Source organism: Vibrio sp. MMH1-50 (genome assembly GCF_022347645.1).
In the GTDB taxonomy this organism is placed as follows: Bacteria; Pseudomonadota; Gammaproteobacteria; order Enterobacterales; family Vibrionaceae; genus Vibrio; species Vibrio harveyi.
Window position 1 is genome coordinate 172,003 of record NZ_JAKRGG010000001.1, and the last position, 57,103, is coordinate 229,105.

At 45.7% G+C, this 57,103-nt stretch carries 60 protein-coding genes (2 of these 60 running past the window's edge); 33 read left to right on the top strand and 27 right to left on the bottom strand.

Annotation, left to right across the window (positions count from 1 at the left end; genetic code table 11):
- The 8 genes from rplO to rplQ form a co-directional block, all read left to right on the top strand.
- Positions 1-424: the 3' portion of a 50S ribosomal protein L15 gene (rplO, locus tag MHO32_RS00840; RefSeq protein WP_005450562.1), read on the top strand. Its footprint begins 11 nt before the window's first position; 424 of the gene's 435 nt are visible here — the last part of the coding sequence; the start codon falls outside the window, past its left edge; its stop codon occupies positions 422-424.
- A gap of 20 nt (positions 425-444) precedes the next feature.
- Positions 445-1,779, top strand: a complete 1,335-nt coding sequence (gene secY, locus MHO32_RS00845; protein ID WP_005435093.1) for a preprotein translocase subunit SecY — start codon at positions 445-447, stop codon at positions 1,777-1,779.
- Between the two features lie 38 nt (positions 1,780-1,817).
- Positions 1,818-1,931 (top strand): 50S ribosomal protein L36, encoded by a 114-nt coding sequence (rpmJ, locus tag MHO32_RS00850; protein ID WP_000868186.1) that lies wholly within the window; start codon positions 1,818-1,820, stop codon positions 1,929-1,931.
- 149 nt (positions 1,932-2,080) lie between these two features.
- Complete coding sequence (gene rpsM / locus MHO32_RS00855; RefSeq protein WP_005450559.1) at positions 2,081-2,437, top strand: 30S ribosomal protein S13; 357 nt, start codon at positions 2,081-2,083, stop codon at positions 2,435-2,437.
- Positions 2,438-2,455: 18 nt separating this feature from the next.
- Positions 2,456-2,845, top strand: a complete 390-nt coding sequence (rpsK, locus tag MHO32_RS00860; RefSeq protein WP_001118870.1) for a 30S ribosomal protein S11 — start codon at positions 2,456-2,458, stop codon at positions 2,843-2,845.
- 27 nt (positions 2,846-2,872) lie between these two features.
- Complete coding sequence (gene rpsD / locus MHO32_RS00865) at positions 2,873-3,493, top strand: 30S ribosomal protein S4 (RefSeq protein ID WP_005383146.1); 621 nt, start codon at positions 2,873-2,875, stop codon at positions 3,491-3,493.
- A 24-nt stretch (positions 3,494-3,517) separates the two neighbouring features.
- Entirely contained in the window at positions 3,518-4,510 is a 993-nt protein-coding gene (locus MHO32_RS00870) for a DNA-directed RNA polymerase subunit alpha (protein ID WP_005383143.1), read from the top strand.
- A 26-nt stretch (positions 4,511-4,536) separates the two neighbouring features.
- Entirely contained in the window at positions 4,537-4,917 is a 381-nt protein-coding gene (gene rplQ, locus MHO32_RS00875) for a 50S ribosomal protein L17 (protein ID WP_005383141.1), read from the top strand.
- A 156-nt stretch (positions 4,918-5,073) separates the two neighbouring features.
- Here the strand turns inward: rplQ and MHO32_RS00880 are convergent, their stop codons facing one another.
- Positions 5,074-5,553: a DUF2780 domain-containing protein gene (locus tag MHO32_RS00880; protein WP_005450555.1), complete on the bottom strand. Its 480-nt coding sequence runs from the start codon at positions 5,551-5,553 to the stop codon at positions 5,074-5,076.
- A gap of 151 nt (positions 5,554-5,704) precedes the next feature.
- Positions 5,705-6,325: an FKBP-type peptidyl-prolyl cis-trans isomerase gene (locus MHO32_RS00885; RefSeq protein WP_005450553.1), complete on the bottom strand. Its 621-nt coding sequence runs from the start codon at positions 6,323-6,325 to the stop codon at positions 5,705-5,707.
- Positions 6,326-6,556: 231 nt separating this feature from the next.
- Here MHO32_RS00885 and MHO32_RS00890 point away from each other — a divergent pair, with 231 nt between their 5' ends.
- Positions 6,557-7,153, top strand: coding sequence for a LysM-like peptidoglycan-binding domain-containing protein (locus tag MHO32_RS00890; protein ID WP_005450551.1), 597 nt, complete (start codon positions 6,557-6,559; stop codon positions 7,151-7,153).
- A gap of 76 nt (positions 7,154-7,229) precedes the next feature.
- Here MHO32_RS00890 and MHO32_RS00895 read toward each other — a convergent pair whose 3' ends face one another.
- Together MHO32_RS00895 and MHO32_RS00900 are read right to left on the bottom strand one after the other, a co-directional pair.
- Positions 7,230-8,090, bottom strand: a complete 861-nt coding sequence (locus MHO32_RS00895; RefSeq protein WP_009698874.1) for a DMT family transporter — start codon at positions 8,088-8,090, stop codon at positions 7,230-7,232.
- Positions 8,091-8,543: a GNAT family N-acetyltransferase gene (locus MHO32_RS00900; protein ID WP_239210521.1), complete on the bottom strand. Its 453-nt coding sequence runs from the start codon at positions 8,541-8,543 to the stop codon at positions 8,091-8,093.
- Positions 8,544-8,689: 146 nt separating this feature from the next.
- Here MHO32_RS00900 and dbpA point away from each other — a divergent pair, with 146 nt between their 5' ends.
- On the top strand, positions 8,690-10,069 hold the full coding sequence (dbpA, locus tag MHO32_RS00905; RefSeq protein ID WP_005430562.1) for an ATP-dependent RNA helicase DbpA: 1,380 nt from the start codon (positions 8,690-8,692) through the stop codon (positions 10,067-10,069).
- Positions 10,070-10,136: 67 nt separating this feature from the next.
- Here dbpA and MHO32_RS00910 read toward each other — a convergent pair whose 3' ends face one another.
- Positions 10,137-10,709 carry a Crp/Fnr family transcriptional regulator gene (locus MHO32_RS00910; protein ID WP_009698873.1) on the bottom strand — a complete coding sequence of 191 codons (573 nt, stop codon included), beginning with the start codon at positions 10,707-10,709 and terminating at the stop codon, positions 10,137-10,139.
- 147 nt (positions 10,710-10,856) lie between these two features.
- A complete protein-coding gene (gene cpdB / locus MHO32_RS00915) occupies positions 10,857-12,818 on the bottom strand; it encodes a 2',3'-cyclic-nucleotide 2'-phosphodiesterase (RefSeq protein ID WP_239210522.1) in 1,962 nt (653 codons plus the stop codon).
- Between the two features lie 275 nt (positions 12,819-13,093).
- On the opposite strand from cpdB, the gene cobA reads away from it, so the two are divergent.
- The 5 genes from cobA (at position 13,094) to cysC (ending at position 18,963) form a co-directional block, all read left to right on the top strand.
- Entirely contained in the window at positions 13,094-13,969 is an 876-nt protein-coding gene (cobA, locus tag MHO32_RS00920) for a uroporphyrinogen-III C-methyltransferase (RefSeq protein ID WP_239210523.1), read from the top strand.
- A 59-nt stretch (positions 13,970-14,028) separates the two neighbouring features.
- The gene (gene cysD / locus MHO32_RS00925) at positions 14,029-14,937 is read left to right on the top strand and encodes a sulfate adenylyltransferase subunit CysD (RefSeq protein WP_005430587.1); all 909 of its coding nucleotides are present in this window, start codon (positions 14,029-14,031) and stop codon (positions 14,935-14,937) included.
- An 18-nt stretch (positions 14,938-14,955) separates the two neighbouring features.
- Entirely contained in the window at positions 14,956-16,386 is a 1,431-nt protein-coding gene (gene cysN, locus MHO32_RS00930; RefSeq protein ID WP_005450536.1) for a sulfate adenylyltransferase subunit CysN, read from the top strand.
- Between the two features lie 210 nt (positions 16,387-16,596).
- Positions 16,597-18,321, top strand: a complete 1,725-nt coding sequence (locus tag MHO32_RS00935) for an SLC13 family permease (protein WP_009698870.1) — start codon at positions 16,597-16,599, stop codon at positions 18,319-18,321.
- 24 nt (positions 18,322-18,345) lie between these two features.
- On the top strand, positions 18,346-18,963 hold the full coding sequence (gene cysC / locus MHO32_RS00940) for an adenylyl-sulfate kinase (RefSeq protein WP_005450533.1): 618 nt from the start codon (positions 18,346-18,348) through the stop codon (positions 18,961-18,963).
- 90 nt (positions 18,964-19,053) lie between these two features.
- Here the strand turns inward: cysC and MHO32_RS00945 are convergent, their stop codons facing one another.
- The 7 genes from MHO32_RS00945 to MHO32_RS00975 all read right to left on the bottom strand — a co-directional run bounded on the left by MHO32_RS00945 (position 19,054) and on the right by MHO32_RS00975 (position 24,651).
- A complete protein-coding gene (locus MHO32_RS00945) occupies positions 19,054-19,959 on the bottom strand; it encodes a TIGR03899 family protein (RefSeq protein ID WP_009698869.1) in 906 nt (301 codons plus the stop codon).
- Positions 19,960-20,279: 320 nt separating this feature from the next.
- Positions 20,280-20,774, bottom strand: a complete 495-nt coding sequence (locus tag MHO32_RS00950) for a DUF3299 domain-containing protein (RefSeq protein WP_005450528.1) — start codon at positions 20,772-20,774, stop codon at positions 20,280-20,282.
- A gap of 5 nt (positions 20,775-20,779) precedes the next feature.
- Positions 20,780-22,039 (bottom strand): ABC transporter permease, encoded by a 1,260-nt coding sequence (locus MHO32_RS00955; RefSeq protein WP_005450526.1) that lies wholly within the window; start codon positions 22,037-22,039, stop codon positions 20,780-20,782.
- Positions 22,036-22,764: an ABC transporter ATP-binding protein gene (locus MHO32_RS00960; protein ID WP_009698868.1), complete on the bottom strand. Its 729-nt coding sequence runs from the start codon at positions 22,762-22,764 to the stop codon at positions 22,036-22,038. Before MHO32_RS00960 ends, MHO32_RS00955 begins: the two co-directional genes overlap by 4 nt.
- Positions 22,765-22,816: 52 nt before the next feature.
- Entirely contained in the window at positions 22,817-23,500 is a 684-nt protein-coding gene (gene zrgA, locus MHO32_RS00965) for a zinc uptake protein ZrgA (RefSeq protein ID WP_239210524.1), read from the bottom strand.
- Positions 23,501-23,594: 94 nt separating this feature from the next.
- Positions 23,595-23,894, bottom strand: coding sequence for a DUF2607 family protein (locus tag MHO32_RS00970; RefSeq protein WP_005450520.1), 300 nt, complete (start codon positions 23,892-23,894; stop codon positions 23,595-23,597).
- A gap of 205 nt (positions 23,895-24,099) precedes the next feature.
- Complete coding sequence (locus MHO32_RS00975) at positions 24,100-24,651, bottom strand: YtfJ family protein (RefSeq protein WP_005450518.1); 552 nt, start codon at positions 24,649-24,651, stop codon at positions 24,100-24,102.
- A gap of 215 nt (positions 24,652-24,866) precedes the next feature.
- On the opposite strand from MHO32_RS00975, the gene MHO32_RS00980 reads away from it, so the two are divergent.
- Positions 24,867-25,067, top strand: a complete 201-nt coding sequence (locus tag MHO32_RS00980; protein ID WP_005450516.1) for a DUF1107 domain-containing protein — start codon at positions 24,867-24,869, stop codon at positions 25,065-25,067.
- Positions 25,068-25,115: 48 nt separating this feature from the next.
- Here MHO32_RS00980 and msrA read toward each other — a convergent pair whose 3' ends face one another.
- Positions 25,116-25,754 (bottom strand): peptide-methionine (S)-S-oxide reductase MsrA, encoded by a 639-nt coding sequence (msrA, locus tag MHO32_RS00985; protein WP_017817246.1) that lies wholly within the window; start codon positions 25,752-25,754, stop codon positions 25,116-25,118.
- A gap of 166 nt (positions 25,755-25,920) precedes the next feature.
- On the opposite strand from msrA, the gene tamA reads away from it, so the two are divergent.
- The 4 genes from tamA to MHO32_RS01005 all read left to right on the top strand — a co-directional run bounded on the left by tamA (position 25,921) and on the right by MHO32_RS01005 (position 32,403).
- Positions 25,921-27,633 carry an autotransporter assembly complex protein TamA gene (tamA, locus tag MHO32_RS00990; protein WP_009698863.1) on the top strand — a complete coding sequence of 571 codons (1,713 nt, stop codon included), beginning with the start codon at positions 25,921-25,923 and terminating at the stop codon, positions 27,631-27,633.
- Positions 27,630-31,544, top strand: coding sequence for an autotransporter assembly complex protein TamB (gene tamB, locus MHO32_RS00995; protein ID WP_239210525.1), 3,915 nt, complete (start codon positions 27,630-27,632; stop codon positions 31,542-31,544). The genes tamA and tamB overlap by 4 nt, the downstream gene beginning before the upstream one ends.
- A 28-nt stretch (positions 31,545-31,572) precedes the next feature.
- On the top strand, positions 31,573-31,920 hold the full coding sequence (locus MHO32_RS01000; RefSeq protein ID WP_005450512.1) for a gamma-glutamylcyclotransferase family protein: 348 nt from the start codon (positions 31,573-31,575) through the stop codon (positions 31,918-31,920).
- A gap of 123 nt (positions 31,921-32,043) precedes the next feature.
- Positions 32,044-32,403 (top strand): DUF2799 domain-containing protein, encoded by a 360-nt coding sequence (locus MHO32_RS01005; RefSeq protein ID WP_005450511.1) that lies wholly within the window; start codon positions 32,044-32,046, stop codon positions 32,401-32,403.
- Positions 32,404-32,466: 63 nt separating this feature from the next.
- Here the strand turns inward: MHO32_RS01005 and ppa are convergent, their stop codons facing one another.
- Both ppa and fbp read right to left on the bottom strand, forming a co-directional pair.
- On the bottom strand, positions 32,467-32,997 hold the full coding sequence (ppa, locus tag MHO32_RS01010) for an inorganic diphosphatase (RefSeq protein WP_009698861.1): 531 nt from the start codon (positions 32,995-32,997) through the stop codon (positions 32,467-32,469).
- A 125-nt stretch (positions 32,998-33,122) separates the two neighbouring features.
- Positions 33,123-34,139 carry a class 1 fructose-bisphosphatase gene (fbp, locus tag MHO32_RS01015; RefSeq protein ID WP_005450509.1) on the bottom strand — a complete coding sequence of 339 codons (1,017 nt, stop codon included), beginning with the start codon at positions 34,137-34,139 and terminating at the stop codon, positions 33,123-33,125.
- 314 nt (positions 34,140-34,453) lie between these two features.
- Between fbp and mpl the strand changes: the two genes are divergently transcribed.
- From mpl to thiQ, 5 genes are all read left to right on the top strand, one after another.
- A complete protein-coding gene (mpl, locus tag MHO32_RS01020; protein ID WP_239210526.1) occupies positions 34,454-35,812 on the top strand; it encodes a UDP-N-acetylmuramate:L-alanyl-gamma-D-glutamyl-meso-diaminopimelate ligase in 1,359 nt (452 codons plus the stop codon).
- Positions 35,812-36,450 (top strand): flavin prenyltransferase UbiX, encoded by a 639-nt coding sequence (locus tag MHO32_RS01025; protein ID WP_005450501.1) that lies wholly within the window; start codon positions 35,812-35,814, stop codon positions 36,448-36,450. The genes mpl and MHO32_RS01025 overlap by 1 nt, the downstream gene beginning before the upstream one ends.
- A 251-nt stretch (positions 36,451-36,701) precedes the next feature.
- A complete protein-coding gene (gene thiB, locus MHO32_RS01030) occupies positions 36,702-37,694 on the top strand; it encodes a thiamine ABC transporter substrate binding subunit (protein WP_050937100.1) in 993 nt (330 codons plus the stop codon).
- Positions 37,695-37,708: 14 nt separating this feature from the next.
- Positions 37,709-39,295, top strand: a complete 1,587-nt coding sequence (gene thiP / locus MHO32_RS01035; protein ID WP_080971526.1) for a thiamine/thiamine pyrophosphate ABC transporter permease ThiP — start codon at positions 37,709-37,711, stop codon at positions 39,293-39,295.
- Entirely contained in the window at positions 39,295-39,999 is a 705-nt protein-coding gene (gene thiQ / locus MHO32_RS01040; RefSeq protein WP_009698856.1) for a thiamine ABC transporter ATP-binding protein, read from the top strand. The genes thiP and thiQ overlap by 1 nt, the downstream gene beginning before the upstream one ends.
- Before the next feature lie 71 nt (positions 40,000-40,070).
- Here the strand turns inward: thiQ and MHO32_RS01045 are convergent, their stop codons facing one another.
- The 4 genes from MHO32_RS01045 to argR all read right to left on the bottom strand — a co-directional run bounded on the left by MHO32_RS01045 (position 40,071) and on the right by argR (position 45,262).
- Positions 40,071-40,508 carry a universal stress protein gene (locus MHO32_RS01045; protein ID WP_005450497.1) on the bottom strand — a complete coding sequence of 146 codons (438 nt, stop codon included), beginning with the start codon at positions 40,506-40,508 and terminating at the stop codon, positions 40,071-40,073.
- Positions 40,509-40,552: 44 nt separating this feature from the next.
- Positions 40,553-43,132 carry a TRAP transporter permease gene (locus MHO32_RS01050; RefSeq protein WP_005450496.1) on the bottom strand — a complete coding sequence of 860 codons (2,580 nt, stop codon included), beginning with the start codon at positions 43,130-43,132 and terminating at the stop codon, positions 40,553-40,555.
- Between the two features lie 306 nt (positions 43,133-43,438).
- A complete protein-coding gene (locus MHO32_RS01055; RefSeq protein WP_009698854.1) occupies positions 43,439-44,407 on the bottom strand; it encodes a TAXI family TRAP transporter solute-binding subunit in 969 nt (322 codons plus the stop codon).
- Between the two features lie 384 nt (positions 44,408-44,791).
- A complete protein-coding gene (argR, locus tag MHO32_RS01060; RefSeq protein WP_005430583.1) occupies positions 44,792-45,262 on the bottom strand; it encodes a transcriptional regulator ArgR in 471 nt (156 codons plus the stop codon).
- A 358-nt stretch (positions 45,263-45,620) separates the two neighbouring features.
- On the opposite strand from argR, the gene mdh reads away from it, so the two are divergent.
- Positions 45,621-46,556 (top strand): malate dehydrogenase, encoded by a 936-nt coding sequence (mdh, locus tag MHO32_RS01065; RefSeq protein WP_005450494.1) that lies wholly within the window; start codon positions 45,621-45,623, stop codon positions 46,554-46,556.
- A 133-nt stretch (positions 46,557-46,689) separates the two neighbouring features.
- Positions 46,690-46,881, top strand: coding sequence for a hypothetical protein (locus MHO32_RS01070; protein ID WP_005430528.1), 192 nt, complete (start codon positions 46,690-46,692; stop codon positions 46,879-46,881).
- 75 nt (positions 46,882-46,956) lie between these two features.
- Here the strand turns inward: MHO32_RS01070 and ispB are convergent, their stop codons facing one another.
- On the bottom strand, positions 46,957-47,928 hold the full coding sequence (gene ispB / locus MHO32_RS01075) for an octaprenyl diphosphate synthase (protein ID WP_005450493.1): 972 nt from the start codon (positions 47,926-47,928) through the stop codon (positions 46,957-46,959).
- A gap of 257 nt (positions 47,929-48,185) precedes the next feature.
- On the opposite strand from ispB, the gene rplU reads away from it, so the two are divergent.
- From rplU to folA, 6 genes are all read left to right on the top strand, one after another.
- The gene (rplU, locus tag MHO32_RS01080) at positions 48,186-48,497 is read left to right on the top strand and encodes a 50S ribosomal protein L21 (protein WP_000271393.1); all 312 of its coding nucleotides are present in this window, start codon (positions 48,186-48,188) and stop codon (positions 48,495-48,497) included.
- Between the two features lie 20 nt (positions 48,498-48,517).
- The gene (gene rpmA / locus MHO32_RS01085) at positions 48,518-48,775 is read left to right on the top strand and encodes a 50S ribosomal protein L27 (RefSeq protein WP_005383095.1); all 258 of its coding nucleotides are present in this window, start codon (positions 48,518-48,520) and stop codon (positions 48,773-48,775) included.
- Positions 48,776-48,986: 211 nt separating this feature from the next.
- Positions 48,987-50,159: an Obg family GTPase CgtA gene (cgtA, locus tag MHO32_RS01090; RefSeq protein WP_005450476.1), complete on the top strand. Its 1,173-nt coding sequence runs from the start codon at positions 48,987-48,989 to the stop codon at positions 50,157-50,159.
- Positions 50,160-50,462: 303 nt separating this feature from the next.
- Positions 50,463-51,263, top strand: coding sequence for a threonine/serine exporter family protein (locus tag MHO32_RS01095; protein ID WP_017817252.1), 801 nt, complete (start codon positions 50,463-50,465; stop codon positions 51,261-51,263).
- A complete protein-coding gene (locus MHO32_RS01100) occupies positions 51,263-51,736 on the top strand; it encodes a threonine/serine exporter family protein (protein WP_009698851.1) in 474 nt (157 codons plus the stop codon). The genes MHO32_RS01095 and MHO32_RS01100 overlap by 1 nt, the downstream gene beginning before the upstream one ends.
- Before the next feature lie 9 nt (positions 51,737-51,745).
- Positions 51,746-52,225 (top strand): type 3 dihydrofolate reductase, encoded by a 480-nt coding sequence (gene folA, locus MHO32_RS01105; RefSeq protein WP_005450473.1) that lies wholly within the window; start codon positions 51,746-51,748, stop codon positions 52,223-52,225.
- A 67-nt stretch (positions 52,226-52,292) separates the two neighbouring features.
- Here the strand turns inward: folA and apaH are convergent, their stop codons facing one another.
- The 6 genes from apaH to lptD form a co-directional block, all read right to left on the bottom strand.
- On the bottom strand, positions 52,293-53,099 hold the full coding sequence (apaH, locus tag MHO32_RS01110; protein WP_005450472.1) for a bis(5'-nucleosyl)-tetraphosphatase (symmetrical) ApaH: 807 nt from the start codon (positions 53,097-53,099) through the stop codon (positions 52,293-52,295).
- A gap of 12 nt (positions 53,100-53,111) precedes the next feature.
- A complete protein-coding gene (apaG, locus tag MHO32_RS01115; RefSeq protein ID WP_005450471.1) occupies positions 53,112-53,492 on the bottom strand; it encodes a Co2+/Mg2+ efflux protein ApaG in 381 nt (126 codons plus the stop codon).
- 75 nt (positions 53,493-53,567) lie between these two features.
- Positions 53,568-54,377, bottom strand: a complete 810-nt coding sequence (rsmA, locus tag MHO32_RS01120; protein ID WP_239210527.1) for a 16S rRNA (adenine(1518)-N(6)/adenine(1519)-N(6))-dimethyltransferase RsmA — start codon at positions 54,375-54,377, stop codon at positions 53,568-53,570.
- The gene (pdxA, locus tag MHO32_RS01125) at positions 54,374-55,372 is read right to left on the bottom strand and encodes a 4-hydroxythreonine-4-phosphate dehydrogenase PdxA (protein ID WP_239210567.1); all 999 of its coding nucleotides are present in this window, start codon (positions 55,370-55,372) and stop codon (positions 54,374-54,376) included. Before pdxA ends, rsmA begins: the two co-directional genes overlap by 4 nt.
- Positions 55,362-56,645 carry a peptidylprolyl isomerase SurA gene (gene surA, locus MHO32_RS01130; RefSeq protein ID WP_005450468.1) on the bottom strand — a complete coding sequence of 428 codons (1,284 nt, stop codon included), beginning with the start codon at positions 56,643-56,645 and terminating at the stop codon, positions 55,362-55,364. Before surA ends, pdxA begins: the two co-directional genes overlap by 11 nt.
- A 61-nt stretch (positions 56,646-56,706) precedes the next feature.
- Positions 56,707-57,103, bottom strand: partial view of an LPS assembly protein LptD gene (lptD, locus tag MHO32_RS01135; RefSeq protein ID WP_005450467.1) — the 3' portion only. The gene runs 1,949 nt beyond the window's last position; the window shows 397 of its 2,346 coding nt (coding positions 1,950-2,346); its start codon lies off the right edge, out of view; the stop codon is at positions 56,707-56,709.

The window sequence follows — 57,103 nt, forward strand, 5'->3', positions numbered from 1 at the left end:
TACTCTTGCACCGGCTGCTGGCTCTAAGCACGCTCCTAAGCGTGTAGGTCGTGGTATCGGTTCTGGCCTAGGTAAAACTGGTGGCCGTGGTCACAAAGGTCAAAAATCACGTTCTGGCGGTAAAGTTCGTCCAGGTTTCGAAGGCGGTCAAATGCCTCTGAAACAACGTCTACCAAAATTCGGTTTCACTTCTCGTAAGAGCCTAGTGTCTGCTGAAGTTCGTCTAGCTGAGCTAGCGAAAGTTTCTGGTGACGTGGTTGATCTAAACAGCCTTAAAGCTGCTAACATCATCACTAAGAACATCGAATTTGTAAAAGTTGTTCTTTCTGGTGAGATTAACAAAGCAGTGACTGTTAAAGGTCTACGTGTGACTAAAGGCGCTAAAGCTGCAATCGAAGCTGCAGGCGGTAAAATCGAGGAATAATCTCGAGGAACGAGGTACAGATGGCTAAGAAACCAGGACAAGATTTTCGTAGTGCTCAGAGCGGCTTAAGTGAACTAAAGTCGCGCTTGTTATTCGTAATTGGTGCACTTTTAGTATTCCGAGCCGGCTCTTTTGTGCCGATTCCTGGTATTGACGCTGCTGTACTTGCCGATTTGTTCGAACAGCAAAAAGGTACCATCGTTGAAATGTTTAACATGTTCTCCGGTGGTGCTCTTGAGCGTGCATCTATATTAGCGTTGGGCATCATGCCGTATATTTCGGCTTCTATTGTTGTCCAATTGCTAACTGTAGTTCATCCAGCGTTAGCGGAACTCAAAAAAGAGGGTGAAGCAGGCCGTCGTAAGATCAGCCAATATACACGCTACGGCACGCTTGTACTTGCAACATTCCAAGCTATTGGTATTGCAACAGGCTTACCAAACATGGTCGATAATCTGGTTGTTATGAACCAAACCATGTTTACGCTAATTGCTACCGTAAGTTTAGTAACTGGTACCATGTTCCTAATGTGGTTAGGTGAACAAATTACAGAGCGAGGAATCGGTAATGGTATTTCCATTCTGATTTTTGCAGGTATTGTTGCTGGATTGCCTTCTGCAATCGGTCAAACAATCGAGCAAGCGCGTCAAGGTGAATTGCATGTACTTCTTCTGTTGCTAATCGCGGTATTAGCTTTTGCAGTAATTTACTTCGTTGTTTTCATGGAACGTGGTCAACGCCGAATCGTCGTTAACTACGCTAAGCGTCAACAAGGTCGTAAAGTATTTGCTGCGCAAAGCTCGCACTTGCCACTTAAAATTAATATGGCGGGTGTTATTCCAGCGATTTTTGCATCAAGTATTATCCTGTTCCCAGGAACACTGGCTCAGTGGTTTGGTCAGAACGGTGAGAGCAGCGCGTTCGGTTGGTTAACTGACGTGTCTTTGGCTCTTAGCCCAGGTCAACCGCTGTATGTAATGCTTTATGCAGCAGCGATTATTTTCTTCTGTTTCTTCTACACGGCGTTGGTATTCAACCCGCGTGAAACAGCAGATAACTTGAAGAAGTCCGGTGCATTCGTACCCGGTATCCGCCCAGGTGAGCAGACAGCTAAGTACATTGATAAAGTGATGACACGTTTAACCCTAGCGGGTGCACTGTACATTACCTTTATCTGTCTGATTCCCGAGTTCATGATGGTCGCGTGGAACGTACGTTTCTACTTCGGCGGTACATCACTACTTATCGTAGTAGTTGTTATCATGGACTTTATGGCACAGGTACAGACTCATCTGATGTCTCAACAGTATGATTCTGTGTTGAAGAAAGCGAATCTGAAAGGCTACGGTCGTTAATTCGACGGTAGACTCAGTTTCAATTACGGAGTTTAGCAATGAAAGTTCGTGCTTCCGTTAAAAAAATCTGCCGTAACTGTAAAGTAATCAAGCGCAACGGTGTTGTTCGCGTGATTTGCAGTGAGCCAAAGCACAAACAGCGCCAAGGCTAATTAGCAGAAATTTTTACTTGAAAATGAAGGTTAGGTCGAGTATATTCCTCGGCCTACCTTTTGCGTGCAAAAGAAGTAGTACTCCGCAGCGTATCCATAACGGGCTTTGCTGCGGCTAATTCTTTTATAGAAACACTTAGGAGTGAATAATGGCCCGTATAGCAGGCATTAACATTCCTGATCAGAAACACGCTGTAATCGCTCTAACGGCGATCTACGGCATCGGTAAAACTCGCTCTCAAGCTATCCTAGCTGAAGTGGGTATTGCTGAAGATGTTAAGATCAGTGAACTAACTGAAGAGCAGATCGATCAACTGCGTGATGGTGTAGCTAAGTACACTGTAGAAGGTGATCTACGTCGTGAAGTATCTATGAACATCAAGCGTCTTATGGACCTTGGCTGTTACCGTGGTCTTCGTCATCGTCGCAGTCTACCACTACGTGGACAGCGTACTAAAACCAACGCTCGCACCCGTAAGGGTCCGCGTAAGCCGATCAAGAAATAATCGGGAAGGTAGAGTACAATGGCTAAACAACCAACTCGCGCTCGTAAGCGCGTACGCAAGCAAGTTGCAGATGGCGTTGCGCACATCCATGCTTCTTTCAATAACACAATCGTAACCATTACTGACCGTCAAGGTAACGCTCTAGCTTGGGCTACTGCAGGTGGTTCTGGTTTCCGTGGTTCTCGTAAGTCTACTCCGTTCGCTGCACAGGTTGCTGCTGAGCGTTGTGCTGAAATGGCTAAAGAATACGGTCTAAAGAACTTGGAAGTTATGGTTAAGGGTCCTGGTCCAGGTCGTGAATCTACTGTTCGCGCTCTGAACGCTGCTGGTTTCCGCATCACAAACATCGTTGATGCTACACCAATCCCTCATAACGGTTGTCGTCCACCTAAGAAACGTCGCGTATAACGTTTTTTAGATTACTGGAGAAAGATCATGGCAAGATATTTGGGTCCTAAGCTGAAGCTTAGCCGTCGTGAAGGCACTGACTTATTCCTTAAGTCTGGTGTTCGCGCGATCGATACCAAGTGTAAAATTGATAACGCACCAGGTGTACACGGCGCTCGTCGCGGTCGTCTATCTGAGTATGGCGTTCAGCTTCGTGAGAAGCAAAAAGTTCGTCGTATGTACGGCGTTCTAGAAAAACAATTCCGTAACTACTACAAAGAAGCTGCGCGTCTTAAAGGCAACACAGGTGAAAACCTACTTCAGCTTCTTGAAGGTCGTCTTGATAACGTAGTTTACCGCATGGGCTTTGGCGCAACTCGCGCAGAAGCACGTCAGCTAGTTAGCCACAAAGCTATCCTAGTTAACGGTAAAGTTGTAAACGTTCCTTCTTTCAAAGTAGCGGCTAATGACGTTGTTTCTATCCGCGAGAAAGCTAAACAGCAAGCTCGTATCAAAGCAGCTCTAGAAGTTGCTGAACAACGTGAAAAACCAACTTGGATTGAAGTAGATGGTGGCAAGATGGAAGGTACATTCAAGCGTATGCCTGAGCGTTCTGATCTATCAGCTGACATCAACGAACAATTGATCGTCGAGCTTTACTCTAAGTAAGGTTTAAACTAAAGAGAGGACACAATGCAGGGTTCTGTAACAGAATTTCTTAAGCCACGTCTAGTTGACATCGAACAAATCAGCTCGACTCACGCAAAAGTAACTCTTGAGCCATTAGAGCGTGGCTTTGGTCATACTCTAGGTAATGCACTTCGCCGCATTCTTCTATCTTCTATGCCTGGTTGTGCAGTGACAGAAGTAGAAATCGAAGGCGTACTTCATGAGTACAGCACTAAAGAAGGCGTACAAGAAGATATTCTTGAAATCCTTCTAAACCTTAAAGGTTTGGCAGTGCGCGTAGCTGAAGGCAAAGATGAAGTGTTCATTACTTTGAACAAATCAGGCTCGGGCCCTGTGGTTGCAGGTGACATCACCCATGACGGTGATGTAGAGATCGCTAACCCTGAACACGTTATTTGTCACCTAACGGATGACAACGCTGAGATCGCAATGCGTATCAAAGTTGAACGTGGTCGTGGTTATGTTCCAGCTTCTGCGCGTATCCATAACGAAGAAGACGAGCGTCCAATCGGTCGCCTACTAGTAGATGCTACTTACAGCCCAGTAGACAAAATTGCCTACGCTGTAGAAGCAGCTCGTGTAGAACAGCGCACTGACCTAGACAAGCTTGTTATCGATATGGAAACAAACGGTACTCTAGAACCTGAGGAAGCAATCCGTCGTGCAGCTACTATCCTAGCTGAACAATTGGATGCGTTCGTAGATCTTCGTGATGTACGTGTACCTGAGGAGAAGGAAGAGAAGCCAGAATTCGATCCGATCCTACTGCGTCCTGTAGACGATCTTGAACTAACAGTTCGCTCTGCTAACTGTCTGAAAGCAGAAGCGATTCACTACATCGGTGATCTAGTACAACGTACTGAGGTTGAGCTACTTAAAACGCCTAACCTTGGTAAAAAATCTCTTACTGAGATTAAAGACGTACTTGCGTCACGTGGTCTGTCTCTGGGCATGCGCCTAGAAAACTGGCCACCTGCATCAATCGCTGAAGATTAATCGATACTAGTTAGAAGGATTAGGTCATGCGCCATCGTAAGAGTGGTCGTCAACTCAACCGCAACAGCTCACATCGTAAAGCGATGTTCAGCAACATGGCTAGCTCTCTAGTACGTCATGAAGTTATCAAGACTACTTTGCCAAAAGCAAAAGAGCTACGTCGCGTAGTTGAGCCTTTGATTACACTAGCTAAGACTGACAGTGTTGCTAACCGTCGTCTAGCATTTGCACGTACTCGTGACAACGAAGTAGTTGCAAAACTGTTTAACGAACTAGGTCCACGTTTTGCTGCTCGTCAGGGCGGTTACACTCGTATCCTAAAAGCTGGCTTCCGTGCTGGTGATAAAGCTCCAATGGCTTACATTGAGCTTGTAGATCGCCCAGCTGCTGAAGAAGCTGCTGAGTAATCTCAGTTCGTAAGAACAAAAAAAGCCGAGCATTAGCTCGGCTTTTTTGTATCTGTCGTATTTGAAAGCGAAACAAATTGAGTTTTCTGTCTCCCCTCTCAAACTAGTCTTTGATAATCGAATCTTTAGTCTTAATTTATGTTTAGGCGAAACTTCTTAGCTGCCTGAACCCCACAATCCACTTAGTGACTTGAGTAAGCCCTCACTTGCCCCTTGGTCGCCCAAATAGCCCAGTATCACCGGTGCAAATTGACTGATCATTGAAGGGTCTAACCCCAACTTGTCAAAAGTGCTTTGTACCGCGCTTAAACTTTCGATATTACCTAGCAAGCTTTGTGCGCCATCCAAACTCGACATCCCTGGGATCAGAGATTTTAGTTCACTGCTATTTTGATCTGACAGTTGGCTTTGTGCCAAAGCTAATAATGCACTTGTGCCGCCAGCGGCTTGTTCAGTCGAAACTGGTAATTGGCTCGTTAGTAAATCTGTGATTGGAGAGGACTCCGCATTCATACCTTGGCTAACCATGTCCATTAAACCTTCTTGGTTATCTTTGTCGGTCACGGCATCAAGAAAAGCGTGAGCTGTACCAATATTCATTGACAGCAGAGCTAAGGTGAGGAGTGTTTTACGCATAATACCTCCATGTGGCTTGCGATTATTATTGTTTGTTTACTTCTTGAGATTACTGAGACGTAAGGTTATTGAGCTCAAGTCTGTTTATTCTAGACAAAAAAAGCGGCGCTAGTGTGCGCCGCTTCGAATTTGCTATTGAGAATGGTCTCAATTATAGGATGTCTAGTAGTTCTACTTCGAATACTAGAGCTGCAAATGGAGGGATTGCAGCACCTGCGCCACGCTCACCGTATGCTAGGTCTTGCGGGATGTATAGTTTCCACTTAGAGCCAACAGGCATTAGTTGAAGTGCTTCAACCCAGCCTTTGATTACGCCAGTTACTGGGAACTCAGCAGGTTGACCGCGAGATACAGAGCTGTCGAATACAGTGCCGTCAGTTAGCTCACCGTGGTAGTGAACACGTACTTGAGACGCCGCTGTTGGGATTTCACCAGTACCTTCAGTGATGATTTCGTACTGAAGACCAGACTCAAGAACGTTTACTTCTGGACGTAGAGCGTTATCTTTTAGGAACGCTTCGCCGTCAGCTGCTGCTGCTTTAGCTGCTTCTTGACGAGCTGCTTCTGCACGAGTGTGTAGCTCTTGAAGCGCGTTGTTGATCTCATCGATTTCGATAGATGGCATGTCACCAGTTAGTGCCGTTGCAATACCAGCAGCGATAGCGTCAACGCTAAGACCTTCTAGACCAGAACCAGCTAGTTGCTGACCCATTTGCAGACCAATACCGTAGCTAGCTTTCTGTTCTGCAGTTTCAAATTTAATTTCAGACATGAATGTCGCTCTTGTTAGGAGTGATAAAGGCACAGGATATCAGGTTCGAGCCTCGGTTTAAATGATTGAGCTCGAATGTCGCATTCTGGAGCAGAGGGTGTGACTTATCTCTTACTCCAAGTGAAATTTCTGCTAATTTACGCCAAATTACATTTTACTTTGGCGAAAAACATATACTCTCCGCGCTGGTATTTTTATACTGAGATTAGAAGCATTAAGGGACTCATCAGAATGAATCGTCGCAGAAAGAAAAAGCAGCAAGTCGACCACGTCGAATTGATGAAACAAAAGTTCGCTGCTATCGATTGGAAGCAGCCGTTTAGCAAAGAGAAGTGGCAGGAGAGGATCGAGCCTGTCACTCAGTTTTGGCACCGTCTTCCAAAACTACATCAACGTGCACTAATGGTATTGGTGCCTGTGGTGTTGGTGCTTCTGATCATTCCAGTGCCAAAAGATACTGAAGCACTTATCGATGATACTCAAGTTGAGAATCAACGTGTTGCCATTCAATTGAATGCACAAAGCTTGAGTGAGCAGCGTTCTGCACAAAACTCAGAACCAAAGTCTGAGCAATGGAAAGAGTACACGGTAAAGAACGGCGATACACTGGCCCAAGTATTCCGCAGCAATCAACTGCCAATGGCGGACTTAAACGCCCTAGTTAAAATTGAAGGTAGCGACAAACCTTTAAGTCGAATCAAGCAAGGTCAATTGGTGCGCTTCAAGCTCGCTGACGATGGCAAATTAGATATGCTTCAACTTGAGAAAAGTGGTGAGTCGGTGATGTTCTTCCGTTTGTCTGACGGGACATTCGGACGTAATAAATAACGTTCACTAGTAAGCATTCTAAAGGCGCGATGATTCGCGTCTTTTTTATGTCTGTCAGCTTACTTGCTGCTGGAACTCAATCTTGTGCCTGTTGATTGGCAAGTTGTCTTCTCTTATTCCATGGTAAGAGCGGTAATACGATCATCAGGATCCCTATTGCAGTCAGCCAATCTGGAATCTCGTCAAACCACCATATCCCAAAGAGTGTTACGAACACTAAGCCAGAGTATTCTGCTAAAGCAATTTCTCCGGCTGGAGCTTTTTGATATGCCATTACTGCCAAGCCGTTATAGCTTAAGATGCACACTGCACTTGCGATAACTAGTGTCAGTTCTTGCCAACTAATCGGCTGCCAATAAAACCAAGCCATTATCGCCGATATAGGCAGCGAGAACAGCGTGGTCCACCAAAGTGTGGTGACGACAGACTGTTCACTGGGTAGCTTTCTTACCAATATATTAAACATCGCCAGTGTGGTCGCCGTGCCGAGTGCAAATAGTGCAGCCCAATGAAAATGATCCGGCCTGAGCACCACTAAGACACCAAGGAACCCGAAGCAAGTGAGCAAGATTTTACTTAGTGGAGGATGCTCTTTGAGGAACAATATCGACAGCGGCAACATTAAAATCGGCGCTGCGTAAAAAACCGCGTTTGCAGTTGCCAGAGGGAGGTGAGTCACCGCAACCATCATACATCCGCTACCAATTAATATTAGATGCGCTCGCAACAAGGTAATAGGTGCTTGCTTTAGGCTACGTTTATCCGGTTGTTGTCTGAGATAGAAAGGTAGGATGAGCAGCAGTGAAGCCAACTGGCGCACAAACATATATTGGAACGGGCTAATGCCGCCTTCAATCAGTTTAACGGCGACATCGGAGAGTGACGCCGCCAAGTTGCCGATAACCAGTAATAGTAACGCCAGATGATGGGGTGACATTTAGCTTACTCGGCGCATATCCACATGAGGGATACCATCCTCAAGGTAGCTTTCGGAAATAACTTCAAAACCATGACTCGCATAGAAAGCCATCAGGTGTTCCTGTGCGCCGATATCTATCGTTTTACCTGCCCAAAGCTGTTGGCAATGTTGCAGGGCTTGCTCAAGCAGTTCATGTCCAAGACCACCACCACGAGCGCTTTGCTTGGTTACTACACGACCAATACTGACATTGTCGTAGCTGGTACCTGCAGGCAATAGGCGAGCACAGGCAACCAGTTCATCTCCTTTGTAACCTAATAGGTGAAAAACGCCTTCCAGTGTATCTTTTCCATCTAGCTCTGGATAAGGACAGGTTTGCTCCACCACAAAGACATCAACGCGCAAGCGCAGCATCTCGTAGAGTTGTGTCGTCGTCAGTTGAGAGAAAGGTAGGGCAGTCCAGTTGATCATTTTCAATATCCATTAATGAGCGAATGCAGCTGACTTTACGTCGTTTTCTGCTATTACTCATTAACAATGGTTAATTTTCACTGGTCTTCGTGACAAATCTGGCGATAATGTGCCCTCTTTTTCATCCCACCTGAGGATATTTCCCTGTGAGCAAACAAACTTTTGACCAAGTAGGGCTTAATCCAGCGCTGCTAGAGACGCTTGAATCATTGAACTACACCCATATGACGCCAATTCAAGCGTTGAGCTTACCTGCGATTTTGAATCAGCGTGATGTGATTGGTCAGGGCAAAACAGGCTCAGGTAAAACCGCGGCATTTGGTCTGGGCGTATTGTCCAACCTAAACGTGAAGCGCTTCCGTGTACAATCTTTGGTGTTGTGCCCAACGCGTGAACTGGCTGATCAGGTGGCGAAAGAGATCCGTACGTTAGGTCGTGGTATTCACAACATTAAAGTACTGACATTGTGTGGTGGTATGCCAATGGGACCGCAAATCGGTTCACTAGAGCATGGCGCGCATATTCTGGTAGGTACGCCCGGTCGTATCCTTGATCACCTAGAGAAAGGTCGCATTAACCTAGAAGAGCTAAACACGCTGGTCCTAGATGAAGCAGACCGCATGCTGGAAATGGGCTTCCAAGACGCACTCGATGCGATCATTGATGCAGCACCGAAGCAACGTCAAACACTGCTATTCAGTGCGACTTTCCCAGAGAAGATCGAACAGATTGCTCAACGTATTATGCAATCACCAGAGATGATCAAAGTAGAATCGACACATGATACGTCGAGCATCGCGCAATACTTTTACAACGTTGAAGGTTCAGAAGCACGCGATGAAGCTCTGGCAAACCTACTACTGACGCACCAGCCAGAGTCAGCAGTAGTGTTCTGTAATACCAAGAAAGAAGTACAGAATGTGGCAGATGAACTGCATCACAAAGGCTTCAGTGTGGTGGACCTTCATGGCGATCTAGAACAACGTGAACGCGACCAAGCTCTGGTACAGTTTGCTAACAAGAGTGTGTCTATCCTTGTTGCAACAGACGTGGCGGCGCGTGGTTTAGACGTCGACAACCTTGATGCAGTATTTAACTTCGAACTGTCTCGTGACCCTGAAGTACACGTTCACCGTATTGGTCGTACTGGTCGTGCGGGCAGCAAAGGTCTGGCGTTCAGCTTCTTTGGAGAGAAAGATGGTCTACGTGTAGCTCGTATTGAAGAGTACCTAGATATGGATGTGGTACCAGCAACACTGCCAGCGAAATCAACTCAGCAGCCATACCAAGCGAAGATGGTGACGATTAATATCGATGGCGGTAAGAAACAGAAAGTACGTGCGGGTGACATCCTTGGCTGTTTGACTGGTAAAAATGGTATCACGGGTGCACAAGTGGGTAAGATCCAGTTAATGGCGATGCGCTCTTACGTTGCGGTAGAGAAATCTGTGGCGAAGAAAGCACTGCAAACTATCAGTAACGGTAAGATGAAAGGTCGTCAATTCCGTGCTCGTATTCTGAAGTAAGCAGAACCTCATTTAATGCAAAGGCGCTCGACATTGAGCGCCTTTGTTTTTTCCAGCCTATCTGACCTTATTCATTGCCTTTCTTTAAGCGCGACTTAATTCGGCTAAGACTGATCGCGGTAATCCCCAAGTAAGCGGCAATCTGGCTATCGGTAATGCGCTGTTCTAAGTCTGGATAGTGTTGACAAAACAGTTGGTAACGTTCTTCTGGTGAGTAAAGCAACATAAAACGTTCTTTGTTTTCTTTATGCATCAGTTGCGCTTCGAGCAGCTTTAAGTAGATAGGATGCTTTTCTTCACGCCACTGATGTAGCACTTCAACCGGTAAGCAAAACAGATGACAAGGTGTCAGCGTTTCCAATAAATACGGCGAAGGCTGATTTTTGATAAGCCCTTCAAAGCCAATCACCCAATCTTTTTCCCAGTAGAACTCTTTACTGAATTCCTTCCCTTTGTCGGTCAGATAACTGGCGTGACACAATCCCTCTAATACAAAGTAGATGTGCGAGCTGAACTCACCTTGGTGATTGAGAATATGGCGCGTTGGCAGTTCAAGCTGTTGCCCATGTTCAATAAGCTGATTTGCCTCATTTTCGAGGAAGCCATGATTGATTAAGTCTGAAAAAAGATCGCTGTGCATGTGATAACTCAGAAACGGTTTTTCTCATTCTAACGGTTTTTACTGATAACAAAAAAGCGGCTCATGAGAGCCGCTTGAAATCATTGTCAAGTATACCCAAGTCATTCTCGCAGAACCTAGCATCTCGAGGTTACTTGGGCATACCCCTTATTTATTCAGGTCGATTTGGTAAATCGCGAAACCAACTTCGTCAGTTGCGACACGTTTCATCGGGTATTGCCCTTTCTCTTTGATGAACTGCGCAGCTTTATCACTTGGTGAGGTTTCAAAGCTAACATCAAGTTTGTTATCCGATTTGATTGGCGCGAAAGACCAGTTGTTATCTGCACTTGGTGTTACTTCACCTTGCTCTTTACTGATGCGAGAGATGTAAGCAGCAACTACTGAGCGGTTCTCATCTGGAGAATCAAATGCGATGAAATCCGGACCAGTGCCTGGGAAAGTCGCGCTGTAAGCACGGTAGTTGTTGGTTGCAATGATGAAGTCTTGCTTCGGATCAACCGGTTTTCCGTTATAAGTCAGGTTCACGATACGTTGTGAGTCTGGGTTGATCACGTTACAACTTGCGTCGTACTTCGGTGGTTGAGTGACATCGATTTGGTAGTTCACACCATCAATCACGTCGAAGTTATAAGTGCGGAAGTTATCCCAATTCAACAAAGACTGAGGTTTGGTGCTGTTGACATCAATCTGGTTGAACTGACCCGCGCTACACTCTAGCCATTCGTGAACTTCTTTGCCTTTAACCTTCATTGCTACCAGCGTATTCGGGTATAAGTAAAGATCCGCGGCATTACGGAAAGTCAGCTGGCCGGACTCTACTTCCGTGAAGCCATTTGGATCGTCTTTACGTCCGCCCACTTTAAATGGTGCAGCTGCGCTTAGTACTGGAATGTCTGCAAGATCTGGGTCGCCTTGGATAAAGCGTTCCACGTAATCTTTTTGAGCAAGGTTTACGATTTGAATCGTTGGATCATCTTGTACAAGCGCTAGGAAGCTGTACATCACATCATTTGCTTTACCGATTGGCTGATTGACGAATTCACGTGTGCCTTTGTGGTCATCAACAAGTGCATCCACGATGCCTTTATCGGCTTCCGCCAACGACTTTTTGTTGGCTTTGTCGAAGATAGGGCGAGCTTCAGATTGACCCTCAACAACTTGCCATTTGCCGTCTTTTTCTTTCAGCATTAAGTCCATTACGCCAACGTGGCTACCCCAGCGACCTGGCATGACTGCGGTTACGCCATTAATTGTGCCTTTTGCGTTGTCGACGCCTTGTAGCTTGGCAAAGTCTTTACCTGGGAACACGGCGTGAGAGTGACCAAATGCAATCGCATCAATGCCTTCAACTTCTGTGAGATAGTAAACCGAGTTTTCAGCGCCGAGCTTGTATGGGTCAGTCGAAATGCCCGAGTGTGGAATCGCCACAATTACGTCAGCACCTTCTTTCTTCATCTGAGGAACCAGCTTTTTCGCAGTCTCAGTGATGTCTTCAGCGAAAACTTTACCTTCTAGGTTTTTCTTATCCCACACCATGATTTGCGGTGGTACGAAGCCGATGTAGCCCACTTTGATTTCGTGGCTTTGACCGTCGGTGTCTTTAAACGTGTGCGTTTTAATGAGATAAGGTTTGAAGTAGTGCTCACCTGTCTTCTTGTCGAAAACGTTAGCACTAACATAAGGGAAGTTCGCACCGTCGATAGAGTTTTTCAGGAACTCAAGACCGTAGTTGAATTCATGGTTACCAATGTTACCTACATCGTAATCCAACTGGTTCATCGCTTTGTATACCGGGTGGATTTCGCCAGCGTTAATCCCTTTCGCTGCCATGTAATCGCCCATCGGGCTGCCTTGAATCAAGTCGCCATTGTCGACCAATACACTGTTTACAGCTTCTTCACGAGCTTGCTTAACCAGTGTTGCCGCACGGCTAAGACCGATTTGTTGAGAAGGCTGATCTTTGTAGTAGTCGTAATCCATCACATTGGTGTGAATATCGGTGGTTTCGATAATACGTAGCTTAATAGTGTCCGCCATTGCTGGACCTGCAAGCGTCAACATACCGCTTAAAACTGCGACGGATACGGGATTAACTGCCATTTTCATGAGGTGCTCCAATTAAATGGGATAGAGGGGTCGTACAGCGTAATGTAACAAATATTAGTGCAAGCTCAGGCTAAGATGCAGAAAACTGTGAACATTAGGCAATTAAATGCGGAGGAAAGTGTCAAAGTGATGCCTTTTTCACCATTTTGAATGAGACCTAACAAAAGCTTCTTAGCAGTTTTTTGAATAAAAAATGAAATTTTAGAATTTCCGGTAATATAAACCCACCGCCATAATGCCATCCATAACGATATCAATGGATGATGAGCAAGCACATGGCAGTTAACGATTCAGTAACGAATTTTCCAATCAACAAGCCTCGGCTGGTTTCGAATAACCGAGCTGCCGATCTTCCGCGTTTTAGCAAGCAATCTCTTCAACCGGGTGAAGTTGCCCTTGTTGGTGCCGGTCCGGGTGACCCTGAGCTGTTAACACTGAAAGCACTTAACTGCCTACAACAAGCTGACGTCGTGCTTTACGACTACCTAGTGTCTGACGAGATCATGGCACTAATTCCAAGTGAAACCATTTTGGTGTGCGTGGGTAAACGTGCTGGTCACCACAGTGTGCCGCAAGAAAAGACTAACCAATTGCTGGTGGACTTTGCCAAGCAAGGCTACAAAGTGGTGCGCATTAAAGGTGGCGATCCATTTGTGTTTGGTCGCGGTGGTGAAGAATTGGAAGTTTTGGCTGATGCCGGTGTTCGTTTCCAAGTAGTTCCGGGCATTACTGCCGCTGCGGGTGCAACTGCTTATGCCGGGATCCCGCTGACGCATCGTGATTACGCGCAGTCAGCGCTGTTTGTTACGGGTCATCTGAAAGAAGAAAGTGACGACATGGACTGGTCGACGCTTGCGAGCGGGAATCAGACTTTAGTGATCTACATGGGACTGATGAAATCACACTATATTCAGAATCAGCTCATCAAACATGGTAGGGCAGCCTCAACCCCTATCGCCATCATCGAGCGCGGTACGCAAATCCAGCAAAAAGTTTTCACCGGAGAACTTTCTCAACTATCTGAATTATCTAAAGAAGCTCAAGCTCCGTCTTTGATTGTTGTCGGCGAAGTTGTGCGTCTGTCTCAAAAGTTGGACTGGTTTTTGTCTAGTACTGAATTCAACAAAAGTGCTATTGCCAGCTCCATATAATTTCAGACCAAAGATTAGGGACGTAATGAGCCTTCAAGCTTAAAAAGGAAAGACAAAACATGGACCAACAACGTTTAACTCACCTTAAACAACTCGAAGCGGAGAGTATTCATATCATCCGCGAAGTTGCTGCTGAGTTCGATAACCCAGTCATGATGTATTCGATTGGTAAAGATTCATCAGTCATGTTGCATCTTGCGCGTAAAGCCTTCTACCCAGGCAAAATTCCATTCCCACTACTGCACGTAGATACGGATTGGAAATTCCGCGAGATGATCGAGTTTCGTGATCGTACCGCTGAGAAATACGGCTTTGAGCTTTTGGTTCATAAGAACCCAGAAGGTCTAGCAATGGGGTGTAGCCCATTTGTGCACGGCTCTTCAAAGCATACTGACATCATGAAGACTCAAGGTTTGAAGCAGGCTCTGAACAAGTACGGTTTTGATGCGGCATTCGGTGGTGCGCGTCGTGATGAAGAGAAGTCACGTGCAAAAGAGCGCGTTTACTCATTCCGCGATAAGAACCATACCTGGGATCCGAAAAACCAACGTCCGGAGCTTTGGAAAACATACAACGGTCAAGTAAACAAAGGGGAGAGCATTCGTGTGTTCCCACTTTCAAACTGGACTGAGCTGGATATCTGGCAATACATCTACCTAGAAAACATTGAGATCGTGCCTCTATACCTTGCAGATAAGCGACCTGTTGTTGAGCGTGATGGCATGCTGATCATGGTAGACGATGACCGCATGAAGCTAGAGCCAGGTGAAGTGATTGAAGAGAAGAGTGTTCGTTTCCGTACTTTGGGTTGCTACCCGCTGACTGGCGCGATTGAGTCTGAAGCTAACACGCTAACAGGCATCATCGAAGAGATGCTGGTGGCAACTTCAAGTGAGCGCCAAGGTCGTGCGATCGACCACGATCAGTCAGGATCGATGGAACTTAAGAAACGTCAAGGTTACTTCTAAAGGATCTAAGGAAAGATAATGAACAGTGCAGTTGAAGCTCAGTTAGCCGAGCTTGGTATTGAAGGCTATTTAAAACAACACCAGTACAAGTCGTTACTTAGATTCCTGACTTGTGGCTCGGTAGATGACGGTAAAAGTACCCTAATCGGTCGCTTACTCCACGACTCAAAACAAATTTATGAAGATCAGCTAGCTGCGGTTCACTCGGATAGCCAACGCGTAGGCACCACGGGTGAAAAGCCAGATTTGGCATTGCTGGTAGATGGTCTACAAGCAGAACGCGAGCAGGGCATCACCATTGATGTGGCTTACCGTTATTTCTCAACGCAGAAACGTAAGTTCATCATTGCTGATACGCCAGGGCATGAGCAATACACGCGTAACATGGCAACAGGTGCATCGACCTGTGATTTGGCTGTGATTCTGGTTGATGCACGTAAAGGAGTGTTGGACCAAACGCGTCGTCACTCATTCATTTCTAACCTACTGGGTTTGAAACACTTTGTTGTCGCTATCAACAAAATGGACTTGGTGGATTACTCACAAGAACGTTTTGAAGAGATCCGTGATGAGTACTTACAGTTCTCAGAAAACCTAGCGGGTGAGACGGATATCCAAATCATTCCGTTGTCAGCGCTAGAAGGCGACAACGTAGTAGAGAAAGGACAGAACCTAAGTTGGTTTGAAGGTCCATCTCTGCTTGAGCTACTTGAGACTGTTGATGTTGACCATGAGAAAGGCGAAGGTGATTTCCGTTTCCCTGTTCAGTATGTAAACCGTCCTAATCTCGATTTCCGTGGTTTTGCGGGCACGATTTCATCAGGTTCAGTGAAAGTAGGCGATGCGATTAAGGCGCTGCCATCAGGCAAAACCTCAACTGTTGCACGTATCGTGACTTTCGATGGCGATGTACAGGAAGCACAAGCAGGTCTGGCTGTGACGTTGACGCTGAATGACGAAATCGACATCAGTCGTGGTGATTTGCTGGTGCTAGAAAATGCGCAAGTGGAGTCAACTAACCACTTGTTGGCTGACGTAGTTTGGATGACAGAGCAACCGCTGCAACCGGGTCGTGATTACGACATTAAGATTGCTGGTAAGAAGACGGTTGGTCACGTTGAAGCGATTCGTCACCAGTACGACATCAACAATCTTTCTACTCACGGTGCAGCTGAATTGCCACTCAACGGCATCGGTTTGTGTGAGTGGTCGCTGAACGAATCTGTCGCATTGGATAACTACCAAGATTGTGCCGATACCGGCGGCTTCATCATCATCGATCGTCTAACCAATGTAACAGTAGGTGCCGGCATGGTGAAAGAAAGTTTGGCTGCTGTTGAGCGTGGTCTTGCGGATGTTTCTGCATTCGAGCTTGAACTCAATGCTCTCGTTCGTAAACACTTCCCACACTGGGAAGCTAAAGACCTGAGCCTATTACTGAAGAAGTAATTAGGTTTACCGAGCCTGACGGGATTGCGAAACCTGCCAGGCTAATTTCCCCGAATCCAGAATGCTTCGGAAGCCCAAGAAACCGAGCATTCTGGCGTTCTTTTTCGCTTGCTTTGCTTTTTTGTCTGGTTACTCGTTTGTCACTCCGTGCAGCTAAGTTTGCACGAGTCGTTGTTGTGCCCGTATCGGGTTTATTGGTAAGGATTGGCTATGTGGGAACAAGGATTTGTATTAGCGATTTTGCTTGGCATTATCACTTGTTTGCTCGTAACCAAAATCAAACCAAGCTACGTATTTGCTGGGGCAGCTTTCATTGCGTTTATGGCGGGGATGATTGAGCTCAATACCATTGCGGCAAACTTTACTAATTCTTCACTTCTGACCTTGGTGTTGTTGATTCTTGCATCGAGCGCATTAGAAAAAACGCTATTAATCAGTTGGGTCAGTCGCAGTATTTCTGAAGGGCACCTTGGCAGTGTGATCGCTAAGTTGGGTTTTTCTACTGCTTTGCTTTCTTCTTTTACTAATAATACTGCCGTTGTGGTGTCGTTAATTGGTGCGATTAAACGCAACCAACAACATGCGCCATCTAAGCTTTTGATTCCACTTTCTTATGCGGCGATTTTTGGTGGCACGTTGACGTTGATTGGTACCTCGACCAACTTAATCATCAACAGCTTTGTCGAAGATGCCGGTCTGCCAAGCTTGAGCTTCTTTACTCCAACCATGATTGGCTTAGCGGTGCTAGTGGGCGGTGTGCTGATTCTGATTCCGCTAAGTTACCTTTTGCCTAATTACGATGACCAAAACCAAGAGGACTTACCTTACTTCTTAGAGTCTCGTGTCGAACCGGGCTCGCCACTGGTTGGACGTACTATTACGGAAAATAACTTACGCGCACTGAGAAAACTATTTTTGGCTGAAGTGATACGCGATGGTGTCAGTGTACCTTCTGTTGGTCCTGATTTTGTGCTTAATGCTAAAGACCGATTACTATTTTGTGGTGATGTAGAGAGTGTTGCGACGCTACAAGAGATCCCAGGTTTAACGTTGTTTGGTCATCAACACCTCAACGGACAAAATTTTATGGAAGTGGTGGTGAGCTCATCGGCGACCTTCTGTCATAAAACGCTTAAAGAGAGCCGTTTTCGAGATCGATTTGATGCGGTGGTCGTGGCGATTCGCCGTGGTCATGAGCGTCTTGAAGGTGGCTTAGGCAATATCACTTTAGCCGCAGGTGATACGTTAGTTTTAGTTCCCGGTAAGCGCTTTGAAGCAGAACGCCGCGCGCATCGTAAAGAGTTCGTGTTGGTGAACGATTTAGATTCGAGTGCACGTTTGGATGCGAATAAATCGGCCTTGGTGTTGTTTGGCTTTGCTGCAGTGATTGGCTGTGCGTTGTTGGAACTCGTACCTATTATCAAAGGTCTGGCGGCGTATTTGATTGCGCTACTTGCCTTTGGTGTGATTCAACTTTCTGAACTTCGTCGTCGTTTCCCAATTGATATCGTGGTGATTGTTGGCTCTGCGTTATCTATTGCGCAATTGATGATTTCATCCGGCTTGTCGGTGCGTATGGGCAATATGTTTATCGAAGCCTTTAATGGCTGGGGCGTGTTTGGTGCTTTAGTTGCAACTTACATCATGACTCTGGTGCTAACGGAACTTGTCACCAACAATGCGGCGGCGGCGCTGTCTTTCCCTATTGGCTATAGCATGGCGGTAGGTTATGGCGTTGATCCAATGCCTTTCATTATGGCGGTACTGTTTGGCGCCAGTGCCAGTTTTATTTCTCCTTACGGATACCAAACCAACCTGTTGGTATACAGCGTAGGGAATTACAAATTGACCGATTATGTGCGAATTGGCGTGCCGATTTCCATCGTGTATTCAGTACTAGTACTGACGCTGATTCCGGTCTTCTTTCCGTTTTAATCTGTAAATTTACAAGGATACGTTATGACTGCCGAAACTCCGGTAAAAGATGAAAACATCGTTTGGCATCAGCACTCGGTTGATAAACAGTTTCGTGCTGGATTAAAAAAGCAGAAGCCTGCGGTACTTTGGTTTACTGGGCTATCAGGTGCAGGTAAATCAACGGTGGCAGGCGCATTGGAAAATCGCTTAGCCGAATTGGGTTATCACACTTATTTGCTCGATGGCGACAATGTGCGCCATGGCTTGTGCAGCGATTTAGGCTTTTCTGAGCAAGACCGTCGCGAGAACATTCGCCGTATTGGTGAGTTAGCAAAACTGATGGCAGATGCGGGGTTGATTGTTTTGTCAGCGTTTATTTCTCCTCACCGCGCTGAGCGTCAATTGGTGCGTGATCTACTGCCTGAGGGTGAGTTTATTGAAGTGTTCGTCAATGCGTCTCTAGAAGTATGTGAAGGTCGCGATCCAAAAGGCTTGTACAAAAAAGCACGCGCAGGTGAAATCCCAAATTTCACCGGTATTGACTCAGAATACCAAGCACCAGCAAACCCAGAAATTGATTTGCCTGCGGGCGAAAAGAGTGTCGAAGAGCTGGTGGAGTTGTGTTTAATTGACCTTAAACAACGTGGAGTGATCCGATAAAAAAGCATTTGGATCATAGGTAGCCAAAAAGTCATTGAGCAGATAAAAGAGCTTTTGGATCATAGGTGACCAAAAGCTCTTTTTGCTGTACTAAACGGTGTGATTCACCGTAGGTTTTGCTTCACTATGAACGCTAAATCTCTGATTTAAAAGCGCTAACATCTGATCGTAATACTGGTTGTTAGGTTTATTTCCGAGCAGTTTACACAACTCATTACCTGTTGGGGTAAAGCGGTAGTACAACAGGCGCACGCCTTTCGTATTTACCTGCAGTGATAAGTTTTTACCTTGATAGGTGAGCATCAAAGGCGTTTCAATGCCAATTTCTCCGGACTCTAATTCAGTGCTGTGCAGCAGTCCCAATTCAATCAACACTAACAAGCTTGAATAAGGAAGCTGGAAGCTGCCCATATTAAGATTGCTAGTGGTATCGCGTTTGCCAAAGCTGAACATCCCGCCATGCGCTTTGTAGCCAATCAGCAGTTTGCGACTGGTATCTCCACCGAAGCTGCATGCCAGTGTGGCTGCCCGTTGCAGAGTCTGTGCTTCTCTCGGCGACATATCTTTAAGGACTTTAAGCGCTTTCATCGATGTTGAGCCGGGGTTGGTCACTTCGCGCTTCATGACTTGTGCCCACAACTTTTGCATTGAGCTGTTGTGGATGTCCTGAGCCATATCGAAAAAACGATACAACCAGTCTTGGTCAGGTTCACCTGCGGTCTCATCTCGACATGAGCTGTGCGCCAGTTTTAGGATCTGCTCTAAGTTCTTTTGTCTTTGCTCTTGGCGGCGTTGTTCACGCAATTGAGCGCGTTCTAGTGCGGTTTTAGCTGGAGGATCACTTTGCAACAATGCGTCTAACCCGTAGATTTGGGCAATGCTTTGAACACGGCTTGCACTGTCTTTAATGTAGCCAGACTTCTTTTCATGATGAGTATGTTTTTGTTGTGTGGGTTCGTGTTCGATAACAACAGGTTGCTTTGTTGGTTCTGCCATTTTATTTCCTACCAAGACTGGCGATTAGCGCTTGCTTAAATTTACACCTTTCCTGTTTTCTCGACCAGAGAGGCATGTCCGGATTTTGACAGAATAAGGACTATTCAAAATGATAATGAGTTGTTAAAATTGTTATCGTTATTTTGGAGGGGTGATGAAATATTCAGACGCAAGCAAACTGAGAAAACACCTGTCGATAGCGCTACTTTTGGTTTTGTATGTTGGCGTGTTAGCGTATTTATCTCGTTACATCGTATAAACAGCAGGCATAAAAAAGGCGCCGAACCGACGCCTAGTGTATTTATTTAATCAAGCAGACATTACATGTCATCGTAGGGTTCGATTGATGAGCCTTCAATCACGTAGGCAGTTTCTGCCAACTCATGTTCAATGGTCTCGGTTTTTAACGTTCCCACCACATAAATGACATCCCAAAGCTCCTGCACTGGGGCTCCTTTCGGGAATTTTACATAGATGATCTGATTTGGTGGTGGTGGCGGAACATGGATACAAGCGCCAAAATATGGCACCAGTAGGAATTCCGTCACCGTATTCGCATCACCTTCTAATGGGATGACAAAGCCCGGGATTTTCACTTTGCTGCCGTTAAGCTCAGGGCGAACATTACCAATCTTAGATTGAAGTGCCGCACCACCATTGTGGTCAGTGGCTGGCATGCCAACACTGTCGAACATCTTGCGCTCATTCTCTGGCACAAGATCAATCCAATCGAGCGTTAATGGTTCATCACTTGCCATTACTGGCGCAGTGAAGGAAATTAGTAGCAAACAGCTAGCGAGTATCTTTTTCCACATTTTTACTAAATCCTAATTGTCATTCCATCACTGAGCGATTGTCGGTAAGCGCGGAATGCTGGGATGAAGCCAATCACAATACCTGCACACTGTACAAAGCCAAGCAACATCCATTCATACGGCGACAGTGCCGTTAAGGTTAGGTGTATACCATAACTTTGTTGGATTATTGGTTGCAAGAGGGCAAGAATGGAATACAAGCCCGCAACACCAGTAATGATGCCTGCAAACGTCAGTAAACTCGCTTCACTGATCAGTAATGAGAAGACGTGTTTAGGTCTTGCCCCCATCGCACGCAGAATTGCCATTTCACGGCGGCGTTCTTGTAAGCTGGTCAGCAAGCTACTCAACATACCCAATAAACCTGCAACGACTACGAAGCCTGAGACTGCCATCAGTGCTTGTTCTGCAACCGACATCATGCCCCATAATTCATGCAGAGCGACGCCCGGCATGATGGCGCTAAGCGGCTCTTTCGGGTAAGTATTAATTTGTCTTTGCAGAGCAAAAGTCTGAATGCGTGATTTCAAGCCAACCAACATGGCAGTGATCTGTTTAGGTTGGAAGTCTCTGGCTTTGAGCTCAGCCGCACTTGGTGTCGGACCTAAGCGAGCTCCGCTTTCCCAACCGACGTGAATCGCTTCAATCGCTTCTAGAGAAACATGGACAGTTTTGTCCACCGGAGTGCCAGTAGGCGCAAGAATCCCCACCACTTTAAATGGCAAGTTATCGTGTCGACTGAAGCCGACATCACTGATGCCATGAGCAATGATGATCTCGCTACCAATCTTATAGCCAAGTTGTTTCGCAACATCAGAGCCAAGTACGGTTTCAAATAAGCCATTGAATTCTCTACCTTCAGAGAAGGTTAGTGGTTGCTTACTTCCGTACTTATAATGTTCGAAGTAGCTGTGGTTGGTCCCCATGACTCGAAAGCCTTTGTGTGAATCACCCAGCGAGATTGGAATCGCCCAATCTACGGCGCGGTGGTTAGCAAACTCTTGGTAGCTCTTCCAGTCAATGTTGTTTGTGGCATTACCAATTCTGAATACCGAGTACAACAATAGGTTCACTTGCCCTGAACGACCACCGACAATTAAGTCTGTACCAGAAATGGTGTTAGCGAAGCTGTCTTTTGCTTGGGTTCGAATGCGTTCTACACCCAATAGTAGAACAACAGAAATTGCGACTGTCATGATGGTGAGAATAGCAGTCGCCTTGCGGTTCATCAGGCTTTTCCAAGCGAGCTTTACAACTGCACTCATGATGCGGCTCCTAGGGTTTGCGCTTGATTGATTTCAGGCAGATTGAGTGTTCGGTCAAACAAGGACTCTAGCGTCGGGTCATGGCTGACAAAAACCAGTGTCGCGTTAGCAAGGTTGGCTTGTTCCATTAATAGTTCAATGAAAGCCTTACGGTTGTCATGATCCAATGCAGATGTCGGTTCATCGGCAATCACCAATTCAGGCTGACCGATCAAAGCGCGTGCGGCTGCGACACGTTGTTGCTGACCAATGCTGAGTTCTGATACTGGCTTGTCATGCAGTGCTTTTGGTAAACGTAAGCGCTCCAATAACGTCGTTGCTTGTTGCTCCAGTGATGCCGTAGAAGCATTTGGAGCAACGCGGTCGCGGCGAATTCTGCTGAATTGGCATGGAATTAAGACATTCTCAATCACATTTAGGTAAGGCAACAAATTGAATTGTTGGAAGATATAGCCAATGTGATCGGCGCGAAATTTGTCTCTTTGGCTTGCTCTTAGGCTGGCGATATCAGTGTCCAATACCGACAGTGAGCCAGATGTGAGTGTGTTGATGCCAGTTAACAAAGCAAGCAGAGTCGATTTACCACAGCCGCTAGGACCTTTGATAAAGACATGCTCGCCTTGAGCAATGTGAAGTTGCGGGATGTTAATGGTCGCGTTTTCTGAGCCGGGCCAGACAAACTGGGCGTTAGATAGCTCAACAACGTTTGACGTGGTTTCAGTCATAGTAAATCACCAAAGCAATGGCGTGTAAGTGGGTACTTACACGCCATATGAGTTATTTAATTGCGATCTTTGCGTTGTCTTTGCTTAGGTTAGTCGCAGACTGAGTGGTGTCAGTGAACAGGTTCACACTGATAGATTCCGTTGCTGGGAATTGCTTAAACCAAGTCGTATCGATGCTGTTTAGGTCTGCAACTGAATCACAGTGGTAGCGGTACTCTACGGTGAATTCACCATGACCACCGTGTTCATGGTCATGACCTTCGTGATGCTCATGACCGTCATGATCGTGGTGGTCATCATGCTCATCATGATCATGGTCTTTATGCTTGTCATGGTCATGTTTATCGTGATCATGCCCTTCGTGGTCGTGGTCGTGGTCGTGGTCGTGGTGATCATGACCTTCGTGTGACTCTTCTCCTAGCGTGTGAGCTACATGTACATCTTCAATTACACACTTTGCTTGCTGGTTGATAGCAAACAGTTTGTTCGTGTCTTTTAGAGCAGCAATAGCATTATTCAGTGCATTTTCTTGTTCTGCGTTTTCTGGTGCGTGCTCAAAGCCCACTACGTCAGCACCTGGAGACGTGATTTCGATCAGTAGGTCTTTACCGTCTTGAGCAATATTGAATTCTACGTGACCGTGCACGTGTGCTTCATGTTGACGGTATTCTTCAGCGTTAGCAGTAGCGGTTAGTGATAGACCGATAACAAGAGCTAGAGCGTGTTTAGATGGCATTTTCTTATCCTAATTTTGCTTAATTTTCTGATGTGGTTGCAGTTCAAATCGTGCGACTAGCAACCTTAATTTCTTATAAGGGGACTTCTTAAGTTTAAGCAAAAATAGGAGGTGCACGCGCAGTATAACGCACGTCGCTAAGGCTGAACTGTCGTTCTATGACATCAGAGTGTGCGGCGCGCTGGTAGGTTGGAGGGATTATCTCCGGTAACTGCTTGACCAAACCATGTTGTGCACCAGCAAACAGCTGGCAATGATGATGGCTATGATGTTCTGGGATGAGATCAAGTTGATGCGCGATGGTTGCAAAGTTCCAGGTAAGCAGCAGCGCAACACTGAGTAATATGACAGTGCGACGCCAATGATGTGTGGTGACTTGCCAACGAGAATGCATCTTAAAACCTGAAACGATACCTAGTGTTATAATATAACACCCATTTTCGTTAAAAGTTCACTCTTTTGTTCGTTTTGGGTAAATTATCTAGGTGAAATAAGAGCTTACGCTCAGGAAAATAGGGGGCTCTTTGCTTAAAGTGTGTAATGAGCGGAGAGCTGTATACCCAAGCATCTCGAGGTTACTTGGGTATATATCAACAGATCTAAATATTCTGTTTGATTAAGCCAAGCACTTGAGTGATTTCGTCAGGGGTTAATGCGCCCTCTTTTACAAACAAAATCTTACCTTGCTTATCTTGGACTACGATTGCTGAGCTTTCTTCTTGCAGTGCCCATGTGTTTGCCACAACACCGTTTTCATCCAGCACCATTGAAGACCAAGGGAATTCTTGTTTGCTGTCTTGCGCCGATGATTTTACAAATGAACCTGTTCCCCAAACAGCATCATCTTGGTTAATGATGGTAGTCGTTTGGTAAGCGTCTTCTGGGAATTTCGCTTCAGTTAGCGCTGTCATTAGTGGTGCGTTCATCGCTTTTGAGCTGCTGCGTCCTGCAATTGCATGAATGACACGAACTTTACCCAGCATGTTTTGAGTTGCCCAAGGCTGGTAAGCGACACCTTCGCCTTGCAGTACGATTTCACCATAAGCATCGACTTTTGCTGCGGGTACACTCTCACCAACAGATAGGTTATGAGCCAGAGCCAGACCCGGAGCAAGAGCGAGTAGAAGAGGGAGGAGAGTCTTAGTTTTCATGTTGTTATGTTCCATATAGGTTGTGAGACTCACCAAGTATATACGTACGGTGCATAAAAATGTAGAACCCGACATAACAATTATTTAACGTATGCCATCTAATAATGTTGCGTTCACGTTGGAATTTGATAGAATGAAGTTCGTCGCAAATTGCGCATAAAGGTTGCCAAGGAAAGAGCAATCGGTGTTTTCTCAAAAGGATGTTGAGGTTGGTTATGCTACGTGAGTTTGCTGTGTACCGTCCACGTCAGGTGGCGCGTTTCGTTAAGACTTTATTCAAAGGTCAATTCTCAATTGCAGGTATTGGTGAGTTCCGTTTTGACAACGGAAAAGTGCTATTACCTGATGTCAAAAATCCCAAGCAACTCTCTGTATTTAGAGAAGTAAACCAAGCGATTTTATCTCTTCCAGTTTGATGACAAGAATTGTAAAAGAGCGACTTTTGTCGCTCTTTTTCGTTGTGGTTAACTTTGTAGGCTTGGTGGGAAGCACACGCCCGTACCGCCTAAACCACAATAACCGTTAGGGTTCTTCGCTAGGTATTGCTGGTGGTAAGTTTCAGCAAAGTAATAAGGACCTGCTGCTTGGATCTCTGTAGTGATTGCTGAACGTTGATCTTCTTGCAGTGCTTGCTGATATTGAGCTTTTGATTTTTCAGCGGCATCTTGTTGTTCTTGAGAATAGGTGTAGATCGCTGAGCGGTATTGAGTACCCAAATCGTTGCCTTGACGCATACCTTGAGTTGGGTCGTGTTTTTCCCAGAATGCCGCAAGTAACTGCTCTACAGAAATTACCGCTTCATCGAATACGACACGAACAACTTCTGTGTGTCCGGTTTTTCCAGAGCAGACTTCTTCGTAAGTTGGATTTGGAGTATAACCGCCAGCGTAACCGACCGATGTTGAGATCACGCCATCGAGTTGCCAAAACAGGCGTTCAGCTCCCCAAAAGCATCCCATGCCAAACAAAATCTGTTGCTGGTTAGCTTGTGGCTGCGCCGTTAAACTCGATTGATTGACAAAATGAGTGTCGTCGATCTGCATTGATGCCTCTCTACCGGGCAGTGCATCTTCTATACTGATCATTGTCTGTTTGTTGAGCATGGTATTTGTCCTTTAATACGTGTCTTAATTTTGCGAAAAAATCTATTCAGTCTGAATATGATGTTGTGATGACATAGACCGCGTTAAACCTATTAATATTACAGACTTAGCCTTTATTTGGCGTTATTATTGTTTACGTTTATTTAACCTCGTCCAGCTAAAAAGCATGATAAGAAAAGCTACTCCGATCATTGTCAGCCTACTTGCCTTTTCTCATAGCGCTTATGCCGATGTTTCCTTAAAAATTAAAGGGATCGATGGTGCGCTAGAAGATAATGTGAACGCTTATTTGTCTTCCATTCCTGAAGACGATTATTCCACGTCTCTGCGTTTTCAGGCGCGATTGGAACAAAGTATCACTGAAGCGCTCAATGCGCTCGGCTATTATCATGCGAAAATTTCATACACTATTACGAAAGATAATGATGAATTGATCGTCAATGTCCAACCGGGTGAGCCTGTAAGGGTGAAACTGATGGATGTGGTGATTTCAGGTGAGGCAAACCAAGACGAAGCATTCGTTAAGCTTCTTGAAAAATCACCATTAAAGGTAGGACGCATCTTAAATCAAGGTGAATACGACAGCTTGAAATCAAGTATTCGTAACTTAGCGTTGCAACGTGGTTACTTTAATGGAGATTTCACTTTAAGCCGTCTTGAGGTGGTTCCCGAACTTAACGAAGCGAATGTGCGTCTTCATTATGACAGTGGTATCCGTTATCACTTTGGTTCGGTGGAGATTTTTGGAAGTCAGATTTGGGAAGACCGTGTTGAGTCTCTGCGTCCATTTAAAACTGGTGAACCTTATTTGGTTTCAGAAGTTGGGGAATACAACCAAAACCTGTCTAATACCGATTGGTTTTCGTCAGTATTTGTTGAGCCAGATTTAAGTAAGCTAGACGATGGTCGCGAGCTGCCAATCAAAGTCTCACTTGCCCCTGCAGCGAAAAACCAACTTGAGACTGGTATTGGTTATTCGACCGATACGGGTGTTCGCGGTACGCTGAAATGGAAAAAACCGTGGGTAAGCGCACGTGGTCATAGTTTTGATACTGCTCTTTCTCTTTCCAAGCCTGAACAAACTATCACAGCAGGCTACAAAATCCCTCTTGATGACGTTCTACACGAATACTACCAATTGCAGTTTGGTCTCAAGCATCTTGATAACCGAGATACCGAAAGTTTGGAATCGAATCTTGCGGTAGAACGCCACTGGATCACCGACGGTGGCTGGCATAAGACTTTGTATGTTCGCCACCTGTACGAAAACTTCTCGCAAGGTTTGCAAGAAGATGGTGTGCAATTTGTCTTGCCTGGTGCTTCTTTTTCTCGAACCCGAACCCGTGGTGGCAATATGCCAATGTGGGGGGATAAGCAGAGTGTGACCGTTGAATATGGCGATACTGCTTTGCTGTCAGAAACACGAGTACTGCGCTTGTTAGGGCGCACATCTTGGATTCGCGGTATTGGCCAAAACCACCGTGGTTTGTTCCGTTTAGAGGGCGGTGCCAACATTACGGATGAATTTGAAAAACTATCGCCATCACTACGTTTCTTTGCTGGTGGTGATAACAACATTCGTGGTTATGGCTATGAGTCTATCTCACCGAAAGATGCCAGTGGTGCATTGACGGGTGCTAAGTATATGGTGACCAGCACCCTTGAATATCAATACCGTGTCTACGGCAACTGGTGGGGCGCTGCTTTCTACGATATTGGTGATGCATTTAATGAAACCCCAGAATGGAAGGCTGGTGCGGGTGTTGGTATCCGCTGGGCGTCACCGGTTGGTCCGGTGAGCTTTGACTTTGCTTGGGGGCTCGACTCCGAGCCTGATCCAGAATTCCGCATTCACTTCTCGTTGGGGCCTGAACTATGATCAAAACAACTCTGAAGTGGACGAAATGGCTCTCAATCGGTCTGCTGAGTCTATTATTGCTGCTGACGGTTTTTGTTGGCACATTACTTTTCACCCATCCGGGTTTAAAACTTGCGCTGTGGGGGGCAGAGAAAGCCTTACCGCAACTCAAAGTGGAAGAAGTTCAAGGTTCGCTTTTTCCGCGTTTTGCTTTACGTAACGTCAGCTTTGTCGATGAATCCTTACATGTCGATGCTAAGGTTGAAAGCGTAACGCTTGCTATCAACTTCCGTTGCTTCTTCGATCCGAAAGTGTGTGTCGATGAGTTGGCACTGCAAGGGGTGAACTTTCAGATGCCAGAGCTCCCTCCGGCATCTGACGAGCCTGAAGAAGACACGCCACCATTGCGCTCTATCAGTACGCCAGTGCCTATTTTTGTCAATAAAGTCAGCTTTAATGATATCAATCTGAATATCTTGGGGAATAAGATTGATTGGCAAGATTTTTCAACCGCATTATCAATGCAAGGTGATCGTTTGGTGATTGCCCCTACGGCATTGAAAACCATTAATGTGGCACTTGCACCAAGTGAAGAGGGTGTGGAACAGCCGCCAGTTCAAGACACTAAAACGAACCATCAAGCTCAAGTTGAGCAAGACGCGGAAGTCCAGTCGTCAACATCGGTCAATTCAGACGCGTCTAAAAAGCCATCGCAGCAAGGTGCAGAAAATGTTGCTGCTAACAAAGGTTCAAAGCCTGATGAACAGAAGTTAGATGTTAAGCCTGAATCAAATGGTATCGCTCTACCTGAAGTCTGGATTCCGCTCACTATTGAAGCACAGCGCCTCGATATTCATGACTTTAAGTTGGCTGGCGACACACCGGTTATCGTTCATCATTTAGGGTTAGAAGCCAAAGCGGGTGGTGACCAAGTTGATGTCAAAACCCTTGAGCTTGACATGCCAGAAGTGAAAGGGCAGTTAAGCACTCAAGTGACATTATCAGGTGACTACCCAATTCAAGCCCAAATTGACGCATTGGTTAAACAAGCGGATGTAAAAGGTCAGAAATTGTCACTGACGGCATCTGGCTCGGTTGGTGATTTATCACTGGATGCCACGTTATCTGATTTGGTGAAAGCCAAGATTCAGGGGCAAATTCAACCTCTTAAGTCTGAGTTGCCGTTTGATATCAAATTGAAAGATGTTGAGGCGCAATGGCCATTGAGTGGTAAGAGTGATTACCAAGTATCGGTCCCGAGTCTTGCAGCGAAAGGCTCTTTACAAGGTTACACGGTTGCCTTGGAAACTAAGGCGTCTGGTAAAGATATTCCAGCAGTTGATGTGGTGTTAAACGGAAAAGGTACTTTAGAACAGATTGACTTAGGCAGCTTAGTTGTCAAAACGCTGGGTGGTGAGCTTGCAGGTAAAGTCATGGCGAATTGGGCTGCACCTATCAACTGGCAAGCCGATCTGAACTTAAAAAATATTCAACCGGGCTTACAGTGGGAAGAAGCGGAAGGCGATATCAGTGGCAGCTTGTCGACGTCGGGGTCATTAACCGCACAAGGTGGCTGGCAAGTGAGTCTACCTAAATTGGATATTGACGGTATTTTACGTGGCTACCCTTTGCATATCGAAGGTCAATTAGAAGCCTCAGATAAGAACGGTAAAGGTGAAGATATTCAATTGAACACGCAAGGTTTAGCTTTGTCACATGGTCCCAACTCTTTGCGAGCAAAGGGTAAAATCGACAAACAAATCTTGATGGATGTTGATGTTAATTTCCCTGATTTTGCGAAAAGCGTACCGGATCTTGCTGGTAAGATGAATGGTACGGTTGCTCTTCGCGGCAGTTTGAAACAGCCGGACATTAATTTAGATCTCGCGCTGAACCAGCTGAATTGGCAGCAGCAAGCCAAGGTGGAAACCATCACTCTAAAAGGGGATGTTACACCACTGCCTGCGCCAAAAGCCGATGTTAGCCTAATTGCGAAGAACATCACCTACGACGACATTAAAATTGACAGTGCAGATTTGGAAGTGAGTGGCGATGAAAAGCTACACCAACTGACACTCGACGTGGTTTCAGACATTGTTTCGAGCAGTTTAGAGATCGAAGGCACCTTTAAGCAAAAGCCAGAAATGATTTGGGATGGTGCACTACGCCGCTTAACGCTGAGCACGCCTCAAGGTCCATGGGCATTGCAAAAGTCGACGGCAGTCAAAGTGAACATCGACAAGCAGATTGCTGATGTGCAAGCACACTGTTGGTTACAGTCGAAATCAAGCGTGTGTTTAAGTGAAGACATCAGCGTTGGTAAAAGCGGTGAAGCGAAGTTAGCCATTACTAACTTTGACTTCGACCAAATCAAACAATTCTTACCGCCAGAAACCAAACTGCAAGGTTCTGTGAACGCGAATGCTTTCGCGAAATGGGCGCCAGACATGAAACCGGAAGTCACGGTGAATGTCGATATGCCAAAAGGTCAGGTAGAACAAACGCTAGAACAACCAGTGAAAGTCGGTTGGGAAAGTGTGAGTTTTAAAGCCAAGTTGGCACAAGATAAGCTAGATGCTGAGTGGTTGCTTGATGTAACGGATAACGGTGATTTGTCTGGTAAAGTCGCCCTGAATGATGTGTCGTCCGAGAAGCCGACGATTGACGGTAAGGTGTCGCTATCGACATTCCACTTGGACTTCTTAGCGCCCTTGATTGGCGAATACAGCCTGTTTAAAGCCAACATGAACACTGACCTTGCTCTATCTGGTGATGTAATGCATCCAAAGGTGAATGGTCAGTTCTTGATTGATCAAATGAAACTGCAAGGTGAAGTCACGCCAATTGATATCAATTCAGGACAAGTGGCGATTAACTTTAAAGGTCATCAAGCTGATTTAGATGCTGGGATCATTACGCCAGATGGCAAGCTAGAGATTAAAGGCGATGCTGATTGGCGTGACCTAGAAAATTGGCACACTAAGGCTCGTGTGTTCGCTGAAGAGCTTAAAGTGGATATGCCACCGATGGTGAGAATCAAAGTCAAACCGGATATGACTATTGATGTGACGCCTCAACTTGCCAAGGTCGAAGGCAGTATTAATCTACCTTGGGGACGTATCTTAATTGATGAACTGCCACCAAGTGCGGTTGGTGTTTCAAGCGACACAGTTATTTTGAACAAAGACATGCAGCCTGTTGATGGTGAGCAAGCGTTGCCGTTTAACGTTGAAACCAACATTAACATCAAAATCGGCGATGATTTCCAGTTGTCTGCGTTTGGTCTAAAAGGTGACTTGCAAGGTAACCTCAACGTGACGCAAAAAGACAAAGGTCCGTTTATTGTCGGTGAGGTGAACATCATTGACGGTTCTTATCGCTCATTTGGGCAAGACTTGGTCATCCAAGAAGGTAAGATCATGATGAATGGACCAGCGGATCAGCCTTATGTCTCGATCAAAGCGATTCGTAATCCGGACAACACGCAAGATGATGTGACAGCGGGTGTACGTGTGACTGGTCCTGCAAGTGATCCTACGGTGGAAATCTTCTCTGATCCGGCAATGCCGCAAGCGAATGCACTTTCTTACCTGTTGCGAGGTCAAGATATCGATGCAGAATCGGGCGGTAATGCGATGACAACGACCCTTATTGGCTTGAGTTTAGCGAAGAGCGGTAAAGTCGTAGGCGAAATCGGTGAAGCCTTTGGCGTACAAGATCTGCAACTGGATACAGCAGGCTCAGGTGACGATTCTCAAGTAACGGTGAGCGGCTATATTCTTCCTGGTTTACAGGTGAAATATGGTGTGGGTATCTTTACCTCATTAGGTGAGTTCACAGTGCGTTATCGTTTGATGAAAGACTTGTACCTAGAGGCAGTTTCAGGTGTTGATAGTGCTGTTGACCTGCTCTATCAATTCGAATTCAACTAAACTTAGCTTGTAAGCAGAAGGAGCGGCTATGCAACATTTAGTGTTTGTGTATGGAACTTTGCGCAAAGGAGAGTGCAATCATCACTTTTTAAGCACTGCTGAGTTTCTTGGTCATCATGAAACAGATGCCCAATTCGCTCTGTATGATTTAGGTCCTTACCCGGCTTTGTCGGTCGGACAAAATGCGATACAGGGCGAAGTTTATTTGATTGATAATGACACGCTGCAGGAACTTGATAAGTTAGAAGACGTACCGGTTGAGTATCGTCGAGAAAGCATTACTACACCTTTTGGGCAAGCTTGGATCTACTTGTATCAAGACACTGAGCAGTTGAGTGAAGAGATTGCATCTGGTGATTGGTGTCAGAGAGTGTGAACCATACTCCGCGAGTACGCGTAAGCATTTGTAGTGAAAGTGTATGACTGTCGAATGAGTACTCGATAAAGGGGTATGAAAGTGAGTTTCCGACGGTCTTTTGTATAAGCCCAAGGAGAACTTATGAGATCCATCATCATCGGCGCCATGCTGCTTTTTCTCACCGCTTGTGCGCAAACAAGGTTACCAGATTCAGTGAACGTAACAGATTGGCAGGACTTCGGTAAGCAATCTGCTCTCGATGGTCTGATTGAATTATCGGAAGACCGTATCGTCAAGCTTGATGATACAAATCGTGCTACACCGGAACTGATCATGGCTTATCAATCTGGTTACCAAGAAGGTAAAAAAGAGTACTGTGAGCAAAGTGCTTATATGCTTGGCGTACGAGATATGCCTTACTTTGGCATTTGTGATGATATTGACCCGTTTTTCAAACAAAATTATGAATCGGGTCGAACTTCTACCGCTGGCGAGTATTAGTCAAAACGATATAACAGAAAAGAGCTGCTAATTTGCAGCTCTTTTGCTTTCTGGCGTTCGCAATTACTTGTTTTGCGCACGCTCGTAAGATTCTAGGATTTCTGCTTTTGCGGCAGCCACATCTGCCCAACCATCCACTTTCACCCACTTACCTGCTTCAAGCTCTTTGTAACGTTCAAAAAACTGTGTGATTTGGGCTTTGAGTAGCTCTGGAATATCGTCAACATCTTGAATGCCTTCGTACTCTTTTGAGATTTTAGAGTGCGGTACAGCGAAGACTTTCGCATCTTCACCGGATTCATCCGTCATCTTCAATACACCGACTGGACGGCAGCGAATCACAGAACCTGGCATTAATGGGTAAGGGGTCGGAACCAGTACGTCCACTGGGTCGCCATCTAGAGAAAGGGTGTTGTTCACATAGCCGTAGTTACATGGGTAGAACATTGGCGCAGACATGAAACGGTCGACAAATACAGCACCAGTGTCTTTATCTACTTCGTATTTGATTGGATCCGCATTAGCTGGGATTTCAATAACGACATAGATATCTTCAGGCAAAGATTTACCTGCTGGTACGTTGTTTAAGCTCATTTGAATATTCCTTTTCATTGAGGATTAAGCGTTGAAAGGCTTAATCTGGCTAACATTTACGCAGTTCACTTTAACGACAAAAACGCGGCAGGTAAACACCTGCCGCGTTGGACAAAGGTCTGAAATTAGTCTTCTTCGCGATTCAGCTCAAGAAACTCTTCGACTTTGTTGACCATGTTCTTTGAACCCACAAAGAAAGGCACACGCTGGTGCAGTTCGGTAGGTTTCAAATCCATAATGCGGTTTACACCGTCAGATGCCAGACCGCCAGCTTGCTCAATCAAGAATGCCATTGGGTTGCACTCGTACAACAGACGCAGTTTGCCTTGAGGGTGGCTTTGCGTGCTTGGGTACAAGTAAATGCCGCCTTTAAGCAGGTTACGATGGAAGTCCGCAACCAGTGAGCCGATGTAGCGAGAAGTGTATGGGCGACCATCTTCAGGCACATTCTCCTGACAGTACTTGATGTACTTCTTCACGCCCTGCGGGAAGCGGATGTAGTTACCTTCGTTGATCGAGTAGATGTTGCCGTCTTCTGGGATCATCATGTTTTCATGAGATAGACAGAAGCTGCCAATCGATGGGTCGTAAGTGAAGCCGTTTACGCCATTACCTGTGGTGTAAACCAACATAGTAGATGAGCCGTAAATCACGTAGCCCGCTGCCACTTGTTTGTGACCAGGCTGTAGGAAGTCTTCTTCTGTTGGTGGGGTACCAATAGGAGAAACTCGACGGTAAATAGAGAAAATCGTACCGACTGATACGTTCACATCGATGTTTGATGAGCCATCGAGTGGGTCCATTAGTACAACGTATTTTGCGTTTTGGTTGAGTTCTTTGTTGAACGCAACCGCTTCATCTTCTTCTTCACTTGCAACGCCACACACTTGGTCACGTGCTTCGAGTGCTGCTTTGAACTTGTCGTTCGCGTATACATCAAGCTTTTGCTGATCTTCGCCTTGTACGTTTTCCGTACCTACAGCGCCGGTGATATCACCAAGACCTGCCGCGTTAATTTCACGGTTAACAATTTTTGCAGCTAAACGAATGGAAGCTAAGAGAGATGAAAGATCACCGCTAGCGTGGGGGAAATCCGCTTGTTTCTCAACAATGAATTCGCCTAGGGTGCGCAGTCCTGACATGGTTTATCCTTACATTTTTCATTTCGTTGGGGGTGTCGCGCAATGGGGTCATCTCTTTATGGATGTTAAACGATTGCGCTAGATGTAAGTTTATGACGTGGATCTTATTAATGGTAATGAAGTAACCGACTGAGATCTCAATTTATTTGTCTTATTGCATAAGAAGTCTGTCACTTGGTTAATGCTTGGTCAGTCAGTGCTAAGCCCTGTCAGATTTGTGAAAGAGACTGCAAGAACACAGCGAAAGGCTCTCGCTTTTCTGGTGGTTATCACGATAATGAAAGGATTAAAGAACGCATTACAAGGTTAAGTTTATGCACATTCATATCTTGGGTATCTGCGGCACGTTTATGGGCGGTGCGGCAATTTTAGCGCGTCAGCTAGGTCATAAAGTGACGGGTTCGGATGCCAATGTTTATCCACCAATGAGTACCCTGTTGGAGTCTCAAGGTATTGAAATTATTGAAGGCTTTGACCCTTCTCAACTTGACCCTCAACCAGATCTTGTGGTGATTGGTAACGCGATGAGCCGTGGTAACCCATGTGTTGAGCATGTGCTGAATACCAATATGCGTTACACCTCTGGCCCACAATGGTTACAAGAGTTCTTATTGCACGATCGCTGGGTTCTAGCGGTATCGGGTACCCATGGTAAAACCACCACTTCAAGTATGTTGGCGTGGATCTTAGAAGATTGCGGTTACCAACCAGGTTTTCTTGTTGGTGGTGTGTTAGGTAACTTCGGTGTGTCAGCTCGCTTGGGTGAAAGTATGTTCTTCGTCGTCGAAGCTGACGAATATGACAGTGCTTTTTTCGACAAACGATCTAAGTTTGTTCATTATCACCCACGCACACTGATCATGAATAATCTTGAGTTCGATCATGCAGACATCTTTGACGATCTAGAGGCGATAAAGCGTCAATTCCATCATTTGGTGCGTACTGTTCCGGGGAACGGTTTGATCTTGGCACCGAAGCAAGATCAGTCGTTGCAAGATGTGATCGAGCGCGGTTGTTGGACTGAAAAGCAGTTCTCAGGTGTCGATGGTGGTTGGCAAGCACACAAACTGGTTGTTGATGGCTCGAAATTTGAAGTGTCGCTGCAAGGCGAGAAAGTAGGCGTCGTAGATTGGGAGCTTGTTGGTGACCACAACGTGGATAACGCTTTGATGGCCATCGCAGCTGCACGTCATGTCGGTGTGGCACCAGAACTGGCTTGTCAGGCTCTCGGTCGCTTTATTAACACCAAACGTCGCTTGGAGCTCAAAGGAGAAGAGCAAGGCGTGACGGTTTATGATGATTTTGCTCATCATCCAACGGCGATTGAACTGACATTGGGCGGTTTACGTAACAAGGTTGGCGAAAAACGTATCCTTGCCGTTTTAGAGCCTCGCTCTGCGACGATGAAGCGCGGCGTTCACAAAAATACTTTGGCGGCTTCATTGCACAATGCTGATGAGGTGTTCCTCTTCCAACCAGACAACATTGATTGGTCGGTACAAGAGATTGCAGACCAGTGTAAACAACCTGCTTTTGTGGATGCAGATATGGACAGCTTTGTCGCAAAAATCGTAGAGCAAGCGCAGCCGGGTGACCAAATCCTCGTGATGAGTAACGGTGGCTTTGGTGGTATCCACGGCAAGCTTCTGCAACAACTTAAACATAAAGCTTAATGACATCTATGCAGCAAAAAGTAACCCCTAAAAAAGCCATCACATTGGCACTAACGGGCGCCTCTGGTGCTCCATATGGGCTTCGTCTTCTTGAATGCCTAGTTGCCGCAGATTACCACGTGTATGTGCTGATCTCTTCGGCTGCACGTGTAGTAATGGCAACCGAGCATGATCTGAAATTACCAAGCGGCCCTGAAGCGGCACAAAAGGCGTTAGTTGAGCATCTCAACTGCAATCCAGATAACATCACCGTTTGTGGCAAAGACGATTGGTTCTCTCCGGTAGCATCGGGCTCTGCTGCACCAAAGCAAATGGTAGTGTGCCCATGTTCTGCGGGGAGTGTTGCGGCCATTGCACATGGCATGTCGGATAACTTGATTGAACGCGCTGCGGATGTGGTAATGAAAGAGCGCGGACAGTTATTACTTGTGGTGCGTGAAACGCCTTTCTCTACGCTGCATCTTGAAAACATGCACAAGCTCTCTCAGATGGGCGTCACCATTATGCCTGCGGCTCCTGGTTTTTATCATCAACCAAAGAGTATTGAAGACTTAGTGGATTTTATGGTGGCGAGAATTCTTGATCACTTGGGCATTGAGCAAGGCTTGGTGCCACGTTGGGGTTATGACCAACGTTGATTGTGTAATCAATAAAAGACCTTTACAATCCATCCAACTCATCGGGGAGCAAACCCATTTGGCATTGACCTTATCAATACCATTGGGTGCTGAGACCTAATCGCTTAACGTTGTTGAGCAAACAGGGACCCGTATTACCTGAACCAGATAATGCTGGCGTAGGAATTGAGTCTGGATATTGGAAGTCCTAGATACCGCCTCAACCCTGTGCCGCTCAACTCATGTTTACTAATGCAAATGGAGAGCGAGCAGTGAAAACCACTCTTAGTCTGATTGCCCTTGCAGCCATCACTTCTACTTCAGCGTTTGCCGCTGAAAACACCCTAACTGTCTACACTTACGACTCTTTCGCTGCCGATTGGGGACCTGGTCCTAAAGTTGAAAAAGCGTTCGAAGCCAAATGCGGTTGCGACGTTAATTTCGTTGCTCTGGATGACGGTGTTTCAATCCTTAACCGCCTTCGCTTGGAAGGAAACAATAGCAAAGCGGATATCGTGTTAGGTTTGGATAACAACCTGATGGCGGAAGCGAAAAAGACTGGGCTTCTGGCTGAGCACAATGTTGATACATCGAAGACGACCTTGCCTAATGGTTGGGATGATAAGACCTTCGTACCGTACGATTACGGCTACTTTGCGTTTGTGTACAACAAGGATAAGTTGGCGAATCCTCCAAAAAGCATGAAAGAGCTAGTGGAAGAGCGTGATGATCTGAAAGTGATTTACCAAGACCCTCGTACTTCGACGCCGGGTCAAGGTTTGATGCTGTGGATGAAGTCCATCTACGGCGATGATGCGACTCAAGCGTGGAAGCAACTGGCAACGAAAACAGTTACGGTTACGAAAGGCTGGTCAGAAGCTTACTCGATGTTTTTGAACGGTGAGTCCGATCTCGTGCTGTCTTACACGACTTCTCCCGCGTACCATTTGATTGCAGAAGATGATGCGAAATATGCGAGCGCAGATTTTTCTGAAGGTCACTACATGCAAGTAGAAGTAGCGGCTAAGGTTAAAGGCTCAAAGAATGCGGAACTTGCTGATGAGTTTATGAATTTCATCTTGAGTGATGAGTTCCAATCGGCAATGCCAACAGGCAACTGGATGTACCCAGTGACTGACGTTGAATTACCAAAAGGCTTTGAAACCTTAAGCGTACCAAGTAAACCATTGAGCTTCAGTGCAGACGAAGTAGCAAAAATGCGCAAGACTTGGATTCGTGAATGGCAAAGCGCATTGACGTTCTAAGATAGGTTCTACTTTTGAATTCTGTTCCGAAAATAGGGTTAGGGGTCGCGATGATTATCGCGACCTTTGTTATTTCTGCCCTAGGTGCTTTGATTGTCCAAGCGCCTTCTCTTGATGTGTCTATAGTGTGGGGAGATCCATACTATCAGCACGTCACCAAGTTCAGCTTCTACCAAGCTTTCCTCTCTACGATTTTGAGTGTCGGTTTGGCGATCCCTGTGGCGCACGCGCTTTCTCGACGTGAGTTCTATGGTAAGTCTCTACTATTAAAGTTGTTTGCGTCTACCTTAGTTCTGCCTGTGTTGGTCGGTGTATTTGGCTTATTGGCGATTTACGGTAATAGCGGCTTATTGGCTCAATGGCTAAAAAGTATCGACGCTGAGCTGCCGTTTTCCATCTATGGTCTGAACGGAATTTTACTTGCGCATGTGTTCTTCAATATGCCCTATGCGGCGCGCCTACTTTTGCAAGCATTAGAGTCGATCCCCGCAGAGCAACATAAACTGTGTGCGCACCTTGGAATGAGCCATTGGGACAAATTCCGCTGGGTAGAATGGTCACGCCTAAGGCAGCAATTACCACACGTAAGCGGCTTAGTGTTCATGCTTTGCTTTACCAGCTTTGCCACCGTGATGGCGCTGGGTGGCGGACCGAAATCGACCACTATTGAGCTTGCCATCTATCAGGCAATTAAGTTCGATTTTGATCTGCAGGCAGGGGCACTTTTGGCACTGTGGCAAATGCTACTATGTGGCTTGTTAGCGATTGGCGTGCAGAAGTTGACGAAGCCAGTATCAGTAAGCGCTGGCAGCACATCAGTACAGCAATATTTAACGAAGGATCATGGGTGGTCAAAAGCTTGGGATAGCTTTTGGATCATAGGTGCCTTTTTACTAGTAATACCGCCACTTTTGATGGTGGTGTTCAGTGGGATCAACCAACAAGTTGGGACGGTATTGACCGATGAGCGTTTTTGGTCCGCGTTGCTTAATTCAATCAAAGTCGCTGTTCTCGCTAGCTCTCTTGCTGTTGCTGCTGGCGTGTCGATTTTACTGACCAGCCGACGTTGGCGATTGCAGTGCAAAAACACTCGCGCCGACCAAATCGAGCTTATCGGAACCATTATCTTAGTAACGCCGGGATTGGTGATCAGTACGGGATTGTTCCTGTTACTACGATCGTTTACCGATGTATTCAGCTTAGCGTTTTTTGTCGTTATTTTGGTTAACGGCTTGATGGCATTGCCTTATGTCATTAAGACCTTGTCTCAACCCATGTTGCACATTGAGCAGCAATATCAGTACGTGTGTGCCAGCTTAGGTATGCGCGGTTGGCAGCGTTTTAAAGTCGTGGAGTGGCAAGCACTGCGCAAGCCATTTGCACATGCTTTTGCTATCAGCTTTATGTTTGCGATTGGTGACTTAAGTGCGATTGCCTTGTTTGGTGGGCAAGAGTTTAGAACTTTACCGCTGTATCTATTCCAACTACTGGGCAGTTATCAAATGGATGCGGCAGCGGTAGTATCCGTTACTTTATTGTTACTCAGCGTAGGTTGTTTTGCTTTGATTGAAAAAGTATTGAAAACGAAGGAGAGAGCGTAATGCTAGTGTTGGATGATGTACAGTACACCTATCAGCGTGAACTGTTTCGTTTTGAGTTAGACATTCAACGTGGGCAAATCGTTTCACTGATGGGACCGAGCGGGGCAGGCAAATCGACTTTATTGGCGTTAGTGGCTGGTTTCATCAATCCAGACCAAGGCGATATTCTGGTTGATGGTGAGTCTATCGTGAGTAAAGAGCCGTATCTGCGTCCGTTTTCAATGTTGTTTCAAGAACACAATCTGTTCGCTCATCTTTCAGTAAGAGACAACATCGGTTTGGGTTTGCATCCGGGGTTAAAGCTCACGACAGACCAAAAGCTTCTTGTGGAGCAAGCAGCAATGCAAGTGGGTGTTGCTGAGTATCTGGACCGTTTACCTGAACATCTTTCTGGCGGTCAACGCCAGCGTGTTGCTCTTGCGCGTTGTTTTGTTCAACCGCACCCAATGTGGTTACTCGACGAACCTTTTTCTGCACTAGACCCAGTGCTGCGTGAAGAGATGCTGACACTGGTTAAACAGTTGGCTGCTGAACGCGGCATTACGGTATTGATGGTCACGCACCATTTGAGTGATGCCAGAGCGATTGCGAGTCATTTTGCTTTTGTTGCTGGTGGTCAGGTAGAAGCGTCGGGTAAAATTCGCGAACTCAATGCTCAACATTGCAGCGAAGCATTGAAGGCTTTTGTCAAAGCAGCGAGATAATTAGCCCAAGACAGAAAAAAGGTTGATGCGAGCATCAACCCTTTCTTTCATTTTGAGTTTGAATGAGCGCGTTAGCCTTGAGGCTTCACCACCATAACGTTGATTGGTGAGTTCTCTACTACTTTACTCGCTACAGAGCCCAGCATCACTTTGTTGATCTTCGAACGTTTGTGGCTTGGCATAATGATAAGGTCTGCACCTAAACGTTCTGCGTAATCTAAGATGGTTGCGTAAGCTTTACCTTCCGCAACATGCACCTTGTAAATCACTTCGTCGTCCATATGCTGATCAGCAAACGCTTTTAGCTGCTGCTTTACGTCTTGCTTCATTTTTGCAGCGGCATCTTTCGGAAAGTAACTCGCGACCATTGACATATGTATGCCTGGCAATACTGTCAGCAGGTGCACTTCAGCATTGGCTTGCTTCGCCTGCCATACCGCCAATTCAACGGCGCGGTCAGAAAAGCCTTGGTCATTTAGATCAACCGGAACAAGAATTTGTTTGTACATTCAATGTCTCTCATTAAGACCCCGTATCCTCGAGGCCAAATCGGTTATGCGCTCAACTGTTCCTTACGAGCACGACGTTTTTGGTTCAGGGCAAGTACCAGCAAAATCATCAAACAAGGGATAAATACCCACTCTTTCATCGGTCGATCGGCGTCTTGAACTACCCATTTGATCTCCCAATCGAAGTCGATACCAGAAGATTCTGCCGGGCTGCCAAATTCAACCATGTCTACGATCATTTTGCCGTCGTTCTCGGTCAGCATTAGACCCATTGAAGAAATACGTTCTTCAGCGGTTGCCGCTTTATCTTCGAACGGAAGACGTACCGTTTTCTCTATGTAATCGCCTTCTAAATTTTCACCAGCGACACGTAACTCTAGGGATTCTCCTACATTTAGCCCTTCTGTGATTTGAGCTATCTCAACACCTGGGGAAAGAACTTTCGCTGGGTAGAGCATGTCCCACCAGAAACCAGGGCGGAAGAAAGAGAACGTTAATACTAATAGTAGGACCGTTTCCCACCATTTGTTACGTGTGAACCACCAACCTTGCGTCGCCGCAGAGAAAATCAACATGGCAATGATTGAAGAGATTACGGTCAGCGCTAAGTGCCACCAAGTGTCGATCCCCATCAATAGAAGTTGAGTGTTGAAGACGAACATAAATGGCAGGATCGCAGTCCGAATATCGTAGGTAAAGCCTTGAATACCAGTACGAATCGGATCTGACTTGGCAATTGCAGCAGCTGCAAATGCAGCCAAACCTACTGGAGGGGTATCGTCAGCCAATATACCGAAGTAGAACACGAATAAGTGCACCGCAATCAGTGGGATGATCAAGCCATGAGCTGCCCCCAGAGTTACGATAACCGGTGCCATTAGTGTTGATACAACGATGTAGTTTGCAGTTGTTGGCAGACCCATACCCAGAATCAAACTGATAACCGCAGTAAACAGCAGCATGAGTATGACACTACCGCCAGAGATGAACTCGACGAAGTCTGTCATCACCAAGCCAATACCAGTGAGGGTGACCACACCAACTACAGTGCCTGCCGCTGCTGTTGCGACACCGATACCGATCATGTTACGTGCGCCTGAAACCAAGCTCTCTGCGAGGTCAACAAAGCCGTCTTTAGTTTGTTCAACCAAGTCACCTTGTTTTGACAGTAATGCGATCAATGGGCGTTGCGTCAGCAAGATAAAGATCATGAATACCGTTGCCCAGAATGCCGATAGACCCGGAGAAAAGCGTTCAACGGTCAAACACCAAACCAGTACGACGATAGGCAATAAGAAATGCAAGCCAGATTTAATTGTTGGACCCGGATCTGGGACCTCAGTGAGTTCCGCATCAATTTCGATTGCACCATCTTTGGCGTGGTTGGCTGAAATCTTCACCAGACCGACGTAAGCAATTAATAACGCGATGGTTACGATGGTTGTAGCAGCATCGCCAAATACGTCTTTAGTCCAACCCACACCGTAGTAAACCAAGGCACTGATAACGCACAAACCGAGAATAGTGCCAGTAAATGACAATAGGCTTTGTAGCATTGTTGGGTTGTGGCGACGAGGAAGCCCTGTCATGCCAGCTTTACATGCTTCTAGGTGAACAATGTAAATCAAGGCGATGTAAGAAATCAGTGCTGGAAGTAGAGCAGCTTTGATGACTTCAACGTAAGAGATACCGACGTACTCTACCATCAAGAATGCCGCTGCACCCATGATAGGTGGTGTGAGCTGACCGTTAGTAGAGGCTGCAACTTCAACAGCACCCGCTTTTGTTCCAGGGAAGCCAACTCGCTTCATCAATGGAATCGTAAACGTACCTGTTGTTACTACGTTAGCGATGGATGAACCTGAAACTAGACCGGATAGACCTGATGCAACCACTGCGGCTTTCGCTGGACCACCTTTCATGTGACCAAGCAGTGAGAAAGCAACTTTGATGAAGTAAGCACCAGCACCTGCGCGCTCTAGCATGGCACCAAACAGTACGAACAAGAATACGAAAGACGTTGATACGCCAAGCGCTACGCCGAATACACCCTCTGTTGTTAACCACAGATGCGACATCGCTTTGTTTAAGCTTGCGCCTTTATGAGCAATAACATCTGGCATGTATGGACCAGCGAAGGTGTAAGTCAGGAATACGGCTGCAACGACCATCAAAGGGGGACCAAGTGCACGACGTGTTGCTTCAAGCAACAATGCCATACCAGTGACTGATACCACGATATCGACAGTGGTTGGTGCGCCTGAACGGCCGGCAAGCTCAGTGTAGAAAATATAAATGTAAGCTGCCGCAAAACTGCCCGCTAGTGCCAATATCCAGTCAATCAAAGGGATATGATCACGCGGAGAGTTTTTCATTGCTGGATAAGCAGTGAAAGCGAGAAAAGTAGCAAAAGTTAAATGAATTGCTCGCGCTTCAGTGTCATTGAGTACGCCAAAATTAAAAATAAATGGTAGCGGAGAGGCATACCATAATTGAAATAGCGACCAGCACAGTGGTACGAACCATAGGATTCGACCTTGCAAGCCCATTGGGCTACGCGCACCTGTGTCTGCCTGAGCCACCATCTCTTGCACATCTTGTGACGGAGTGTTGTTCGTCGCCATGTACTTTTTCCTTATTATTGATGGTCCTGTCTGTTTTGTGTTTCGAGAACCTCGCTTCGCTATAACAGTGTAGTGAATAGAGCGAAGTTTGCTTTCGATTGAACCGCGATAACCCTTAAACCCATTGAACGATGAGAGTGGTAAAGGTGCGTTTTCTTTTTCTTAGGTATGAGCGCGACTTCCGAAAGAAATCGGCAGATTGCATAAAGCAAATTGAACAAAGTATGCTGATGGGGCTGTCCCGCCAGCATACTCAATCAGGCAGAAAGCGATCCGTTTCTGCCTGAGCTTGAAGTCAGTAGTTGCTTACTTAAGCAGACCTACTTCTTTGTAGTATTTCACTGCACCTGGGTGAAGAGGGATAGAAAGACCAGCTTTCACCATGTCTTCTTTCTTCAGGTTTGCAAATGCAGGATGTAGACGTTTGAATGTGTCGAAGTTTTCAAACACCGCTTTTGCCACGTTGTAAGCGACATCATCAGAAACGTCTGATGTTGTTACCATTGTTGCCGCAACACCAAAGCTGTTTACGTCTTTGTCTGTACCACGGTACATACCAGCAGGTACTGTGCTAAACGCGTAGTAAGGGTTTTCAGCAACGATCTTGTCGATCTCTGGGCCTGTCGCAGGGATCAGTTTCGCGTCACAAGAGGTTGTTGCTTCTTTGATTGAACCATTCGGGTGACCAACCATGTAGATGAACGCGTCGATCTTGTTGTCACATAGAGCTTGTGAACGCTCTGAGCCTTTAAGCTCTGATGCTAGCTTGAAGCTGTCGTTAGTCCAGCCCATTGCATCCATCACTACACCCATTGTTGCGCGGTCGCCAGAACCTGGGTTACCGATGTTTACACGTTTACCTTTCAGGTCTTTAACGTTTTCGATACCAGAATCTGCACGTGCAATGATGTTAAAAGGTTCTGTGTGAAGAGAGAACATTGCGCGTAGTTTTTTGTACGGACCTTGTTCAGCAAACTTGCTCGTACCGTTGTAGCCGTGGTACTGCCAATCCGATTGCACGATACCAAAGTCTAGCTCGCCAGCACGGATTGTGTTGACGTTGTAAATTGAGCCGCCAGTCGATTCTACTGAACAACGAATGTTGTGATCTTTACGACCTTTGTTTACCAATTTACAAATAGCACCACCAGTAGGGTAGTAAACACCTGTAACAGAGCCAGTACCGATAGTAATAAACTCTTGAGCGTTAACTGCGCCTGCGCCCATAACTGCTGCAGCGATAGCGCCTACTTTAAGAAGTTTGTTAAATGCCATGAATTTCCCTTCCTTATATTCATTATTAACCCGGAAATAACCATAAATTACTTCAGGAGTTTCCTATTTGGAAACGGCATCTTTTCCAATCCAATCGTTTGAAAAAGCGAGCGAATCATAACAAAAAATTGGCAGAAAATTATCCGATTGTTAAAAGTTATAGCGAATAAGTCTAAATGTTGCGACTGAGAGTGGAGATAAATTTGTAAGTTAATTCTTTCTAGAACAAATACTTATGATGAGTTTGAGAAGAGGTGTTAAAAAAACCAATAGCGTGATGTTGATCACAAAATTGCTGGGTGAAAAATAAGCTGTAAAATCAAAAAATTTACATTTTTAATGGGCTACAAAATTCAATTAATTTCATAGCCCACAAACAGTTACTTAGCCTGTGTATTCGAAAAGTTCACACACAGATTTGAACAGTTGTTCTGTAGATACTGGCATTGTTGGGGTAATGAAGATAGTGTCATCGCCCGCAACGACACCAAGAATACCCTCAGATTTGCCAAGAGAGTCAAGCAAGCGTGCGATCAGTTGAGCAGCACCTGGACCTGTATGAATGACAACCAAAGCGGCGTTATGATCAATATCTAATACCAACTCGCGTAGAGAGCTGCTCACTGTTGGTACACCTAGCTCAGCAGGCAGACAGTAAACCATCTCCATTTTTGCGTTGCGTGTACGGACAGCACCAAACTTGGTTAGCATGCGAGAGACTTTAGATTGGTTGATGCTTTCAAAACCTTGTTGTTTTAGTGCATCAACGATTTCGCCCTGTGAGCCAAAACTCTCTTCTTTTAATAAGGCTTTAAAAGCGCGAACTAAGTTATCTTGTTTTTCTGAATTGCGCATAGTCGTTATGATTCTCTTATCAAGGGTCAGCAATTTTGCATATTCTCGCATAGATATTCATGCAGTGCCAAAAAGTCACGACATTATGTTAATTCCATCACTGTAAACCCTAAACAGGATAGGATTCTTTAAGTATGAAATTGTTGACCTATTTATTGTGTTGAATTTCTTGTCATTTCAACAGAATAAAAGAATAATCAGACCTTTGTTTGTAGCACGGTAACAGTGAGTTGCGCGAGGTCGCAAAGCTGGCGTTAATTGATTGTAATCAAGTTGTGATTCCGATAGCTTTATTTCAGCTGGTTACAAAATACCCTACGAATACGTTTATAAGAGAAATACTCTCAAGGAGAACTACATGAAAGTAGCCGTTATTGGTGCCGCTGGCGGCATCGGTCAAGCACTGGCCCTTCTACTTAAGAACCGTCTTCCTGCAGGTTCTGATTTAGCCCTATATGATATTGCTCCAGTAACTCCTGGTGTGGCTGCTGATCTTAGCCACATTCCAACCCCAGTTTCTATCAAAGGTTACGCTGGTGAAGATCCAACGCCTGCACTTGAAGGTGCGGACGTGGTGCTAATCTCAGCTGGTGTGGCTCGTAAGCCTGGTATGGATCGCGCGGATCTGTTTAACGTAAATGCTGGCATCGTTAAATCGCTAGCAGAGAAGATTGCCGTTGTATGTCCAACAGCATGTGTAGGTATCATCACTAACCCAGTGAACACAACGGTGCCAATTGCTGCTGAAGTGTTGAAAAAAGCAGGCGTTTACGACAAGCGCAAGCTGTTTGGTGTAACGACGCTAGATGTTATCCGTTCAGAAACATTCGTTGCTGAGCTAAAAGACAAAGATCCAGGTGATATCCGCGTGCCTGTTATCGGTGGCCACTCTGGCGTAACGATTCTTCCTCTACTTTCTCAAGTTGAAGGTGTTGAGTTCACGGCTGAAGAAGTAGAAGCTCTGACGAAGCGTATCCAAAACGCAGGTACAGAAGTTGTAGAAGCAAAAGCGGGTGGCGGTAGTGCAACTCTATCTATGGGTCAGGCGGCATGTCGCTTTGGTCTAGCGCTAGTTCGTGCTCTTCAAGGTGAAGAAGGCGTGATCGAGTGTGCATATGTTGAAGGCGATAGCGAGCATGCTCCTTACTTCGCGCAACCTGTGAAGCTAGGTAAAGATGGCGTAGAAGAAGTTCTAAGCTACGGCGCATTAAGCGACTACGAGAAGTCGGCACTTGATGGCATGCTAGAAACGCTAAATGGTGATATCAACATTGGTGTTGAATTCGCAAAATAAGCGTCTCTACATGCAAAGCATGTAAACAAGACAAATAGCAAAGAAAGCCGATCTTAGGATCGGCTTTTTTGATCCTTTCTTTTGGCTTGCCGTACCAGAGTCAGAACCAAACAACTTTGTGAAGGAGAAGATGATGGAAGCGAGTCGAATCCGTAAAGGTATGGTTGTAGAGTGTCAGCAAGGTGTTGGAACCATCTTGGTCGTTGATCAAGAAGCTGAAACCGTTCTATTGGCGAAGCAGGGGTCAGAAGAGCAGCTTGCGGTAAGCTTTGATGAAATAGAAGACAACCCACAGTTGCATGGTAACTGCGATCAATATTACTAAGGTCTGTTACCAGTAAAAGATAACAAAAAGGAAGAGCATGGCTCTTCCTTTTTACTTTTGGGTCTTTCTTTTTTGTTAGCTAGTGCGCTTCACAGACATATGAGCGAGTGTAATTAGTGCTTGCTTATAGTCGGATTCAGGCAGCACCGCCAACTCAGCAATGGCTTTATCGGCTTCTTCTAACGCTTTTTGTGTTGTGTACTCAAGAGAACCAGCTTGCTGCATAACCGTTAAGATATCTTCTAGTCGATCCATACCGTTAGCTTTCTCGATAGCTTCACGAATCATCGCTGCGTTATCTGGCGTGGTATTGCGCATCGCATGCAATAGAGGAAGCGTTGGTTTGCCTTCAGCCAAATCGTCACCAACATTCTTACCCATATCCTCACCGTCTGACGTATAGTCCATCACGTCATCGATCAGTTGGAATGCGGTGCCAAGGTATTTGCCGTAGTTTTGCAATGCCACTTCTACTTCTTCTGGTGCGTCATTTAAGATGGCACCAATCTGCGTTGCTGATTCAAACAGACGCGCAGTTTTTGAGTAGATGACCTGCATATAGCTTTCTTCAGTCGTGTCAGGATCATTACAGTTCATTAACTGCTGAACCTCACCTTCTGCGATCACATTAACTGCATCACTCATCAGTTTAAGGATCTTCATTGATCCTAGCTCAGTCATCATTTGAAATGAGCGAGTATAAATAAAGTCCCCAACTAACACGCTCGCGGCATTACCAAACGCAGCATTCGCTGTCGCTTTACCACGGCGCATGTCAGATTCATCAACTACATCATCGTGCAACAGAGTCGCAGTATGGATGAACTCGATAAACGCCGCAGCCATGGTATGACCGTTACCTTGGTAACCAAGAGCACGAGCTGACAATATCGCCAGAAGTGGTCTCAGGCGTTTGCCTCCACCACTCACGATATAGAAACCGAGTTGGTTGATTAAAGAGACATCAGAATTTAGTTGGGCTTGAATTGTTTCATTCACTTTTGCCATGTCATCGGCAGTAAGCGCTTGGATAGTTTTAAAATCCATCGTATATCCGGCTGAAGTTAGACCCTGCAAGGCTTATTCGATTTATATAATTGTCGAATAATACACTAAAAAACGTTGATTAATACATTACTAAAGGGCATGATTGCCGCACTTTTCTTTGGCGATTAGCTTTTCGCCAATTTTTTCAAAATATGGCTTGTCATAGGGGCATCTCTTCTGTAGAATCTGCGCCCTATTGATGATTAGTTTAGCGCACACCCTCATGAAAAGGCTGTGCGGAAAAAGCGGAGTAAAATATGTACGCTGTTTTCCAATCTGGTGGTAAACAACACCGTGTAAGCGAAGGTCAAACTCTTCGTTTAGAGAAATTAGACGTTGAAACTGGTGCAACTGTAGAATTTGATAAAGTTCTTCTTGTTGCTAACGGCGAAGACATCAAAGTTGGTGCTCCTCTTGTAGAGGGCGGCAAAGTTGTTGCTGAAGTTGTACAACACGGTCGTGGCGATAAAGTTAAAATCGTTAAGTTCCGTCGTCGTAAGCACTCTCGTAAGCAACAGGGTCACCGTCAGTGGTTCACTGAAGTGAAGATCACTGGTATCAACGCTTAATCTATTAGGAGAGTTTAACAATGGCACACAAAAAAGCTGGTGGTTCTACTCGTAACGGCCGCGATTCAGAAAGCAAACGTCTAGGTGTTAAGCGTTTCGGTGGTGAATCTGTTCTTGCAGGTAACATTATCGTTCGTCAACGTGGTACTAAGTTCCACGCTGGTAACAACGTAGGTATCGGTAAAGACCACACTCTATTCGCTCTTACTGAAGGTAAGGTGAAGTTCGAGGTTAAAGGTCCTAAGAACCGTAAGTTTGTAAGCATCGAAGCTGAGTAATTTTACCTTTTAGGTTAATTACTAAAGCTTTATAGCTGAATTCAAAAGCCCTGCCGATTCGGCGGGGTTTTTTATTTGTAGCAGTCGGCATATTCAAGTTTCTCGTTTTAGCCCATCGCGGTTGGAATCTGGGAGCTTAGATCTGTCATCTGCTAAAATTGTTTGATGGCAAATCAGATTTAATCCACGCACGAAGTAGTCGGAGTAAAAGATGAAGTTCGTAGATGAAGCGGTAGTAAAAGTTCAGGCTGGTGACGGCGGTAGCGGCGTTGTAAGTTTCTGGCGTGAAAAATTCATCACTAAAGGTGGCCCTGATGGTGGCGACGGTGGTGATGGTGGTGATGTATACATCCAAGCCGATGAAAACCTAAATACCCTGATCGATTACCGTTTCCAACGCTTTTACGAAGCAGAACGCGGTGAAAACGGTCGCGGCGGTAACTGTACTGGTAAACGTGGTAAAGACATCACACTTCGCGTGCCAGTAGGTACTCGCGCAGTTGATATCCACACTAACGAAATCGTTGCCGAAGTAGCAGAACACGGTAAGAAAGTGATGGTCGCTAAAGGCGGCTGGCACGGTCTTGGTAACACGCGTTTCAAATCTTCAGTAAACCGCGCACCTCGTCAGAGAACGCTGGGTACTAAAGGTGAAATCCGTGAGATCCGTTTAGAACTATTGCTATTGGCTGATGTTGGTATGCTTGGTCTGCCTAATGCAGGTAAATCAACCTTTATCCGCGCAGTATCAGCAGCAAAACCAAAAGTAGCTGATTACCCATTTACTACGTTAATCCCAAGCTTGGGTGTAGTGAGTGTCGTACCTGAGAAAAGCTTTGTTGTTGCAGACATTCCAGGTCTAATTGAAGGCGCAGCTGACGGTGCTGGTCTAGGTATTCGCTTCCTTAAGCACCTAGAACGTTGTCGTGTGTTGCTGCACATGATCGATATCATGCCAATCGATCAGTCAGATCCAATCCAAAATGCCCTAACTATCATTGATGAGTTAGAGCAGTACAGTGAAAAACTAGCAGGCAAACCTCGTTGGTTAGTTTTCAACAAAACGGATCTGATGCCTGAAGAAGAAGCGAATGAAAAGATCCAAGAGATCTTGGATGCGCTAGGTTGGGAAGACGAGTACTTTAAGATCTCGGCGATCAACCGTAACGGCACAAAAGAGCTTTGCTACAAGTTAGCTGACTTTATGGAAAACCTACCTCGCGAAGAGGAAGAAGTTGCTGAAGAAGATAAAGTTAACTTCATGTGGGATGACTACCATAAAGACGCGATCGCTGGTAAAGACGTTGTTACTGAAGACGACGACGATTGGGATGACTGGGACGATGAAGAAGACGACGGTCACGTTGTTTACGTCCGCGACTAATCGCTAGCTAATTCACTAAGCCGCAATGTGTATTGCGGCTTTTTTTGTATCTAAATCATGTTTAGTAGATGTGATTTACGGCACAATAATAAATTATACCCAAGTGACTTCAAGGCGAAGGAGTCAGAGCGAGTCGATGACACGCTTACAAAGGGCGAGTTGTCTTGGCTTGTGCACTTTGTTGTCGATTTTTAATTTAGGTTCACTAAATCCTTAAATCGCTGTGCGTCTACAACCCAAGACATTCTTGCTGAACCAAACGTCTTGAGGTTACTTGGGTATAAATGGACTTAGGAAGTATTTATGACACTGGAAGCTATACCGTCTTGTACTACGACGGCATCCAATCAAAGAGCCATCTCTCGGCTTGTTGCCCAAGCAGGGCAAATGTTATTAGCCCATGGGGCAGAAAGTACGCTGGTTAGTGACATTATGCAGCGCATTGGCATTGCATGCGGTGTGAGTGACGTTGCGGTGGCATTATCAGCCAATGCTTTAGTGGTGACGACCGTAAAGGACGATCACTGCATCACCACCACAAGAAGCTGTGCGGATCGTGGCATTAATATGCGTGTGATAACTCAGATCCAACGCATTTGTATCATGATGGAGCGTGGCTTACTTGATGTGAAAATGGCGCAGAAGAAGCTCAATAGTATCAGTCCTGAGCGCTATAACCGTTGGTTAGTTGTATTTATGATAGGGCTTTCCTGTGCGGCATTCAGTCATTTGGCTGGAGGTGATTTAGGGGTGTTTGTCATGACTTTTCTTGCTTCTGCTGGCGGTATGATCGTGCGACAAGAAATTGGTCATCGACACTTTAATCCCCTTCTCAATTTTGCTGTTACGGCCTTTGTTACGACGTTGATTTCAGCTCAAGCGGTTATCTTCGAAATTGGTAACTTGCCGACTGTTGCCATGGCGTCTTCCGTATTAATGCTGGTTCCAGGCTTTCCATTGATTAACTCGGTTGCCGATATGTTGAAAGGTCATATCAACATGGGCATTGCACGTTTCACTATGGCGAGTTTGCTCACTCTAGCTACTTGTCTTGGTATTGTTGCTGCTATGGAAGTAACCGGTATTTGGGGATGGATGAGCTAATGAGTGTATTTGAGCTTATTTTAGGGCTTTTAAACGACATGTTCTTTGCCGCTATTCCTGCGGTTGGTTTTGCTATGGTCTTTAACGTGCCACAAAAGGCACTTAAGTACTGTGCGGCAGGTGGTGCGATCGGTCATGGTAGCCGTTATCTAATGATGCACTTTGGCTTGCCAATTGAGTGGGCGACCTTTTTCGCGGCGACTTTAGTGGGCTTGATAGGTGTTCACTGGTCCCATCGCTTTCTGGCTCATCCAAAAGTATTCACTGTGGCTGCTTTAATCCCTATGGTTCCAGGGGTATTCGCTTATAAAGCCATGATAGCCATGGTTGAGATAAACCACTTAGGTTATTCGCCTGAACTCATTGCGACGTGCATGGAAAACTTTCTTAAGGCGATGTTTATTATTGCAGGCTTAGCGGTTGGCTTGGCGGTTCCGGGGCTGTTATTCTATCGCCGCAGACCCATAGTATAAGGACCCAATATGATCATCAGCATGATTGCCGCGATGGCAGACAATCGAATCATCGGTAAAGACAACCAGATGCCTTGGCATCTTCCTGCAGATTTTGCATGGTTTAAGCGCTGCACTATGGGCAAGCCTGTTGTGATGGGACGTAAGACCTATGAATCGATCGGGCGTCCTCTACCTGGTCGTTTGAACATTGTCATCAGTCGTGATGAGTCACTTTGTATTGAAGGTGTAACAACTGTCACATCGATTGAGCAAGCGTTAGACGTTGCGGGTGAGGTGGAAGAGGTGATGATCATTGGTGGTGGTGCGATTTACGCAGCTTGTCTGCCAATGGCAACCAAGTTGTATGTGACTCATATCGAAGCTGAAATTGAGGGCGATACTCAGTTCCCTGATTGGGGTATTGAGTTTAAAGAAACGTACTCTGAGGCATACCAAGCAGATGAGAAAAATGCTTACAACATGCGTTTTACTGTCCTTGAAAAGTAATCGGATAGAATGAGAAAAGCACCGCAAACGCGGTGCTTTTTGTTTTCTAGTCCGGCAATCAGAGCCGTTAACTGAGAGCTTCTTGAATGAAGACTTGTTTGTCTTCCCAACGAATCATAGTTAGTGAGCCACCCCAAACGCAGCCCGTATCAAGTCCAATAATGCTTTCATCGATATGACCTTGCAGTGCCGCCCAATGCCCAAAAAGTACCGCTTTTTCTAGAGGGATTCTTTGCGGTAACTTAAACCACGGCACCAGTTCATCCTCTGATACTTCTTGCGGTGGCAATTTACAATCCATATCCAGTCGCCCGTCAGGAAAGCAGAAACGCATACGGGTAAAGGCATTGATGGTATAGCGATAGCGATCAAGTCCCGATAGGGATTCATCCCAAAGATCAGGTTGGTTGCTGTACATGTTTTCTAGCAGCCAAGGTAATTGTTCACTTCGAATGATCGCTTCCACTTCACGGGCACAGGCTCTGGCGGTTTCAAGATCCCATAGCGGAGAGATACCGGCATGGCACATTACAAACTCATCGTGTTCTGCAAGTAGTGGTTGTTGAGCGAGCCAAGTCAGTAATTCGTCTTTGTCTGGGGCAGAGAATATGGGTGCGGTTTTGTCTTTATCTTTGACCTTTTTGAGTCCTTGCGAGACCGCCATAAGGTGCAGGTCATGATTACCGAGCACGACTTTAGCACTGTCACCAAGAGAACGAACAAAGCGCAGTGTTTCTAATGATTTAGGACCTCGAGCGACAAGGTCGCCAGCTAACCAAAGTTGGTCATGTTCTACAGAAAAATTAACTTGCTCTAATAGCTGTTGAAGCTCGTCAAAACAGCCTTGGATGTCTCCAACAATGTAGTTAGCCACAGAGTCTCCTGATTAATTTAAGACGTTAGGAACAGCCAAGCGGAATGGATCAATCTCAGTGATGAATTCCTGTCCTTTTTCATCCAGTAACATGTAGTGTCCCTGCATGACACCAACTGGTGTTTCTAACGCAGTGCCACTGCTGTAAGTATACTCGTCATTACCTGCGATAAAGGGTTGTTGACCAACGACACCTTCTCCCTCTACCGTCATTTGTTTACCGTTGGAGTCGGTAATCAACCAGCGACGACTGACTAATTGTACCGTTTGTTGGCTGAGGTTTTTTATTGTGATGACGTAAGCGAACACATAGCGTTGTAGCTCTGGATTGGACTGTTCTTCGATGTATTTGGTATGAACTTGAATCTTAATGCAAGGTTGAATGACGTCCATGTGCACTCCTCAGAAACGTAATATCCCAATAATAATAAGCCAAACCGGCAAGGGTTTGGCTTATCGTTTGAGTTCTTAGTGCTGCGGGTTATCCGCGAGCCAGTTCGCCATGGCGACGAATTGTTGTAGCGTCAAGTTTTCTGGACGCATGCCTGGGTTGATATCAAGCTCTTCCAACACCTCTGTACTGAGCAGAGATTTATAACAGTTACGTACTGTTTTACGGCGTTGGTTAAAGCCTTCACGACATACTCGCTCCAGCAAACGTAGATCTTTAGCTGGGCATGGAAGTTCTTCGTAAGGTACTAGACGAACAACAGCTGAGTCTACTTTCGGTGGCGGAACAAAAGCGGTTGGTGGCACTTCTAGCACTGGTACTACTTTACAGTAGTACTGCGCCATGACCGTTAGACGACCATAAGCCTTGCTACCCGGACCTGCTGCCAAGCGGTTTACTACTTCTTTTTGAAGCATAAAGTGCATATCTTGAATGTCTTTATGGAATTCAAATAGGTGGAACATCAATGGTGTAGAGATGTTGTATGGCAAGTTACCAAAGATACGCAGCTTGTTGTTTGGCTTCACCAGTTGAGTGAAGTCGAAACGCATCGCGTCGCCTTCATGGATAGTAAGCTTATCTGCCAATTCAGGATGGTTGCGTAGACGTTCTGCTAGGTCACGGTCCAATTCGATCACCGTGAACTTGTCGACTTCGCGACCAACAGGTTCGGTGATTGCACCTAGACCCGGGCCGATCTCAACCAGGTTTTGACCTGGTCTTGGGTTAATTGCTGATACGATACCGTCAATAATGTACGGATCGTTCAGGAAGTTTTGACCAAAACGTTTACGCGCTTTGTGTCCTAAATGGACATCATTTCTCATTGTTTCTTCTCTACCAATTCTATCGCATGCGTGAGCGCTGTTCGGAAGCTCCCTGTATCCGCTTGACCTGTCCCTGCCAGTTCTAATGCAGTACCGTGATCCACCGAGGTTCTAATAAAAGGTAGACCAAGAGTAATGTTTACTGAACGACCAAAGCCTTTGTACTTTAATACTGGCAACACTTGGTCGTGGTACATGCCTAAAACAGCATCAGCATCGTTTAAATACTTTTCATTGAAAATAGTATCTGCCGGTAATGGACCGATCAGATTGATTCCTTTTTCTTGTCGAATCTTTTCCAATGTCGGAGTGATGGTCTCGATCTCTTCGCGACCCAAACAGCCATCTTCTCCCGCATGTGGATTTAACCCGCAAACATAGATGTTTGGCTGCGAGATGGCAAATTTTTCTACAAGATCTTTATGAAGAATATCGATGATTTTTTCTAATCGCTCTTCCGTGACGGCTTTTGATACGTAAGCCAAAGGAATGTGCGTAGTGACAAGTGCTACTCTCAGTCCTTCAGTTGCCAGCATCATCACGACCAACGGTGTGTTGGACTTCTCGGCGAAGAATTCAGTATGACCACTGAAAGCAACGCCTGAGCGATTGATCACCCCCTTATGTACAGGGCCGGTGACAATAGCATCAAATTCATCATTCATACAGCCCAAAGCGGCTCTTTCTAGTGTTTTTAATACGTAGTGACCGTTAGCTTCATTGAGTTGACCAGCGATGACATTCTCTGCCATTTCGATATGGTCAACGATCAAGGTACCCGCTTTTTGGGCTTTGGGTGCTTCTTCTGGATTGTAATCAGTCAGTTGAACATCAATGCCGAGTAGTGCGGCACGTTCCAACAGCATGTTTTTGTCTGCGCAGACGACGATTTGGTGTGCCCAGTTTTCCTTAGACAAGGCGAGCACCAAATCGGGACCGATACCCGCAGGTTCCCCTGCGGTTACGACGATTCTGCGAATCGAATTAGTTGCCATCATTATCATCCACGATTTCAACGAATGCGCTTGCGCGTAGCTCTTGCATCCATGCGCCAGCTTCTTCATTAAACTTACGGTTAAATAGAATTCGGTATGCTTTGTTCTTCATCGCTGAATCCGTGCGGTCTACCTGGCGACGGTCTAGAACTTCAACAATGTGCCAACCGTGTACCGTTTTAAATGGTTCACTGATTGAGCCGATCGGTAGTGTTTCTACTTGGTGTTTAAATTCTGGCACGTATAGGTCAGGAGTTTGGTAACCTAGCTCACCATTTTGCGCTGCTGAACCAGGATCTTGGCTGTATTGTGTCGCCAACTGAGCAAAGGTCGCTTCGCCTGCCTTGATACGACGAATAAAGTCGTTTAGCTCTTTCTTCGCACCATCATCACTTAGGATTACCGTCGGTTTGATTAGGATATGGCGAGCATTCACTTCTGTTACTGCTACGGTTTCAAGACCTTTTACATCTTCAATTTTTAGAATGTGGAAACCTACGCCGCTGCGGAATGGACCAATGATGCTACCTTTGTTTTGCATCTTGATCTGGTCTGCAAAGATGGTCGGCATTTCTTCTTTACGCATCCAACCCCAATCACCACCTTGTAGGGCTTTTGGACCTTTTGAATAGGTGTATGCCATTTCCGAGAAGTCAGCACCGTCTTTTAGTTTCTTAACCAAGGCTTTTGCTTCGGCTTCTACTTCTGACTTGTCTTTATCATCAGAGAAGCGAAGTTGAATATGACCAATTTTGTACTGAACGGTTGCATTGGTTTCTTTTGCCAGTTGGTCGGCAAGGCTATCTACTTCAGCAGGAAGAATATTGATACGACGACGCACTAGCGCATTGCGAGCTTCAGAAGCCGCAATTTCTTTACGGATCTGTTCACGAAACTCTGGGTAGCTTAGACCTTCAGCTTGAACAGATGCTGCAAGTTGCTCTACGGTCTGCTTGTTATTACGAGCAATTTCCGCAATTGCTTGGTTTAGACGGTTGTCATCGATACGGACGCCAATACGATCAGCTTCCTGTCCTTGTAGTGTGTCGATGATCAGTTTTTCTACCACTTGGTCTTTCAGCACGCTTGCTGAAGGTAGGCTCTTGCCATTTTGACGAGCATTTGCCTGAAGCGTCTTCATCGCAGTATCGATGTCACTTTGAAGAATTACGCCGTCGTTAACGATAACCGCAACCTTATCAAGCTCTACTGGCGCAGCGGTTACACCACAAGAAAGTAGCGCGGTGAATAAGAGTGATTTCCAAATTTTCATTAAAAATTCCGTCAGTAATATAGATTAAGCGTCTTGCTATTGTTTAAGACGCCTAATTTGATTAATTGTTCAAATAGAATGGACGACCGTATTTGATTGCGTTGTCTGAGCCATCAAGCTCTTTCGCCGCAGTATCAGCTCGTTGGTTGGTTGCAAAACCTTGAATACCAAAGTTCACGCTGATGTTGTTTTCGTATTTTGGTGATGCGCCAGCACTGCCGATGGCTTTTTCATCCCAGCCAAGCAGTTGGTTGGAATATGTCAAACCAAAGTACCAACAGTCAGATTGGTAGCGCACGCTCGCCAACCATTCCATATCAATGTTTTCATTCAGGTCATAGTAGTACTGACCACTTGCAGACCAGCTTGGGTTGAACTCGTAAGCCGCTACAATACCCGCTTGTGAAATCCCCTTACGAGTGATCGTATCTAGGTTTTCGAGAATGATCGTATCTTCG

Coding starts and splice junctions, on each gene's coding strand:
- rplQ (WP_005383141.1), top strand. CDS start 4,537: ATGCGCCATCGTAAGAGTGGTCGTCAACTCAACCGCAACAGCTCACAT.
- cysD (WP_005430587.1), top strand. CDS start 14,029: ATGGACCAACAACGTTTAACTCACCTTAAACAACTCGAAGCGGAGAGT.
- MHO32_RS00935 (WP_009698870.1), top strand. CDS start 16,597: ATGTGGGAACAAGGATTTGTATTAGCGATTTTGCTTGGCATTATCACT.
- pdxA (WP_239210567.1), bottom strand. CDS start 55,372: ATGGCAACTAATTCGATTCGCAGAATCGTCGTAACCGCAGGGGAACCT.
- folA (WP_005450473.1), top strand. CDS start 51,746: ATGATCATCAGCATGATTGCCGCGATGGCAGACAATCGAATCATCGGT.
- cgtA (WP_005450476.1), top strand. CDS start 48,987: ATGAAGTTCGTAGATGAAGCGGTAGTAAAAGTTCAGGCTGGTGACGGC.
- tamB (WP_239210525.1), top strand. CDS start 27,630: ATGATCAAAACAACTCTGAAGTGGACGAAATGGCTCTCAATCGGTCTG.
- cpdB (WP_239210522.1), bottom strand. CDS start 12,818: ATGAAAATGGCAGTTAATCCCGTATCCGTCGCAGTTTTAAGCGGTATG.
- surA (WP_005450468.1), bottom strand. CDS start 56,645: ATGAAAATTTGGAAATCACTCTTATTCACCGCGCTACTTTCTTGTGGT.
- MHO32_RS00980 (WP_005450516.1), top strand. CDS start 24,867: ATGCTACGTGAGTTTGCTGTGTACCGTCCACGTCAGGTGGCGCGTTTC.
- mdh (WP_005450494.1), top strand. CDS start 45,621: ATGAAAGTAGCCGTTATTGGTGCCGCTGGCGGCATCGGTCAAGCACTG.
- rpsK (WP_001118870.1), top strand. CDS start 2,456: ATGGCTAAACAACCAACTCGCGCTCGTAAGCGCGTACGCAAGCAAGTT.
- msrA (WP_017817246.1), bottom strand. CDS start 25,754: ATGCTCAACAAACAGACAATGATCAGTATAGAAGATGCACTGCCCGGT.
- cobA (WP_239210523.1), top strand. CDS start 13,094: ATGGCAGTTAACGATTCAGTAACGAATTTTCCAATCAACAAGCCTCGG.
- MHO32_RS00945 (WP_009698869.1), bottom strand. CDS start 19,959: ATGGCAGAACCAACAAAGCAACCTGTTGTTATCGAACACGAACCCACA.
- MHO32_RS01070 (WP_005430528.1), top strand. CDS start 46,690: ATGGAAGCGAGTCGAATCCGTAAAGGTATGGTTGTAGAGTGTCAGCAA.
- MHO32_RS01005 (WP_005450511.1), top strand. CDS start 32,044: ATGAGATCCATCATCATCGGCGCCATGCTGCTTTTTCTCACCGCTTGT.
- MHO32_RS00955 (WP_005450526.1), bottom strand. CDS start 22,039: ATGAGTGCAGTTGTAAAGCTCGCTTGGAAAAGCCTGATGAACCGCAAG.
- rsmA (WP_239210527.1), bottom strand. CDS start 54,377: ATGAGAAATGATGTCCATTTAGGACACAAAGCGCGTAAACGTTTTGGT.
- MHO32_RS00880 (WP_005450555.1), bottom strand. CDS start 5,553: ATGCGTAAAACACTCCTCACCTTAGCTCTGCTGTCAATGAATATTGGT.
- rpmA (WP_005383095.1), top strand. CDS start 48,518: ATGGCACACAAAAAAGCTGGTGGTTCTACTCGTAACGGCCGCGATTCA.
- MHO32_RS00950 (WP_005450528.1), bottom strand. CDS start 20,774: ATGTGGAAAAAGATACTCGCTAGCTGTTTGCTACTAATTTCCTTCACT.
- rpsD (WP_005383146.1), top strand. CDS start 2,873: ATGGCAAGATATTTGGGTCCTAAGCTGAAGCTTAGCCGTCGTGAAGGC.
- argR (WP_005430583.1), bottom strand. CDS start 45,262: ATGCGCAATTCAGAAAAACAAGATAACTTAGTTCGCGCTTTTAAAGCC.
- MHO32_RS00960 (WP_009698868.1), bottom strand. CDS start 22,764: ATGACTGAAACCACGTCAAACGTTGTTGAGCTATCTAACGCCCAGTTT.
- MHO32_RS01055 (WP_009698854.1), bottom strand. CDS start 44,407: ATGGCATTTAACAAACTTCTTAAAGTAGGCGCTATCGCTGCAGCAGTT.
- MHO32_RS01100 (WP_009698851.1), top strand. CDS start 51,263: ATGAGTGTATTTGAGCTTATTTTAGGGCTTTTAAACGACATGTTCTTT.
- MHO32_RS00910 (WP_009698873.1), bottom strand. CDS start 10,709: ATGCACAGCGATCTTTTTTCAGACTTAATCAATCATGGCTTCCTCGAA.
- MHO32_RS00970 (WP_005450520.1), bottom strand. CDS start 23,894: ATGCATTCTCGTTGGCAAGTCACCACACATCATTGGCGTCGCACTGTC.
- rpsM (WP_005450559.1), top strand. CDS start 2,081: ATGGCCCGTATAGCAGGCATTAACATTCCTGATCAGAAACACGCTGTA.
- fbp (WP_005450509.1), bottom strand. CDS start 34,139: ATGTCAGGACTGCGCACCCTAGGCGAATTCATTGTTGAGAAACAAGCG.
- zrgA (WP_239210524.1), bottom strand. CDS start 23,500: ATGCCATCTAAACACGCTCTAGCTCTTGTTATCGGTCTATCACTAACC.
- thiQ (WP_009698856.1), top strand. CDS start 39,295: ATGCTAGTGTTGGATGATGTACAGTACACCTATCAGCGTGAACTGTTT.
- MHO32_RS00900 (WP_239210521.1), bottom strand. CDS start 8,543: ATGATCAACTGGACTGCCCTACCTTTCTCTCAACTGACGACGACACAA.
- ppa (WP_009698861.1), bottom strand. CDS start 32,997: ATGAGCTTAAACAACGTACCAGCAGGTAAATCTTTGCCTGAAGATATC.
- apaG (WP_005450471.1), bottom strand. CDS start 53,492: ATGGACGTCATTCAACCTTGCATTAAGATTCAAGTTCATACCAAATAC.
- rpmJ (WP_000868186.1), top strand. CDS start 1,818: ATGAAAGTTCGTGCTTCCGTTAAAAAAATCTGCCGTAACTGTAAAGTA.
- tamA (WP_009698863.1), top strand. CDS start 25,921: ATGATAAGAAAAGCTACTCCGATCATTGTCAGCCTACTTGCCTTTTCT.
- ispB (WP_005450493.1), bottom strand. CDS start 47,928: ATGGATTTTAAAACTATCCAAGCGCTTACTGCCGATGACATGGCAAAA.
- mpl (WP_239210526.1), top strand. CDS start 34,454: ATGCACATTCATATCTTGGGTATCTGCGGCACGTTTATGGGCGGTGCG.
- MHO32_RS01045 (WP_005450497.1), bottom strand. CDS start 40,508: ATGTACAAACAAATTCTTGTTCCGGTTGATCTAAATGACCAAGGCTTT.
- MHO32_RS00895 (WP_009698874.1), bottom strand. CDS start 8,090: ATGTCACCCCATCATCTGGCGTTACTATTACTGGTTATCGGCAACTTG.
- MHO32_RS00870 (WP_005383143.1), top strand. CDS start 3,518: ATGCAGGGTTCTGTAACAGAATTTCTTAAGCCACGTCTAGTTGACATC.
- MHO32_RS01050 (WP_005450496.1), bottom strand. CDS start 43,132: ATGGCGACGAACAACACTCCGTCACAAGATGTGCAAGAGATGGTGGCT.
- MHO32_RS00890 (WP_005450551.1), top strand. CDS start 6,557: ATGAATCGTCGCAGAAAGAAAAAGCAGCAAGTCGACCACGTCGAATTG.
- cysN (WP_005450536.1), top strand. CDS start 14,956: ATGAACAGTGCAGTTGAAGCTCAGTTAGCCGAGCTTGGTATTGAAGGC.
- cysC (WP_005450533.1), top strand. CDS start 18,346: ATGACTGCCGAAACTCCGGTAAAAGATGAAAACATCGTTTGGCATCAG.
- MHO32_RS01095 (WP_017817252.1), top strand. CDS start 50,463: ATGACACTGGAAGCTATACCGTCTTGTACTACGACGGCATCCAATCAA.
- MHO32_RS00975 (WP_005450518.1), bottom strand. CDS start 24,651: ATGAAAACTAAGACTCTCCTCCCTCTTCTACTCGCTCTTGCTCCGGGT.
- MHO32_RS00885 (WP_005450553.1), bottom strand. CDS start 6,325: ATGTCTGAAATTAAATTTGAAACTGCAGAACAGAAAGCTAGCTACGGT.
- MHO32_RS01025 (WP_005450501.1), top strand. CDS start 35,812: ATGACATCTATGCAGCAAAAAGTAACCCCTAAAAAAGCCATCACATTG.
- MHO32_RS01000 (WP_005450512.1), top strand. CDS start 31,573: ATGCAACATTTAGTGTTTGTGTATGGAACTTTGCGCAAAGGAGAGTGC.
- secY (WP_005435093.1), top strand. CDS start 445: ATGGCTAAGAAACCAGGACAAGATTTTCGTAGTGCTCAGAGCGGCTTA.
- rplU (WP_000271393.1), top strand. CDS start 48,186: ATGTACGCTGTTTTCCAATCTGGTGGTAAACAACACCGTGTAAGCGAA.